At 72.2% G+C, this 54,674-nt stretch carries 57 protein-coding genes (1 of these 57 cut by a window edge); 25 read left to right on the forward strand and 32 right to left on the reverse strand.

Going from position 1 to position 54,674, the window contains the following annotated elements:
* Positions 1 to 697 carry the 3' portion of an APC family permease gene (locus RF644_RS06940; protein ID WP_368795965.1) on the forward strand. The gene continues 602 nt to the left of window position 1, outside the view, so 697 of the gene's 1,299 nt are visible here — the last part of the coding sequence; its start codon lies beyond the left edge, outside the window; its stop codon occupies positions 695 to 697.
* A 15-nt stretch (positions 698 to 712) separates the two neighbouring features.
* On the opposite strand, the gene hisS is transcribed toward RF644_RS06940, so the two are convergent.
* Positions 713 to 2,071 (reverse strand): histidine--tRNA ligase, encoded by a 1,359-nt coding sequence (gene hisS, locus RF644_RS06945; RefSeq protein ID WP_368795966.1) that lies wholly within the window; start codon positions 2,069 to 2,071, stop codon positions 713 to 715.
* 387 nt (positions 2,072 to 2,458) lie between these two features.
* On the opposite strand from hisS, the gene RF644_RS06950 reads away from it, so the two are divergent.
* Together RF644_RS06950 and RF644_RS06955 are read left to right on the forward strand one after the other, a co-directional pair.
* Positions 2,459 to 3,874 carry a DUF349 domain-containing protein gene (locus tag RF644_RS06950; protein WP_368796166.1) on the forward strand — a complete coding sequence of 472 codons (1,416 nt, stop codon included), beginning with the start codon at positions 2,459 to 2,461 and terminating at the stop codon, positions 3,872 to 3,874.
* A 91-nt stretch (positions 3,875 to 3,965) separates the two neighbouring features.
* The gene (locus RF644_RS06955; protein ID WP_368795967.1) at positions 3,966 to 4,562 is read left to right on the forward strand and encodes a type IV toxin-antitoxin system AbiEi family antitoxin; all 597 of its coding nucleotides are present in this window, start codon (positions 3,966 to 3,968) and stop codon (positions 4,560 to 4,562) included.
* A gap of 18 nt (positions 4,563 to 4,580) precedes the next feature.
* On the opposite strand, the gene RF644_RS06960 is transcribed toward RF644_RS06955, so the two are convergent.
* From RF644_RS06960 to RF644_RS07005, 10 genes are all read right to left on the reverse strand, one after another.
* Complete coding sequence (locus RF644_RS06960; RefSeq protein ID WP_368796167.1) at positions 4,581 to 6,866, reverse strand: bifunctional (p)ppGpp synthetase/guanosine-3',5'-bis(diphosphate) 3'-pyrophosphohydrolase; 2,286 nt, start codon at positions 6,864 to 6,866, stop codon at positions 4,581 to 4,583.
* A 251-nt stretch (positions 6,867 to 7,117) separates the two neighbouring features.
* Positions 7,118 to 8,137, reverse strand: a complete 1,020-nt coding sequence (gene secF, locus RF644_RS06965; protein ID WP_165979688.1) for a protein translocase subunit SecF — start codon at positions 8,135 to 8,137, stop codon at positions 7,118 to 7,120.
* Entirely contained in the window at positions 8,137 to 9,879 is a 1,743-nt protein-coding gene (secD, locus tag RF644_RS06970) for a protein translocase subunit SecD (RefSeq protein WP_368796168.1), read from the reverse strand. Before secD ends, secF begins: the two co-directional genes overlap by 1 nt.
* Positions 9,880 to 10,069: 190 nt before the next feature.
* On the reverse strand, positions 10,070 to 10,522 hold the full coding sequence (gene yajC, locus RF644_RS06975; RefSeq protein ID WP_368795968.1) for a preprotein translocase subunit YajC: 453 nt from the start codon (positions 10,520 to 10,522) through the stop codon (positions 10,070 to 10,072).
* Positions 10,523 to 10,627: 105 nt separating this feature from the next.
* Positions 10,628 to 11,749: a Holliday junction branch migration DNA helicase RuvB gene (gene ruvB, locus RF644_RS06980; protein WP_052133035.1), complete on the reverse strand. Its 1,122-nt coding sequence runs from the start codon at positions 11,747 to 11,749 to the stop codon at positions 10,628 to 10,630.
* 2 nt (positions 11,750 to 11,751) lie between these two features.
* Entirely contained in the window at positions 11,752 to 12,396 is a 645-nt protein-coding gene (gene ruvA / locus RF644_RS06985; protein WP_017832261.1) for a Holliday junction branch migration protein RuvA, read from the reverse strand.
* 90 nt (positions 12,397 to 12,486) lie between these two features.
* Entirely contained in the window at positions 12,487 to 13,083 is a 597-nt protein-coding gene (gene ruvC, locus RF644_RS06990; protein ID WP_232035300.1) for a crossover junction endodeoxyribonuclease RuvC, read from the reverse strand.
* Between the two features lie 26 nt (positions 13,084 to 13,109).
* On the reverse strand, positions 13,110 to 13,871 hold the full coding sequence (locus RF644_RS06995) for a YebC/PmpR family DNA-binding transcriptional regulator (protein WP_368795969.1): 762 nt from the start codon (positions 13,869 to 13,871) through the stop codon (positions 13,110 to 13,112).
* Between the two features lie 141 nt (positions 13,872 to 14,012).
* Complete coding sequence (locus tag RF644_RS07000) at positions 14,013 to 14,735, reverse strand: glutamine amidotransferase (RefSeq protein WP_336649448.1); 723 nt, start codon at positions 14,733 to 14,735, stop codon at positions 14,013 to 14,015.
* A gap of 11 nt (positions 14,736 to 14,746) precedes the next feature.
* Positions 14,747 to 16,054 (reverse strand): MurT ligase domain-containing protein, encoded by a 1,308-nt coding sequence (locus RF644_RS07005; protein ID WP_368795970.1) that lies wholly within the window; start codon positions 16,052 to 16,054, stop codon positions 14,747 to 14,749.
* 162 nt (positions 16,055 to 16,216) lie between these two features.
* Between RF644_RS07005 and RF644_RS07010 the strand changes: the two genes are divergently transcribed.
* Positions 16,217 to 16,519, forward strand: a complete 303-nt coding sequence (locus RF644_RS07010) for a hypothetical protein (RefSeq protein WP_126350178.1) — start codon at positions 16,217 to 16,219, stop codon at positions 16,517 to 16,519.
* Between the two features lie 34 nt (positions 16,520 to 16,553).
* Here RF644_RS07010 and RF644_RS07015 read toward each other — a convergent pair whose 3' ends face one another.
* From RF644_RS07015 to RF644_RS07025, 3 genes are read right to left on the reverse strand one after another with little or no spacing between them, the layout of a single operon-like run.
* The gene (locus RF644_RS07015) at positions 16,554 to 17,075 is read right to left on the reverse strand and encodes an SDR family oxidoreductase (RefSeq protein ID WP_368795971.1); all 522 of its coding nucleotides are present in this window, start codon (positions 17,073 to 17,075) and stop codon (positions 16,554 to 16,556) included.
* Positions 17,072 to 17,440, reverse strand: coding sequence for an SDR family NAD(P)-dependent oxidoreductase (locus RF644_RS07020; protein WP_368795972.1), 369 nt, complete (start codon positions 17,438 to 17,440; stop codon positions 17,072 to 17,074). Before RF644_RS07020 ends, RF644_RS07015 begins: the two co-directional genes overlap by 4 nt.
* Positions 17,437 to 18,252 (reverse strand): hypothetical protein, encoded by an 816-nt coding sequence (locus RF644_RS07025; protein WP_368795973.1) that lies wholly within the window; start codon positions 18,250 to 18,252, stop codon positions 17,437 to 17,439. The genes RF644_RS07020 and RF644_RS07025 overlap by 4 nt, the downstream gene beginning before the upstream one ends.
* A 35-nt stretch (positions 18,253 to 18,287) precedes the next feature.
* Between RF644_RS07025 and RF644_RS07030 the strand changes: the two genes are divergently transcribed.
* Positions 18,288 to 18,680: a VOC family protein gene (locus tag RF644_RS07030; protein WP_368795974.1), complete on the forward strand. Its 393-nt coding sequence runs from the start codon at positions 18,288 to 18,290 to the stop codon at positions 18,678 to 18,680.
* 263 nt (positions 18,681 to 18,943) lie between these two features.
* The gene (locus RF644_RS07035) at positions 18,944 to 19,483 is read left to right on the forward strand and encodes a hypothetical protein (RefSeq protein ID WP_368795975.1); all 540 of its coding nucleotides are present in this window, start codon (positions 18,944 to 18,946) and stop codon (positions 19,481 to 19,483) included.
* A 38-nt stretch (positions 19,484 to 19,521) separates the two neighbouring features.
* Here RF644_RS07035 and RF644_RS07040 read toward each other — a convergent pair whose 3' ends face one another.
* From RF644_RS07040 to RF644_RS07055, 4 genes are all read right to left on the reverse strand, one after another.
* A complete protein-coding gene (locus RF644_RS07040; protein ID WP_368795976.1) occupies positions 19,522 to 21,054 on the reverse strand; it encodes an amino acid permease in 1,533 nt (510 codons plus the stop codon).
* Between the two features lie 40 nt (positions 21,055 to 21,094).
* Entirely contained in the window at positions 21,095 to 22,498 is a 1,404-nt protein-coding gene (locus RF644_RS07045; RefSeq protein WP_368795977.1) for an aspartate ammonia-lyase, read from the reverse strand.
* Between the two features lie 109 nt (positions 22,499 to 22,607).
* Entirely contained in the window at positions 22,608 to 23,606 is a 999-nt protein-coding gene (locus RF644_RS07050; RefSeq protein ID WP_368795978.1) for an asparaginase, read from the reverse strand.
* 171 nt (positions 23,607 to 23,777) lie between these two features.
* Positions 23,778 to 24,473: a FadR/GntR family transcriptional regulator gene (locus RF644_RS07055; protein ID WP_368795979.1), complete on the reverse strand. Its 696-nt coding sequence runs from the start codon at positions 24,471 to 24,473 to the stop codon at positions 23,778 to 23,780.
* 248 nt (positions 24,474 to 24,721) lie between these two features.
* Here RF644_RS07055 and RF644_RS07060 point away from each other — a divergent pair, with 248 nt between their 5' ends.
* The 5 genes from RF644_RS07060 to RF644_RS07080 all read left to right on the forward strand — a co-directional run bounded on the left by RF644_RS07060 (position 24,722) and on the right by RF644_RS07080 (position 27,872).
* A complete protein-coding gene (locus RF644_RS07060) occupies positions 24,722 to 25,495 on the forward strand; it encodes a hypothetical protein (RefSeq protein ID WP_368795980.1) in 774 nt (257 codons plus the stop codon).
* 209 nt (positions 25,496 to 25,704) lie between these two features.
* The gene (locus RF644_RS07065) at positions 25,705 to 26,196 is read left to right on the forward strand and encodes a carbonic anhydrase (protein ID WP_017832247.1); all 492 of its coding nucleotides are present in this window, start codon (positions 25,705 to 25,707) and stop codon (positions 26,194 to 26,196) included.
* A 294-nt stretch (positions 26,197 to 26,490) separates the two neighbouring features.
* A complete protein-coding gene (locus tag RF644_RS07070; RefSeq protein WP_368795981.1) occupies positions 26,491 to 26,820 on the forward strand; it encodes a hypothetical protein in 330 nt (109 codons plus the stop codon).
* An 82-nt stretch (positions 26,821 to 26,902) separates the two neighbouring features.
* A complete protein-coding gene (locus RF644_RS07075) occupies positions 26,903 to 27,478 on the forward strand; it encodes a dihydrofolate reductase family protein (protein ID WP_368795982.1) in 576 nt (191 codons plus the stop codon).
* 7 nt (positions 27,479 to 27,485) lie between these two features.
* Entirely contained in the window at positions 27,486 to 27,872 is a 387-nt protein-coding gene (locus tag RF644_RS07080; protein ID WP_368795983.1) for an MmcQ/YjbR family DNA-binding protein, read from the forward strand.
* Between the two features lie 73 nt (positions 27,873 to 27,945).
* Here the strand turns inward: RF644_RS07080 and RF644_RS07085 are convergent, their stop codons facing one another.
* Positions 27,946 to 28,866: a LysR family transcriptional regulator gene (locus RF644_RS07085; RefSeq protein ID WP_368795984.1), complete on the reverse strand. Its 921-nt coding sequence runs from the start codon at positions 28,864 to 28,866 to the stop codon at positions 27,946 to 27,948.
* Positions 28,867 to 28,977: 111 nt separating this feature from the next.
* On the opposite strand from RF644_RS07085, the gene RF644_RS07090 reads away from it, so the two are divergent.
* The 4 genes from RF644_RS07090 (at position 28,978) to RF644_RS07105 (ending at position 33,348) form a co-directional block, all read left to right on the forward strand.
* Positions 28,978 to 29,670, forward strand: coding sequence for a LysE family translocator (locus RF644_RS07090; protein WP_368795985.1), 693 nt, complete (start codon positions 28,978 to 28,980; stop codon positions 29,668 to 29,670).
* A 228-nt stretch (positions 29,671 to 29,898) separates the two neighbouring features.
* Positions 29,899 to 32,436, forward strand: a complete 2,538-nt coding sequence (locus RF644_RS07095; RefSeq protein ID WP_368795986.1) for a PEP/pyruvate-binding domain-containing protein — start codon at positions 29,899 to 29,901, stop codon at positions 32,434 to 32,436.
* A 232-nt stretch (positions 32,437 to 32,668) separates the two neighbouring features.
* On the forward strand, positions 32,669 to 32,836 hold the full coding sequence (locus RF644_RS07100) for a hypothetical protein (protein WP_017832240.1): 168 nt from the start codon (positions 32,669 to 32,671) through the stop codon (positions 32,834 to 32,836).
* A gap of 26 nt (positions 32,837 to 32,862) precedes the next feature.
* On the forward strand, positions 32,863 to 33,348 hold the full coding sequence (locus RF644_RS07105) for a hypothetical protein (protein WP_368795987.1): 486 nt from the start codon (positions 32,863 to 32,865) through the stop codon (positions 33,346 to 33,348).
* On the opposite strand, the gene RF644_RS07110 is transcribed toward RF644_RS07105, so the two are convergent.
* On the reverse strand, positions 33,311 to 33,748 hold the full coding sequence (locus RF644_RS07110) for a VOC family protein (protein WP_031282369.1): 438 nt from the start codon (positions 33,746 to 33,748) through the stop codon (positions 33,311 to 33,313). The genes RF644_RS07105 and RF644_RS07110 overlap by 38 nt on opposite strands.
* A gap of 134 nt (positions 33,749 to 33,882) precedes the next feature.
* On the reverse strand, positions 33,883 to 34,167 hold the full coding sequence (locus tag RF644_RS07115) for a hypothetical protein (RefSeq protein ID WP_017832237.1): 285 nt from the start codon (positions 34,165 to 34,167) through the stop codon (positions 33,883 to 33,885).
* Between the two features lie 357 nt (positions 34,168 to 34,524).
* On the opposite strand from RF644_RS07115, the gene RF644_RS07120 reads away from it, so the two are divergent.
* Together RF644_RS07120 and RF644_RS07125 are read left to right on the forward strand one after the other, a co-directional pair.
* Positions 34,525 to 35,526, forward strand: coding sequence for a hypothetical protein (locus RF644_RS07120; protein WP_017832236.1), 1,002 nt, complete (start codon positions 34,525 to 34,527; stop codon positions 35,524 to 35,526).
* Positions 35,523 to 35,882 carry a PadR family transcriptional regulator gene (locus RF644_RS07125; protein WP_043738533.1) on the forward strand — a complete coding sequence of 120 codons (360 nt, stop codon included), beginning with the start codon at positions 35,523 to 35,525 and terminating at the stop codon, positions 35,880 to 35,882. The genes RF644_RS07120 and RF644_RS07125 overlap by 4 nt, the downstream gene beginning before the upstream one ends.
* Before the next feature lie 120 nt (positions 35,883 to 36,002).
* On the opposite strand, the gene RF644_RS07130 is transcribed toward RF644_RS07125, so the two are convergent.
* The 3 genes from RF644_RS07130 to RF644_RS07140 all read right to left on the reverse strand — a co-directional run bounded on the left by RF644_RS07130 (position 36,003) and on the right by RF644_RS07140 (position 38,026).
* The gene (locus RF644_RS07130; RefSeq protein WP_368795988.1) at positions 36,003 to 36,308 is read right to left on the reverse strand and encodes a hypothetical protein; all 306 of its coding nucleotides are present in this window, start codon (positions 36,306 to 36,308) and stop codon (positions 36,003 to 36,005) included.
* 69 nt (positions 36,309 to 36,377) lie between these two features.
* Positions 36,378 to 37,277, reverse strand: a complete 900-nt coding sequence (locus tag RF644_RS07135; RefSeq protein ID WP_368795989.1) for a dihydrodipicolinate synthase family protein — start codon at positions 37,275 to 37,277, stop codon at positions 36,378 to 36,380.
* Positions 37,278 to 37,348: 71 nt separating this feature from the next.
* Positions 37,349 to 38,026, reverse strand: coding sequence for a B3/4 domain-containing protein (locus RF644_RS07140; RefSeq protein ID WP_251355874.1), 678 nt, complete (start codon positions 38,024 to 38,026; stop codon positions 37,349 to 37,351).
* Between the two features lie 183 nt (positions 38,027 to 38,209).
* Here RF644_RS07140 and RF644_RS07145 point away from each other — a divergent pair, with 183 nt between their 5' ends.
* Positions 38,210 to 39,331, forward strand: coding sequence for an MFS transporter (locus RF644_RS07145; RefSeq protein ID WP_368795990.1), 1,122 nt, complete (start codon positions 38,210 to 38,212; stop codon positions 39,329 to 39,331).
* Positions 39,332 to 39,487: 156 nt separating this feature from the next.
* On the opposite strand, the gene RF644_RS07150 is transcribed toward RF644_RS07145, so the two are convergent.
* The 3 genes from RF644_RS07150 to RF644_RS07160 all read right to left on the reverse strand — a co-directional run bounded on the left by RF644_RS07150 (position 39,488) and on the right by RF644_RS07160 (position 43,382).
* On the reverse strand, positions 39,488 to 40,363 hold the full coding sequence (locus RF644_RS07150) for an NAD(P)-dependent oxidoreductase (protein ID WP_368795991.1): 876 nt from the start codon (positions 40,361 to 40,363) through the stop codon (positions 39,488 to 39,490).
* Between the two features lie 35 nt (positions 40,364 to 40,398).
* Complete coding sequence (locus tag RF644_RS07155; RefSeq protein WP_017832228.1) at positions 40,399 to 41,826, reverse strand: GntP family permease; 1,428 nt, start codon at positions 41,824 to 41,826, stop codon at positions 40,399 to 40,401.
* Positions 41,827 to 42,722: 896 nt separating this feature from the next.
* Positions 42,723 to 43,382 carry a GntR family transcriptional regulator gene (locus RF644_RS07160; protein ID WP_017832227.1) on the reverse strand — a complete coding sequence of 220 codons (660 nt, stop codon included), beginning with the start codon at positions 43,380 to 43,382 and terminating at the stop codon, positions 42,723 to 42,725.
* 389 nt (positions 43,383 to 43,771) lie between these two features.
* Here RF644_RS07160 and RF644_RS07165 point away from each other — a divergent pair, with 389 nt between their 5' ends.
* Together RF644_RS07165 and RF644_RS07170 are read left to right on the forward strand one after the other, a co-directional pair.
* Positions 43,772 to 44,635 carry a transketolase gene (locus RF644_RS07165; RefSeq protein WP_368795992.1) on the forward strand — a complete coding sequence of 288 codons (864 nt, stop codon included), beginning with the start codon at positions 43,772 to 43,774 and terminating at the stop codon, positions 44,633 to 44,635.
* Positions 44,632 to 45,663 carry a transketolase family protein gene (locus RF644_RS07170; RefSeq protein ID WP_368795993.1) on the forward strand — a complete coding sequence of 344 codons (1,032 nt, stop codon included), beginning with the start codon at positions 44,632 to 44,634 and terminating at the stop codon, positions 45,661 to 45,663. The genes RF644_RS07165 and RF644_RS07170 overlap by 4 nt, the downstream gene beginning before the upstream one ends.
* A gap of 259 nt (positions 45,664 to 45,922) precedes the next feature.
* On the opposite strand, the gene RF644_RS07175 is transcribed toward RF644_RS07170, so the two are convergent.
* From RF644_RS07175 to RF644_RS07185, 3 genes are all read right to left on the reverse strand, one after another.
* Positions 45,923 to 46,177, reverse strand: coding sequence for a hypothetical protein (locus RF644_RS07175; RefSeq protein WP_017832224.1), 255 nt, complete (start codon positions 46,175 to 46,177; stop codon positions 45,923 to 45,925).
* A gap of 75 nt (positions 46,178 to 46,252) precedes the next feature.
* Entirely contained in the window at positions 46,253 to 47,026 is a 774-nt protein-coding gene (locus RF644_RS07180; RefSeq protein ID WP_031282360.1) for an SDR family NAD(P)-dependent oxidoreductase, read from the reverse strand.
* A 29-nt stretch (positions 47,027 to 47,055) separates the two neighbouring features.
* Positions 47,056 to 47,880 (reverse strand): sugar phosphate isomerase/epimerase family protein, encoded by an 825-nt coding sequence (locus tag RF644_RS07185; protein WP_368795994.1) that lies wholly within the window; start codon positions 47,878 to 47,880, stop codon positions 47,056 to 47,058.
* A gap of 168 nt (positions 47,881 to 48,048) precedes the next feature.
* On the opposite strand from RF644_RS07185, the gene RF644_RS07190 reads away from it, so the two are divergent.
* On the forward strand, positions 48,049 to 48,768 hold the full coding sequence (locus RF644_RS07190) for an alpha/beta hydrolase (protein ID WP_368795995.1): 720 nt from the start codon (positions 48,049 to 48,051) through the stop codon (positions 48,766 to 48,768).
* Positions 48,769 to 49,030: 262 nt separating this feature from the next.
* Here RF644_RS07190 and RF644_RS07195 read toward each other — a convergent pair whose 3' ends face one another.
* Together RF644_RS07195 and RF644_RS07200 are read right to left on the reverse strand one after the other, a co-directional pair.
* Entirely contained in the window at positions 49,031 to 49,807 is a 777-nt protein-coding gene (locus RF644_RS07195; protein ID WP_095650922.1) for an HAD-IIA family hydrolase, read from the reverse strand.
* A gap of 177 nt (positions 49,808 to 49,984) precedes the next feature.
* A complete protein-coding gene (locus RF644_RS07200) occupies positions 49,985 to 51,280 on the reverse strand; it encodes a heparan-alpha-glucosaminide N-acetyltransferase domain-containing protein (RefSeq protein ID WP_368795996.1) in 1,296 nt (431 codons plus the stop codon).
* A 600-nt stretch (positions 51,281 to 51,880) separates the two neighbouring features.
* Between RF644_RS07200 and RF644_RS07205 the strand changes: the two genes are divergently transcribed.
* The 4 genes from RF644_RS07205 to RF644_RS07220 all read left to right on the forward strand — a co-directional run bounded on the left by RF644_RS07205 (position 51,881) and on the right by RF644_RS07220 (position 54,174).
* A complete protein-coding gene (locus RF644_RS07205) occupies positions 51,881 to 52,378 on the forward strand; it encodes a hypothetical protein (protein WP_368795997.1) in 498 nt (165 codons plus the stop codon).
* Positions 52,375 to 53,031, forward strand: a complete 657-nt coding sequence (locus RF644_RS07210; protein WP_368795998.1) for a three-helix bundle dimerization domain-containing protein — start codon at positions 52,375 to 52,377, stop codon at positions 53,029 to 53,031. The genes RF644_RS07205 and RF644_RS07210 overlap by 4 nt, the downstream gene beginning before the upstream one ends.
* Positions 53,028 to 53,714 (forward strand): low molecular weight phosphatase family protein, encoded by a 687-nt coding sequence (locus tag RF644_RS07215; RefSeq protein WP_368795999.1) that lies wholly within the window; start codon positions 53,028 to 53,030, stop codon positions 53,712 to 53,714. The genes RF644_RS07210 and RF644_RS07215 overlap by 4 nt, the downstream gene beginning before the upstream one ends.
* Positions 53,715 to 53,961: 247 nt before the next feature.
* Positions 53,962 to 54,174 (forward strand): hypothetical protein, encoded by a 213-nt coding sequence (locus RF644_RS07220; RefSeq protein ID WP_368796000.1) that lies wholly within the window; start codon positions 53,962 to 53,964, stop codon positions 54,172 to 54,174.
* The last annotated feature ends 500 nt before the right edge of the window (positions 54,175 to 54,674 follow it).

Genomic DNA, 54,674 nt, shown 5'->3' on the forward strand with positions numbered 1-54,674 from the left:
GGCGGGCACCCTGTTCTTCGCCTTCGCCGGCTACGCCCGGGTGGCCACCATGGGCGAGGAGGTCCGGGACCCGGCCCGCACCATCCCCCGGGCAGTGCTGGGGGCGCTGGCGTTCACGCTGCTCCTCTACGGGCTGCTCGGCCTCGGGCTGCTGCGCATCCTCGGCGTCGACCGGCTCGCGGCGTCGGCCGCCCCGCTCCTGACGGTGGTGCGCGAGGCCGGCTGGGCGGCGGGGCCGACGACCGCGGGCGCCGTCGTCGTCACCGCCGCCGCCGCCCTGGCCACGCTGGGGGCGCTGCTGGCGCTGGTCGCCGGGATCTCGCGCACGGCCCTGGCCATGGCCCGCGAGCGAGACCTCCCGGGGCCGCTGGGCGCGGTGTCGCAGCGCCACCGGGTGCCCTGGGCGGCGGAGCTGGCCGTGGCCGGGCTCGTGGTGGTGCTCGTGCTGGTCGGCGACGTCCGCACGGTCATCGGCTTCTCGAGCTTCGGCGTGCTCGTCTACTACGCGCTGGCGAACCTCTCCGCGCTCACTCTCCGGCAGCGCCCGGGGTGGGCGCCGCGGGCGGTCAACGCGCTCGGCCTGGCCGGCTGCCTGGTGCTGGCGTTCACGCTGCCGTGGCAGTCCGTGGTCACGATGCTCGGGGTCTTCGCCGTGGGCCTGGCCGGACGCGCCCTGGTTCTGGCCCGGCGGCCCTGACCTCCCCCGCGCCGGTCAGGAGCCCGCGGCGCGCACGACCGGGCGCAGGTCCTCGGCCGGCGGGGACCAGGAGGCCGGGTCGGCGGAGCCCTGCTCGCCGGAGCGGATGTCCTTGACCTCGTGGGCGAGCGAGCCGTCCTCGCCGCGGACCGTGAACCACACGTAGGGGATGCCGCGGCGCTCGGCGTACTTGATCTGCTTGCCGAACTTCGCCGCGCTCGCCGAGACCTCGCACGCGATGCCGCGCCCGCGCAGCTGTTGGGCCACGTCCTGGGCCGGGGACCAGGACTCCTCGTCCACCAGGGAGATCAGCACCGCGGTGGGGACCTTGCGGGAGGGCGCGGCCATCCCCTGGGACAGCATGCGGGTGACCAGCCGGGTGACGCCCACGGACAGGCCCACGCCGGGGTAAATCTTCTTGCCGGTGGACGCGAGGGACTCGTAGCGCCCGCCCGAGCACACGGAGCCCAGCTGCTCGTGGCCCACCAGCACGGTCTCGTAGACGGTGCCGGTGTAGTAGTCGAGGCCGCGGGCGATCGAGAGGTCGGCGACCACCGTGCCGGGGGCGCGCCGGGAGGCCTCCCCCACCACCTCGGCGAGCTCGCCCAACCCCTCCTCGAGCAGCTGGGTGTTCACCCCCAGTGCGCGGACCTGCTCCACGAAGGAGGTGTCCTCGGTGCGGATCGCCGCCAGCTGCAGGGCGGCCTGCGCCTGTTCGGGGGTGGCGCCGACCTCGTCGCACAGGGCCTGCGCGACCCGCTCGGGGCCGATCTTCTCGAGCTTGTCGATGTTGCGCAGCACCCCGGCGGTGTCCTGCAGCCCGATGCCCTGGTAGAACCCCTCGGCGAGCTTGCGGTTGTTCACGCGCAGCACGAACGGCGGGATGGGCAGCCGGGACAGGGCGTCGATCATCACGAGCGCGAGCTCCACGTCGTAGCGGAACGGCAGCGCGCCGTCGCCCACCACGTCGATGTCCGCCTGGGTGAACTCGCGGGCCCGGCCCTCCTGGGGGCGCTCGCCGCGCCACACCTTCTGGATCTGGTAGCGGCGGAACGGGAAGGCGAGGTGCCCGCCGTTCTCCACCACGTACCGGGCGAAGGGCACGGTGAGGTCGAAGTGCAGCGCCAGCTGGTCGTCACCGCGCTCGGCGGGGGCGGCGTCCTCGTCCTCCTGCAGCCGGGAGACAACGTAGACCTCCTTGTCGATCTCGCCCTTGCGCAGCAGCTGGCCGACCGTCTCGACGGCGCGGGTCTCGATCGAGGAGAAGCCGTGCAGCTCGAAGCTCTCCCGCAGGACGTCGAGGACGTGCAGCTCGACCAGACGCTCCTCCGGAAGCCATTCGGGGAAACCGGACAGGGAGGTCTTGCGGGCCATGGGGACGTGCTCCTCGGGTGGATCGGCGGCGGGACGGGTGGACGGCCGGCCCGGACGGGCCCGACGGTTCCGCACTCATCCTAGGGATCCCCGCGCGCCCGGCCCAAAGCCCCGCCCGGACCGGCCCCGGTTCGGCCCTGGACCCGTCTCCGCGCCCTGCCCCCGTCCCGAGCCCCGCCGGGCGCGGCGCGGGGCACCGGGGAGCGCCCGGCGGCCGGAGCAGGCGGCCTCGGTAGTATGGGGAGGACGATTGTCCGAAGCCGGGCGACGACGCGGGGCACGCTCCCGGGGTCGGCGCCCGGCGAGAGCGAAAGAGTTCCAGCGGTGACAGAACGTCTCGAATCCGACGACCAGCCCACGCCCCGCCCCGTCCCCGCCCCGGGACCCGTGCCGAAGCCGGGGGTCCCCCGGCCGGGCGCCCCCGCGGCGCCGGCGCAGGCCTCGCCTGGCCCGGCGCCCACGCCCGCGGCGGTCCCGCCGTCCGCGGCCCCGGCGGCGACCCCGGCCGCGGCCCCGTCGGCGGCGGCGCCGGCCCTCGCCTCCCCGGAGTCCGTGGCCCGCGCCCGCGCCTTCGGGCGGGTCACGGAGGACGGGCACGTCTACGTGGTCGTCGACGGCGAGGAGGTCCTCTGCGGCCAGTTCCCGGACGCGACCGAGGACGAGGCGCTGGGCTACTTCGCCCGGAAGTTCGACGACGTCGAGGCGCAGGTGGCGCTGCTCGAGCAGCGCGTGGCCGCGGGCGCGCCCTCGGCCGACATGCAGAGCACCGTGGACCACCTCGCCGAGCAGGTCGGCCAGCGCAAGATGCTCGGGGACGTCAAGGCCCTCGAGTCCCGGCTGGAGGCCCTGCGCCCGGCGATCCGGGAGCTCGAGGCCGCCGAGCGGGCCGCCCACGAGGCGCAGCGCGCCCAGAACGTCGCGGCGCGGGAGGCGATCGTGGCGGAGGCGGAGCAGATCGCCGCCCAGGACCCGCAGCGCACGCAGTGGAAGCAGTCCTCGGCCCGGATGGCGGAGCTCTTCGACCAGTGGAAGACCCACCAGAAGTCCGGCATCCGCCTGGGCCGGGCCGCGGAGGACGCCCTGTGGAAGCGGTTCCGCACGGCGCGCACCACGTTCGACCGGCACCGCCGTGCGTTCTTCTCGCAGCTGGACGCCGACAACTCCGAGGCGAAGAAGGCCAAGGAGGCCCTCATCGCCGAGGCGGAGGCCCTGTCCGGCTCCACCGACTGGGGCGCCACGGCCGCGGAGTACCGCCGTCTGATGGACCGGTGGAAGGAGTCCAAGCGTGCCTCCAAGAAGGACGACGACGCCCTGTGGGCGCGGTTCCGCGCCGCCCAGGACACCTTCTTCGCGGCGCGCAAGGCCGACAACGACCGGATCGACGAGGAGTTCGAGGGCAACCTCGCCGTGAAGGAGCAGCTGCTCGCCGAGGCGAAGGCGCTGCTGCCGGTCACGGACCTCAAGGCCGCCAAGCGCGCCCTGGGCGACATCCTGGACCGGTGGGAGCAGGCGGGGAAGGTCCCGCGCGCCCACATGCGCCGGGTCGAGGCCGAGCTGCGCACCGTGGAGGACGCCGTGCGCCAGGTCGAGGACGAGAAGTGGCAGCGCTCCAACCCGGAGACGAAGGCACGGTCCAACTCGATGCTCACCCAGCTCGAGTCGAAGATCGAGGACCAGGAGGACGCGCTGGCCCGGGCGCAGGCCACCGGGGACACCAAGCGCGCGGCCAAGCTGGAGGGCGAGCTCGCCACCAGCCGCCAGTGGCTCGAGACGCTGCGCCGTTCGGCGGCCGACCTGCGCTGACCGGGGACGCCCCGGAGGGCCCCGCGGCCGCGCTGTCCACAGCGCGCCGCGGGGCCTTTCCCGTGCCGCGGCCGTGGACGAGAGTGGGCCCATGGACGCCCCGCCCTGGCACCCCGACACCCTGTACCTGCCCGCACGGCCGTTCTCGCGCGCCGAGCTCTCGGCCCTCGTCACGGACGGGGTGCTCGTGCCCGTGGTGCTGGAGGCGCACGTGCTGCGCGGGCGCCCCGTGACCCGGGCGGTGAAGGTCGCGGCGCTCGAGGCGCAGCTGCCGCCGCACCTGCTGCGGCGCGGGGTGCTCGGGCGGCTCTCCGCCGCGTGGTTCTACGACTGCGCCGGGCGCCCCAGCATCCTGCCGGTGCTGCTGGACAAGCTGCGCCGCACCACGATGTCCCCCGTGCCGGAGGGCCTGGCGCTGCACCAGGTCACGCTGGGCGGCTACGACGTCCACGACGCCGGGCCGGTGCACGTCACCACGCCGCTGCGCACCGCGGTGGACCTGGCCCTGCACGTGCCCGGGCGGGAGGGGACCGCGGCCCTGGAGAAGCTCATGCACGCCCCGCACCTGCACTGCCCACCCCCGCTGGTGCAGGCCGCGCTCGAGAGCTTCGAGCGGATGCCCGGCCGGCAAGCGGCGCTGCTGCGGGTCCGCCGCGCCGCCCGGGCCGTCGGCCGCCCCCTGCGCTGACGGGGGCGGCCGGGCGGCTCACCGGCCGGACGGCTCCGAGATGGGGCGGTTGCCCGAGGTGCGGTAGACGTCGTAGACCCCGTCGATCCGGCGGACCTGGTTGAGCACGTGGTCCAGGTAGCGCGGGTCGCCCATCTCGAAGGCGAAGCGGGAGATCGCCAGCCGCGACTTCGAGGTGTGCACGGACGCGGAGAGGATGTTGACGTGGTTCTCGGAGAGCACCCGGGTGACGTCCGAGAGCAGGGACCTGCGGTCCAGGGCCTCCACCTGGATCTCGACCAGGAACACGCTGGACTGGGTGGGCGCCCACTCGACCTCGACCACCCGCTCGGTGGAGGTGAGGGCGAGCATGTTGGCGCAGTCCTTGCGGTGCACGGAGATCCCGGCGCCGCGGGTGACGAAGCCCATGATCTCGTCCGGCGGCACCGGGGTGCAGCAGCGGGCCAGCTTGACGTAGACGTCCGAGGCGCCCTGGACCGTCACCCCGGAGTCGGACACGCGCGGGCGCACCGGCTGGGTGGCGATGGTGGTCTCCGCGAAGTCCTCCTCCGCGCCGTCGGCCCCGCCGAGGTCGCCCACGATCTTCGCGACCACGTCCTGGGCGCTGACCACGTCGGAGCCGATCGCCTCGTAGAGGGAGCTGATGTCGGTGCGGTGGAAGTCCTGCGCCACCGCGAGCAGGGACTCCTGGGTGAGCGTGCGCTGCAGGGGCAGGTGGTGCTTGCGCAGGGCCCGGGTGAGGGCGTCCTTGCCCTTCTCGATGGCCTCCTCGCGGCGCTCCTTGGAGAACCACTGGCGGATCTTGTTGCGCGCCCGCGGGGACTGCACGAACTTCAGCCAGTCCTGGGACGGTCCTGCGTGCTCGGACTTGGAGGTGAGCACCTCCACCCAGTCCCCGTGCTGGAGCTCCGAGGACAGCGGCACGAGCTTGCCGTTGACCCGGGCCCCGATGGTCTTGTGCCCCACCTCGGTGTGCACGGCGTAGGCGAAGTCCACAGGCGTCGAGCCGGCGGGCAGGGCCATGACCTCGCCCTTGGGGGTGAAGACGTACACCTCGGACGTGTTGATCTGGTAGCGCAGGGAGTCGAGGAACTCGGAGGAGTCCTGGGTCTCCTCCTGCCAGGACACGAGCGAGCTCAGCCAGGCGAGGTCCCCCTCCATGGCCTTCGGGGTCGCGGAGTTCGCCTGGTTGGCCTGGTCCTTGTACTTCCAGTGCGCGGCCACGCCGTACTCGGCGCGGCGGTGCATCTCGTGGGTGCGGATCTGGATCTCCACGGGGCGCCCGTCCGGGCCGATCACCGTGGTGTGCAGGGACTGGTACATGTTGAACTTGGGCATGGCGATGTAGTCCTTGAACCGCCCCGGCAGCGGCCGCCACCGCGCGTGCAGGGCGCCCAGCGCCGCGTAGCACTCGCGCACCGTGTTCACCAGGACCCGGACCGCCTGCAGGTCCTGGATCTCGTCGAAGTCCTTCCCGCGCACGATCATCTTCTGGTAGATCGAGTAGTAGTGCTTGGGGCGGCCGGTGATGGTCGCCTCGATGCCGGCCTCGGAGAGGTCCAGGGCGATCCGCTCACGGATCTTGGCCAGCGACCGCTCGCGCTGGGGCTGGCGCTCCCCCACCATCCGCACGATCTCCTCGTAGACCTTGGGGTAGAGCGCCGCGAAGGCGAGGTCCTCGAGCTCCCACTTGATGGTGTTCATCCCGAGCCGGTGGGCCAGCGGGGCGAAGATCTCGAGGGTCTCGCGGGCCTTCTTCGAGGAGGAGGTCTGGGAGACGAAGCGCCAGGTGCGGGCGTTGTGCAGGCGGTCGGCGAGCTTGATGACGAGCACGCGGATGTCCTTGGCCATCGCCACGATCATCTTGCGCACGGTCTCGGCCTGCGCGGCGTCCCCGTACTGGACCTTGTCCAGCTTCGTCACGCCGTCCACGAGGGCGGCGACCTCGTCGCCGAACTCGGCGCGCAGCTGGTCCAGGGTGTAGTCCGTGTCCTCGACCGTGTCGTGGAGCAGGGCGGCCACCAGGGTGGCGCCCGTCATGCCGAGCTCCGCGAGGATCGTGGTCACGGCCACGGGGTGGGTGATGTAGGGGTCGCCGCTCTTGCGCTTCTGGCCCTCGTGGCACTTCTCGGCGACCTTGAAGGCGCGCTGGAGGACCTCGAGGTCCTCCTCGGGGTGGGTGGCGCGCACGGTGTGCAGCAGCGGCTCGAGGATCGGCGAGTGGTCCATGGGCCGGCCGGAGAGGTAGGACAGGCTCGACCGGGTGCGGTCGCTGCGGCCCGGGAACACGGCCCGCCCCAGCATCGGCCGGGAGGCGGGCACCACGTAGTGGGTGCCGGCCATGTCCGAGCGGCGCGGCGGGGTCGGTGCGGCGCTCTGGCCCGTGGGGACGGCCCCGTCGTCGGACGAGCTCATGGCCGGGACTTCCTTCCCAATCGATGCACGCGGGGCGGCGGCCGTGCGGCCGCCGCCCCTGTCCTCGTCCCCGGTCCGGGTCCGACGTGTGCTGCTATGGCGGCCCGCACCTGCACGGCCCGCCCTACGGTGGCTACAGTCTAGTGCGCGAGCGCCTCCTCGGCGGCACGCTCGGCGGACGCCCCCGCACGGGCCTCCTGCTCCTGGATGGCGGGCTCCCCGCGGCGCAGCAGCGCGTACAGGGGCGCGGCCACGAACAGGGTGGCGGCGGTGCCCACGATGATCCCGACGAACAGGGACAGGGACAGGTCCTTGAGGGTGCCCGCGCCCAGGACGAGCCAGCCGATGAACAGGATCGAGCCCACCGGCAGGATGCCGACCACGGAGGTGTTGATCGAGCGCACGAGCGTCTGGTTGACGGCGAGGTTCACCTGGTCGGAGTACTTCCGTCCGGCCCGCTCCGGCGGGGCCGTGCCGTCGAGCAGGCCCTCGGTGTTCTCCCGGACCTTGTCGAAGACCACCACGGAGTCGTAGAGCGAGTAGCTGAGCACCGTGAGGAAGCCGATCACCGCCGAGGGGGTGACCTCGAAGCCCACGAGCGAGTAGATCCCGGCGGTGATCGCCACCGAGGCGAGCATGCCGGCGACCGCCGAGACGGACATCTTCCAGGTGCGGAAGTACAGGGCCATCAGGGCGGTGGCCAGGACCACGAAGACCACCAGGCCCTGCAGGGCCTGGCTGGTGACGCCGGCGCCCCAGGTGGGCCCCACGAAGTTGGAGGTGACCTCCTGCTCGCTCACGCCGTAGGCCTCGACCAGGGCGTCCTTGACGGCGAGCGTCTGGTCGTCGTCGAGCTGCTCGGTGCGCACCCGGACGGTCTCCGGGGCGATGTTGGTGACCTCGACCTCCGCGGCGTCCGAGGAATCGGCGACGGCCTGCTGGCCGGTCTCGATGTCCGGATCGGCCACGGCGGACACGGTGAACTCGGACCCGCCGGTGAAGTCGATGCCGAGGTTGAAGCCGCCCTTGGCGACGGGCACGAGCAGGGAGAGCAGCACGAGGACGCCCACGATCGCGAGCCACCGCTTGGCCCGGCCCACGAAGGGGTAGGAGGTCCGCCCGCTGTGCAGGGCGTTGCCGAAATCTGCGAACCGGGACATCAGGCGTTCTCCTCGGGGGTGCGGGCGGCGGACGACGGCGCGCCGACCGGCGCGCCGTCCGGTGCCGGCGCGGACGGGGGGTCCTGCGGCGCGGTCCGTCCCGCGCGCCGGCGCCGCTCCGCGATGGTCAGCCCGTCGTGCTCCGCCGAGGGCTCGCGCAGCCGTCCGGCGCCCCGGTACAGGGGCACCGCGTCGAGGGCCTCGGGGCTGAGCCCCGAGTGCTTCCCGCCGCCGCCGAAGTAGCGGGTGCGGGCGAGCATGACCATCACCGGGTGCGTGAACAGGAAGACGACGATGAGGTCGGCGATCGCGGTCAGCCCGAGGGTGAAGGCGAAGCCGCGCACGTTGCCCACGGCCACGAAGTACAGCACCGCCGCGGCCAGCAGGTTCACGGCCTTGGACGCGAGCACGGTCTGGCGGGCGCGCTGCCAGCCGTGGTCGACCGCCGCGGGGATGGAGCGGCCGCTGCGGATCTCGTCGCGGATGCGCTCGAAGTAGACGATGAACGAGTCGGCGGTCTGGCCGATCGCCACGATCAGGCCCGCCACGCCGGCCAGGGACAGCCGGTAGTTCGCGGACCAGCCCAGCAGCGTGATCGCCAGCCAGGTGAGCACGCCCGCGACCACGAGCGAGCTGATGGTCACCAGTCCCAGCAGCCGGTACTGGAAGAGCGAGTACACGCACACGAGCACCAGGCCGATGATCCCGGCGATGATGCCCATCCGCAGCTGGTCGGCGCCCAGGGTCGCGGAGATCTGCTGCTCGGACTGGATGTCGAAGCTCATGGGCAGCGCGCCGTACTTGAGCTGCTCGGCCAGGAACTGCGCCTGCTCCTCCGTGAACTGACCCGTGATCTGGGCCTGGCCGTCGGAGATCACGGCGTTCATCGAGGGGGCGGAGACCACCTGGCCGTCGAGCAGGATCGCGAACTGGCTGCGGGGGTCGCCGGGCGTGGCGCTGCCGATGCCGTAGAGCCGCTCGGAGAGCTCCCGGAAGGTGTCCGTGGCCTCGGGGCCGAACTGCAGGTTCACGGCGAACTGGTTCAGGGAGACCCCGGTGGAGTTCTGCGCCGTCCCGTAGGACGCGTCCTCGATCCCGGTGCCCTGGATCTCGACCGGGCCCAGGAGGTACTTGGTGCCGGTCTCGGGCTCGCAGGCGATGGTCGGGGCGTCGGCGTCCTGGGCCTCCCGCTCCTCGGGGGACTGCGGCACGGTGCAGTCGGCCTCCTCGAACTCCCGGAACAGGTCCGGGGTGATCCAGTTCGGGTCGGAGGCGTCGGTGGGCTCGGCCGTGGGCTCGGGCACCTCGTCCTCGGCGACGCGCTGGTCCTCGGGCACCGGCTCCGCCGCGGCGGTGGTGAGCACGGGGCGGAAGTTCATCTGCGCCGAGGTCTGGATGAGCTCGCGGGTCTGGGCGGAGGGCACGCCGGGCATGGAGACCACGATGTTGTTGCCGGACTGGGTGGCGATCTCCGCCTCCGCCACGCCCGAGCCGTCGACGCGCTGGCGGATGATCTCGACGGCCTGGTCCAGCTGCTCGGCGGTGATCTCCTGGCCGGCGTCCTCCCCCTGCAGGGACGGGGAGAGGATCATCTGCGTCCCGCCCTCCAGGTCCAGGGCCAGCTTGGGGCCCCAGCCGGTGCGGTCGGTGCCCGCGCCCCAGGCCAGGAGCCCGGCCAGCAGGGCGAGCAGCACGGCCAGCCCGATCAGGGACCGCCGGGCGGTCGAGAGGGCGGCCCGCATCCCCGAGCGCGCCGGCGCGGTCGAGCCACCCCGCCCGGACGGGCCGTCCGGGGCGGCGGGCCCCGGGTCACCGGGGGTCTTGCGTGTGGTCAGTGCCATGGTCTTCCTTAAGAACGACGGCCCGGTGGGGCCGGGCCTGTGCATGGGAACGGGCCGACCAGTGGTCGGCCCGTCGTCCCGTGTGGGGGGGTCAGTCGTTGCGCTGCCCGGGCTCGCGCCGGGCGTCGTCGTCGAGGGGTTCGACCGGGGTCGATCCCGCGCCGGGGGCGTCGGGCTCGACCACCGACGGCGCCGCCTCGGCCTCGGCGGCGGGGGCCGCCTCGTCCTCGACGACCGTGGTGACGGTCTGCAGGTGCACGGTCACGGCGGTGCCCGGGGCGATCTCGAGGACGACCTTGTTGGTGTCCCGGTCGATCGAGCGCACGGTGCCGTAGAGGCCGTAGTTCGTCATGACCTGGGTGCCGGGGCCCATGGCCGCCTGCTTCTCCTTCACCTGGGCCACGGCCTTCTTCTGTCGGCGCATGGGCAGCCAGAGCAGGAGCACCATGGCCACGAGCATCAGGGGCAGCAGCCAGGCGGTGCCGCCTCCCGTGGGCTGGGCGGCCTGGGCGGGGAGGGACTGGGCGAGGAGGAGCGGGCTCACGGACTTCCGTTCGATCGGTGGTGGGTGTCCTCACCATGGTAGGTGATCCGGCCCGTCAGCGTCCTGGACGGCACCCGGGAGGCGGCCCCGGGTCTGCGGCCGCGCTCAGTCCTCGAACAGCGGCGGGACGTCCTCGGCGGCCGGGGCCGCGGCCGTCCCGCCGAAGGCGGCCCGCAGCCCGGGGTCCTTGAACGCGGCGTGCTCGGGCGGGCGCAGGCCCAGGTGGTCCCAGGCGGCGGCCATCGCGATCCGGCCCCGGGGGGTCCGGCCCAGCAGGCCCTCGCGGACCAGGTAGGGCTCGGCCACGGTCTCGACCGTCTCGGTCTCCTCCCCCACGGCGATCGCCAGGGTGGACAGGCCCACCGGCCCGCCGCCGAACTTCGTCACGAGCGCCTCGAGCACCGAGCGGTCCAGCCGGTCGAGGCCGCGGGTGTCCACCTCGTACATGTCGAGGGCCGCGGAGGAGGTGCGGGCGTCGATCCGCTGGATGCCGTGCACCAGCGCCCAGTCCCGCACCCGGCGCAGCAGCCGGTTGGCGATGCGCGGGGTGCCCCGGGAGCGGGAGGCGACCTCGGCGAAGCCCTCCGCGGTCATCGCGAGGTCCATGAGACCGGCGGAGCGGCGCAGCACGAGCTCGAGCTCCTCCACGGAGTAGAACTCGAGGTGGCCGGTGAAGCCGAAGCGGTCGCGCAGCGGGCCCGGCAGCAGGCCGGCCCGCGTGGTGGCGCCCACCAGGGTGAACGGAGGCAGGTCCAGCGGGATGGAGGTGGCGCCGGCGCCCTTGCCCACCACGATGTCCACCCGGAAGTCCTCCATGGCCATGTAGAGCATCTCCTCGGCGGGCCGGGACATGCGGTGGATCTCGTCGAGGAACAGCACCTCCCCCTCGGTCAGGGAGGACAGGATCGCGGCGAGGTCGCCGGCGTGCTGGATGGCCGGGCCGGAGGAGATCCGCAGGGGCGCGCCCATCTCCTCGGCGATGATCATGGCCAGGGTCGTCTTGCCCAGCCCGGGAGGACCGGAGAGCAGGACGTGGTCGGCGGAGCGGCCCCGCAGCCGCGAGGCCTCGAGCACCAGGGACAGCTGCTGGCGCACCCGCTTCTGCCCCACGAACTCGTCGAGGTTCGCGGGCCGCAGCGCCGACTCGAGCTGCTTCTCGTCGGGCTCGTCCTCCCCCGAGACCAGCCGGTCCCGGGAGTTCACGGCGGCGCCGTCGTCGCGGGCCACGCTCAGGCCCCTCGCTCCGCCGGGACCCGGGGCCCGGCCTTGGCCGCACCGAGCCACCCGAGCACGGTGCGCAGGATCGCGGGCACGTCACCGGAGGCGGCGAGCTCCTCCCGGCCGGAGAGGGCGTCGGCGATGCCCCGGGCGGCGTCCTTCTCGTTCCAGCCCAGGCCCACGAGGGCCTCGAGCACCTGCTCCCGCCACGGCTCCATCGGAGCGGCGGCGGCCGGCTGGGCGGGACGGTCCGGGACGATGAGCTTGTCGGCCAGCTCCAGCACGATCCGGCGGGCGCCCTTGGGGCCGATGCCGGGGACGGTGGTGAACGCCTTGGCGTCCCCCTGCGCGATGGCGCGGTGGACGGCGTCCGGGCCGAGCACGGAGAGCACCGCCAGCGCCGTGCGGGGGCCCACGCCGCTGACGCCGAGCATGATCTCGAAGACCTCGCGCTCGGCGGGGCTGCGGAAGCCGAAGAGCAGCGGGGACTCGTCCTTGCGCGCCACGTACGCCGTGTCGAGCCGGACCTCCCCGCCGATCCGCAGGCCGGACAGGGTCTCCGGCGTCGCCTGGACCTGGACGCCGAACCCGCCCACCGCCACGACGGCGGTGGTGAGGCCGACGTGCTCGACCTGTCCCGTGATGGACGCGATCACCGCGCAACTCCTTCCCGTGCCCGGCGGGGGCCGTGCACGGTCGATCGAACAGATCTACGAATGACGACCACTCTAGCAGTGGGCGCCGACTCAGCGGCGCCCGCCCCGCTTGGCGCGGTGCTCCGCCTCGGCCCAGGCCCGCTGGGCGGGGGTCATGCCGGAGCGGGCGGCGGCCAGGGGGCGGGCGCCCTGGTGCGTCTCGGTCCGGGCGGTGGCGTCCACGCCCGTGCCGCCGCCGCGCCAGCCGTGGCAGATGGCGATGGCCAGGGCGTCGGCCGCGTCGGCGGGCCGGGGCGCCTCGTCGAGCCGGAGGATGCGCACCACCATGCGGGCCACGGACGCCTTGTCGGCCCGCCCCTCCCCCGTCACCGCGGCCTTGACCTCGGACGGGGTGTGCCAGGCCACCGGCACGCCGTGGCGGGCGGCCGAGGCGATCACGGCGCCGGAGGCGTGGGCCGTGCCGATGACCGTGTTCACGTTGGTCTGGGCGAACACCCGCTCCAGGGCGAGGGCGTCGGGCCGGTAGCGCTCGATCCACCGCTCGGTGGCCTCCCAGATCCGCAGCACGCGCACGTCGAGCGGGTCGGCGGCGTCCGTGCCGGCCACCCCGACGTCGACGAAGGACGCGGTGCGGTTGCCGGCCATGTCGATCAGGCCGAACCCGCACCGCGTCAGTCCGGGGTCCACCCCGAGGATCCGCTGCGTGGCCGTGGTCAGTCCTCGGAGTCGAGCTGGGCCAGGACCTCGGCGGGGATGTCCGCGTTGGCGTAGACGTTCTGCACGTCGTCGAGCTCCTCGACGGCGTCGACGAGACGCAGGAACTTCCGGGCGCCCTCGGCGTCGAGCTCCACGAGCATGCTCGGGCGGAACTGCGGGTCGTCGTTGTTGTACTCGAGCCCGGCCTCTTCGAGGGCCGCGCGGATCGCGGGCAGGTCGGTGGCCTCGGAGACGACCTCGAAGACGTCCTCCTGCTCCACGACCTCGTCGGCGCCGGCGTCCAGGACGGCCATGAGGACGTCGTCCTCGGTCAGCCCCTCGGTGCGGGTGACCTCCACCACGCCCTTGCGCTCGAAGAGGAACGCCACGGAGCCGGAGTCGGCCATGGTGCCGCCGTTGCGGGTCACGGCCACGCGCACCTCGGAGGCGGCGCGGTTCTTGTTGTCGGTGAGGCACTCGATGTACAGCGCCGTGCCCTGGGGGCCGCGGGCCTCGTAGAGGATCTCGGTGTAGTCGACGACCTCACCGGTCAGGCCGGCGCCGCGCTTGACGGCGCGGTCGATGTTTGCGACCGGCACCGAGTTCTTCTTGGCCTTGGACACGGCGAGGTCGAGCGCCGGGTTGCCCGCGGTGTCGGGCCCGCCCATGCGCGCGGCCACCTCGATGCCCTTGATGTACTTGGCGAAGGCCTTCGCCCGCTTGGCGTCGATCGCGGCCTTCTTGTGCTTGGTCGTGGCCCACTTGGAGTGTCCTGACATGCGTCCCTCCTCGGGAAGTCGTTCGCGGTCGGCCGGGACGCGTCGTGCGTCGTCCCGGCACGGCCCGCCCCGGCGGTGGCCGGGACGGGCCGGAGAAGTCCCGGTCCATTCTACCGGGTGCGCGCCGCCCCGGCCGGGGCCCTAGCGGGGCCGGGCCTGCGCGACCTCCCGGGCCCGCTCGGCCAGGGTGTCGTCCAGCGGTGCGGCGTCGAAGACGCCGAGCCGGCGCTCCACGGCGGCGCGGATGAGGTGGTCGGCCACGGCGGGGTTCTTGGGCAGCATCGAACCGTGCAGGTAGGAGCCCACCACGTGGTGCACGCGGGCGCCCTCGGTGCCGTCCTCGCCGTTGTTGCCCGCGCCCTTGAGCACCCGTCCCAGCGGCGTCTGGTCCGGGCCGAGCCGGGTGACCCCGGAGTGGTTCTCGTAGCCGACGACGGTCCCGAACTCCGGGGACTCCAGCACGATGTTGCCGATCAGGCGCGTGGGCCCACCCACCGTGGTCAGGTCGAGGATGCCGATGCCGGGCAGCGTCTCGCCGGCGCCGGTGCGGAACTCGTGGCCGAAGAGCTGGTAGAGGCCGCAGATCGCGAGCATCGGCACGCCGTCGGCGGCCATGGCCCGCAGCTCGGGGGCGATCCGCTGCAGGTCCTCCTGGACCCGGAACTGACCCGAGTCCTGGCCGCCGCCGCCCACCAGCAGGTCGGCGTCGGGCGGGAACGGGTCCCCGGGGTTGTGGTCGCTCAGCCGCACGGCGTAGCCGTACTTCTCCAGGCGGCGCTTGAGGGTGAGGGTGTTGCCCCAGTCCCCGTAGATGTTCATGTCCCGGGGGTAGAGCTGGACGAGGTGGACGGTGCGGTCGGTCACGGGGGCTCCGCTCAGATCTCGGCGACCTCGGCCACGCGGGACAGCTCCCGGCGCAGCTCGAGCATGGACGTGTAGGTGCAGAAGACGCGCATCGGCCGGTCCCCGGCCCCGGCGACGAAGCGCCGCAGGGCGTCGCCGAGGCCCGGGACCACCTCGCGCACCGCGACCTCGTCGTAGTCCAGGCGCAGGGCCATGTCCCACGCCCGGGTGCCGGACACCGTGTCCACGCCGCCGGAGCGCAGGGAGTGGAAGTCCACGTCCCACAGCCAGGAGACGTCGCGGCCGTCGGCGTACTCGTCGTTGATGGCGATCATCGTGGCGTAGTCGCCCGGCCGCGCCGAGGCCAGCGAGAGGCGGAACCCGGCGGGGTTCTTCACGAGCAGCAGCTGCAGCGGCCGGCCGTCCACGGTGATGGTCTCCCCGCGGCCGAAGGCGGGGGTGACGCGGGAGAGCTCGTCCACCAGCGCGGCGCGGTCCGCGTCGGGACCGGCCACGGCGAGCGCCAGCGCGAGCGCGGCCGCCGCGTTGTACATGTTGTAGACGCCGTAGAGCTCCACGGTGGTCTCGACGGCCTCCCCGCCCACCGTGAGCCGGACCCGGTTCGCCTCGAAGGACGTCAGCTCCACGTCGGCGGCCGGCCGGGGCGCCAGCTCCGCCTCGTGGTCGGCCTCGGCGTCGGGTCCGCCGGCCGAGCGCATGTCGTCGTCGGAGGGGAACATGGGCCGCAGCGGGGCGGACAGCCCGAACCAGCGGGTCTGCGTGCCCTCGGGGACGTGCTCGGCGAGGGACACGATCCGGGGGTCCTCCCGGTTGAGGACCACGGTGCCCGTGGTGGCCGCGGCGATCTGGGCGAGCATCCGCCGGGTGGTGTCGATCTCGCCGAAGCGGTCGAGCTGGTCGCGCATGACGTTGAGCAGCAGCGCGTGGCGGGGCTTGACCTGCTTGACGAAGTGCACGGCGTGCGCCTCGTCGAGCTCGAGCACGGCGACGTCCGCGTCGAGGCGGCCCGTGAGGCTCATCTCCCCGAGCAGGGCGGCGGCCACGCCGCGCACGAAGTTGGAGCCGGTGCGGTTGGTGAAGACCCTGTAGCCCTGCGAGCGCAGCAGCTGGACGGCCATCTTGGTGGTGGTCGTCTTGCCGTTGGTGCCGCTGATGAGCACCACGCCGTGCGGCAGCTTCGCGAGCTCCTCGGCAACGAACCCGGGGTGCAGCCGCTCCATCACGAGGCCGGGGAAGGCGGAGCCTCCGCCGCGCAGGGTGGTCAGGTACCGGATGCCTTGGCCGAGCAGGCGCACGTGGGGTCTGGACATGCGCTCCATCCTATGGTCTGCGCCCCGGCGGCGGCGGGCACCCGGGTGCGCCTGGGGCGGGCGGTCCGCGCGTCCCCCCAGGCCGCAGGGGGGACGGGCGACGACGACGCACGACACGGTGTCGCCGCGGGGTGCTGTCGACGGGCGGCGCACCGGCCGTAGGGTCGGACCATGAACGCCGCCGGCCCCGCCGTCCCTCCGTCCGTTCCGCCTCGCCGGATGCCGCCCTGGTGGGTGGTCCTGGCGTGTCTCGGCGGTCTCCTGGTGCTCGGCGGGGCGCTGCTGGTGCTGCTCCACCCGGCGGAGGCGTCGTTCGGGTGGTTCGCGGAAGCCTCGCCGGGCGACGCGGCGTTCCCGGCCATGACCCTGGTGACCCCGGAGGCCACGGCGGGGTGGGCCGGTGTGGTGGCCGGGCTCGTCCTGTGGGCCTTCTGCGCCGGTTGGCTCCTGGGCCGGCGCGCCTCGCGGCGGTGACCGGAGGGTCGAGGACCGCGGCCGCGCCGTGCCCTCAGGTCAGGCCCAGGCCTCCGTCGGTGGTGAGGACCTGGCCCGCGACCCACACGCCCTGGTCGGTGGCCAGCCAGCCGATCAGCCGCGCCGGATCGGCCGGCCGCCCCCAGCGGCCGAACGGAGTGGCCTGCCGCCACGCCTCGAGCTCCGCCAGGGACCGGTCGGCGGTCCCGGGGTCGAGGTAGCCGGTGTTGACCGGCCCCGGGTTGATCGTGTTCAGGACGATGCCGAGCTCGAGCAGCTCCGCGGCCACCGTGGGCGTCACCCCGGCCAGCGCGGCCTTGCTGGCGGCGTAGGCGACCTCGCCCCGCATCGGCCCCTGGCCCTGACCCGAGGTCATCCAGAACACCCGGCCCGCCCCCGTCTCGTCGACGGGCCGGGTCCGCCTGGTCCGGTCACCCGGCCGAGCGGGCGCGGATCCCGCCGTCGTCGCGGCGTGCCGATGGGCGAAGTGCCGGGTGAGCAGCAAGGTGGAGCGGGTGTTGGTGTCCCAGAACGCGTCCAGGGTCTCGGCGGTCATGTCCACGATGGACCCGTCCCGCCGCTGCGGGCGTGGTTGCAGACGAGGATGTCCAGCCGCCCGGTCAGGGCGCAGGCCCGGTCCACGAGGTCCTCGACGGCGTCCGCGTCCCGCAGGTCCGCGGAGACGTCGCCCGTGACCGCGCCGTCCTGGAGGGCGGCCCGGATTCCGGCGCGCACGGCGTCCAGGTCGTCGCCGCCCCAGGGCTGGTCCGCGTCGTGGGGGCTGTAGTGGTGGACGAACACGCTCGCGCCCAGGGCGGCGAGCTCGACGGCCACCGCGTACCCGATGCCGCGGCGGCGGGACACCCCGGTGACCAGGGCAGTCCTGCCCCGCAGGGGGTGTGCGAGGGAGGGGTGGGTCATGCCGGTGCTCCTGACGCCCGCGGGCGGCGGCCCGGCTGCTCAGGCCTCTGCGGTGGAGGGTCCAGCGGTGCGTCGACGGCGTGGAGCTCGTTGCTGAGGCTTGTACCGTCGAGGCCGTCCAGCGGGGTGATGTCCACGACGATGCCCGTCTGCACGTCGAGGTGCACGCAGTAGACCGTGGCGAGGTCGCCGCTGGTGAGGGTCGGGTCCTCGCGGCCGTACTCGTGGATCCGGGCGGCGGGGCTGTCCAGCAGCGGACAGCACCCGCACCGCGGGGTGTAGCCGTTCTCCCGGTCCTCGCCGGCACCGAGCAGCGGCCGGCAGGCGGCCGACCAGGTGAGGCGGCCCCGCAGCGTCGTGGTGACGACCTCGCTGACGTACACTCCCCGGCTCAGCTCGGCCGGGTCGAGCATGGCCGTCCACCGGTAGTCCTGCCACATCGGATCACCGTGGTCGAAGTGCCAGTCCTCCGGACGCCGGGCGACCAGACCATCGGGGCGCAGCACCACCTCCGGCTCCGGCGACGGCGGTGACGGAACGGCGCCCGCGTCGTCGTCGTCGCAGGTCATCAGGCTCACCGCCGCACCGTAGGGCGGCCCTTCGGCGACCTCGACACCCCCGGAGGAGCGGACGACCACACGGCCGAGGCGCCGGTCGAGCCAGGCCTCGACCGGTTCGCCGTCCGGAGTGCTCCCGGCGTCCCGCTGCCGCCGGTGGGTGAAGTGCACGGTGGTGAACCGCCACGGCGAGCTGCGCGCCAGTGCGCGGAAGTCGTCGGCCGTGGGGACCTCGGGCAGGGAGTCACCGCTCATGCGACCGAGTAGAGCACATCCCGTACTGTCGGACCATGACCGGGCACGAGCTGTTCCCCATCGTCAACTGTGCGGATCTGGTCGGCACCGGGGCCTTCTACGAAGAGGTGTTCCACGCCGTGCAGACGTACCGGTTCCCCGGGACGGGAGAGCCGGCCTTCCTCGTCCTGCGCGTGGGAGACGGTCAGCTGGGCCTGGGCGTCGGCACCACGGCGGCGCTGTACGGCGACACCCCGCTGCCCGCGACCGGCCACGCGGTGGACCTGTGCGTCTACGTCGAGGACCTTCCGGCCGTCCTCGACGCCGCCCGCCGGGCCGGTGCGGCCGTGCCTGTCGATGCGAAGGCCATGCCGTGGGGCGAGACCGTCGCCTACGTCCGTGATCCCGAGGGCACGATGCTGCTGGTCGTCCAGTCCGGTGCGGGCTGAAGCGCCCCGGGCTTCCTGCCCACGGGCCGGCCCCGGGTCCGGAGAACACCACCGACGAGTCCGCAGAGGAGGCAACGCCAGTGGATCGCGACGTCGACCCGGTTCCCCCGGAGGGGTCGGGCCCTCCCCCGCACGCGCGCGCGGCGCCTTCCTCGAGGGCTCCCGCCGCGCCCCGGCCCACTGCCGGAGCCGACGCGCAGCGGCGGGAGGTCAAGGCCGCCCTTGGCCGGCGGACAGCTCCGCTCTGGCCGGCCCACGCGGCAGTGCGGCCGACGACGGCGCCGACCCGGCGGGACTGGCAGCTGGTGCTCCGGCGGGCCGGACTGGAGCTCCAGCACCACGCGCTGGTGCTGCGCCGGATCACCACCGCCTACGTCGTGGCCGTGGCCGGGCCGCACTTCGAGGCCGGGTGGACCATCGCCGACGTCCTGCACGCCCTGGACTGGACCCCGCAGGGCGTGCGCTACACCCACGACTCGGTCACCGGCATCGAGAACCCCGGGGCCTGGTTCGCCGCCCGCCTGCGCACCTGGACCCACCAGGACGGCACCCCGATGCGCTCGCCGGACCAGCGCGCCGCGGCGGAGGCCGAGCAGCGCCGGGCAGAGGCGGTGGCGGCCGCCCGACGCCACGCCTCCCCTCGGCCCCGGCGGCAGACCGCCGGGACGGACACCGGGGCCGCGGAGCCGGTCGTCGAGCCGCCGGGGCCGACGGACCCGGATCGGCGGCCCTTCCGGGTGCGCTGGGCCGCCCAGATCGCCGCCGGCCGGGCGGAGGCGAGCCGGGGGTCCGGACGTCCGTGAGCCGGGGGCGCGGGTGCCGCGCCCCCCGGGGCGGGGCCCTACCGGACGGGCGGCCCCGTCTCCGCGGTGGCCGCCGGGGCGGTCCGAGCGACGGCGGCGTGGGCCGCGGCGATCGCGTGCACCCGGTCCCGGCACCGGTACCAGCCGAGGACCAGCAGCGGCACGAGCAGCAGCAGGGAGGCGACGGTCCAGGTCCCGATCGGGGAGTCGAAGGCCATCAGCACGACGACGCTCACGAGGAACGCCAGGGTCAGCCAGCCGGTGAAGGGCGCGCCGGGGAGCCGGAAGCCGGGGCGCTCCGCCCTGCCCTGCCGGGACCAGGAGACGAGCCGGAGATGGCAGAGCATGATCATCGCCCAGGCGCTGATGATGCCGACAGAGGCGAGGTTCAGCACGATCTCGAAGGCCTGGGCCGGCACCAGGGCGTTGAGCACCACGCCCAGGACGGCCACCGCCGCCGTCAGCACGATGCCGCCGTACGGGACGCCGGCCCGGTTCATCCGGCCCGCGAAGCGGGGGGCCGATCCGGCCAGGGACATCGAGCGCAGGATCCGGCCCGTGGAGTAGAGCCCGGCGTTGAGCGAGGACAGGGCCGCGGTGAGCACCACGAGGTTCATCACGGTGTCCATGCCGGCCACGCCGATGGAGCCGAAGAACGTCACGAACGGGCTCTCCCCCGCCTGGTAGGCGGTGTAGGGCAGGAGCAGGGACAGCAGGGTCAGCGACCCGACGTAGAAGACCGCGATGCGCACGATCACCGTGTTCACGGCGCGCGGCATGACCTTCTCGGGGTGCTCCGTCTCACCGGCCGCGGTGCCGATCAGCTCGATGGACGCGTAGGCGAAGACCACGCCCTGGATCACGACGACCGCCGGCAGCAGACCGTTGGGCAGGAGCCCGCCGTTCTGGCCGATGAGGGACAGGCCCACCTCCTGGCCGTCGGCCGGGGTGCCGAAGAGCACCAGCCAGATCCCGACCACCAGGAAGGCGGAGAGCGCGGCCACCTTGATGAGGGCGAACCAGAACTCGAGCTCGCCGAAGACCTTGACCGAGACGAGGTTCAGCCCGAGGACGAGCAGCAGGGCGGCCAGGGCGTACTGCCACTGGGGGACGTCCCCGATGGGAGCCCAGTACCGGGCGAAGAACTTCATGTACAGCGCCACGGCGGTGATGTCCACGATCGCGGTCATGGCCCAGTTGAGCCAGTACAGCCAGCCGGTGAAGAAGGCAGCCTTCTCGCCGTAGAACTCCCGGGCGTAGGAGACGAAGGAGCCCGAGGACGGGCGGCGCACGACGAGCTCACCCAGGGCGCGCAGGATGAGGAACGCGAAGAAGCCGCAGACCGCGTAGACGAGCACGAGGGCGGGCCCGGCGCTGGCCAGCCGCCCGCCGGCGCCCATGAACAGGCCGGTGCCGATGGCGCCGCCGATCGCGATCATCTGGATCTGCCGGGGCTTGAGCCCCTTGTGGTAGCCCTCGTCCTCCGCGTGGAGCACGTCGAGGGCGGCGGTCGGTGGCTGGGCCGGGGTGGCGTGGCGCCGGTCCGGGTGGTGGACGGACACAGGGGGCATGGCTCGGTCTCCTGGGTGGTGGCGGGTGCTCGTGGACGGGTCAGACGGTGAGGTTGGCGAGGCGCTCCGGGCGCAGGATGCGGCCCAGCTCCTCGGCGGTCAGCAGACCGCGCTCGCGCACCAGCTCCGCGACGCCGGCACCCGTGACCAGGGCCTCCTGGGCGATCGCGGTGGCCGTGGCGTAGCCCAGGTGGGGGTTCAGCGCGGTCACCAGGCCGATGGAGTGCACCACCGACGCGCGCAGGTGCTCCTCATTGGCGGTGATGCCGCGCACGCAGCGCTCCGTGAGCGTGGTGCAGGCCGCCCGGAGGTGGGCCACGCTCTTATGCAGGCTGTGGACGATGATCGGCTCGAAGGCGTTGAGCTGCAGCTGTCCGCTCTCGGCGGCCATGGTGATCGTGACGTCGTTGCCGATGACCTCGTAGGCGACCTGGCTGACGACCTCCGGGATCACCGGGTTGATCTTGCCCGGCATGATCGAGGAGCCGGACTGCACGGCGGGCAGGGTGATCTCGCCCAGCCCGGCCCGGGGCCCGGAGGAGAGCAGCCGCAGGTCGTTGCAGATCTTGGACAGCTTCACGGCCACCCGCTTGAGCACCCCGGACAGGTGCACGAAGGACCCGACGTCCTGGGTGGCCTCCACGAGGTCGACGGCGGTGACCAGCGGCAGGCCGGTCACGGCGGCCAGGTGGCGGCAGGCCGCGGCGGCGTAGCCGTCCGGGGCGTTGAGCCCGGTGCCGATCGCCGTCGCCCCGAGGTTGATCTCGTGGACCAGCAGGCTCGCCTCCGCAAGGCGCTGGCGGTCCTCCCGGATCATCACGGCGTAGGTGCCGAACTCCTGGCCCAGGGTCATGGGCACGGCGTCCTGCAGCTGGGTGCGGCCCATCTTCACGACGGTGCGGAACTCGCGGGCCTTCGCCGCGAAGGCGTCCTCCAGCACCTCCAGGGCCGCGAGCAGCTCCTGCACGCCGGTGATCGTGGCGATCTTCACAGCCGTGGGGTACGCGTCGTTGGTGGACTGCGACAGGTTGACGTGGTCGTTGGGGTGCAGCCGGGAGTACTCCCCCTTCCCGGCGCCCAGCAGCTCCAGGGCCCGGTTGGCGATCACCTCGTTGGCGTTCATGTTGGAGGAGGTGCCGGCGCCGCCCTGGATCACGTCCACGCGGAACTGCTCGTGGAGGCGCCCGTCCAGGATCTCCTGGCAGGCCGCCACGACGGCGTCGGCCCGGGCGGTGTCGAGCAGCCCGAGCTCGTGGTTGGCGCGGGCGGCGGCGAGCTTCACGGCCGCCAGGCCCCGCACCAGGTGGGCGTGGCCGCCCAGGGGCAGGCCGGTGATGGGGAAGTTCTCCACGGCGCGCAGGGTCTGCACGCCCCAGTAGGCGTCGGCGGGGACCTGGCGGTCGCCGAGCAGGTCGTGCTCGGTGCGGAAGGCGGGAGCGGTCATGGTTCTCTCGGTTCTCTCGGGTGTCACGGGGTGGTGGACGGCAGCAAGACGGTGGGTCAGCGGGACGACGGGCGGTCTCTCTCGGAGCGGAGGGACAGCGGGCAGCGGCTCAGCGGGCGGCGGCGAGGGCGACGGCGTGCAGCGACCCCACGGTGCGGCCCCCGCCGAGCACGGGGACCCGGCCCAGGCCGGCGAGCACTGCGGAGTCCACCCCGAGCCGCTGCAGGGCCTGCACGGTCACCGGCATCCGGGCGCGGTCGGCGCCGTCGGCGATCTTCACGGCCAGACCGCGCCCGTCCGGCAGGCCTACGAGCTGAAGGCCCTCGAAGCCGTCCTTGGCCAGCAGACCGGGGACCCTGCGCATGAGCTCCGTGACGTCACGGCCCTCGCCGGCCACCTGCTCGGGGTGCCCGGTCATGGCGGACGCGACCCAGGCCTCGGGCGTGCCCGGGGCGGCGGAGGCCAGCCGGGCGAAGGCTGTGGCCATGCCCCGGAGGGTGACGGCGTGCAGGGGGGTGCCGCAGCCGTCGGTGCTGCCGGGCCCCAGCGGTTCGCCGGTCAGCTCCGCCACGACCTGGGCGATCAGCAGCTGCAGCGGGTGGCCGGGGTCGGTATAGCCGGCCACGGGCCAGCCGTTGACCCGGCAGGTGGCGACCATGGCGGCGTGCTTGCCGGAGCAGTTCTGGGCCAGGCGGGTGGGCCACTCGCCGGCGCGCAGGGCGGCGGCCCGTTCGGCGGGTCCGTACGGCAGGTCGGGCACGTTCTCCAGGGCGGTCTCGTCCGCGCCGTGGCCGGAGAGGATGCGGCGCGCGCCGTCCCGGTGCCGGGGCGCCCCGGAGTGGCTGGCCGCGGCCAGGGCCAGCAGGGGCCCGGGCAGCTCAAGGCCGGCGCGGAGCATGGCCACCGCCTGCAGCGGCTTGAGGGAGGAGCGGGGGTAGAAGAGGGCCAGGGGGTCTCCGGCCTCGAACAGGATCCGCCCGGCGGCGTCCGTGGCCACGAGCGAGCCGTGGTGGACGCTCTCGACGACGCCGTCGCGGACCTGTTCGGCGACGGGCACGTGCTGCGGGCGGGCGGTGGACAGGGGTGCCCCGAGGGCGGCGGTGGTCATGCTGGGTCCTTGATGGAGGTGATCGGTGCGAGCGGGGGCGCGCGCCGGAGGGCGCCCCGCGCGGAACGGAGGGCAGGGTCGACGGCAGGACCACGGGCGAGCAGGGCGAGGACCGCGGCTGCTCGAGCGGAGGTCGGGGAGACCGGAGCAGTGGCCGGGACGGCCGGCAGGCTACTCGCCGGTGATGGCGCCGAGGGCGCCGCGCACGGCCGCGAGGTGGTCCTGCATGGCGGCTTCCGCCTCGTCGGCCGCGCCGTCACGGATGGCGTGGAAGATGCGCAGGTGCTCCTCGTCCGAGCGCTTCTGGCGGGCCGCCACCACGTTGAGGGTCTCGGACTGGTGGAAGAGCGCCTCGCGGATGTCGGCGATGACCTTCTCGAACACCCGGTTGTGGCTGATCCGGGCGACGGCGGCGTGGAAGCTGGTGTCCAGCTCGACCCAGGCCTGGGGGTCGTCCTCGGCCGCCATCGCCGCCACGACGTCCTGCAGGAAGCGCACGTCCTCCTCGGTGCGGCGGCGCGCGGCGAGACCGGCCGCGGGGACCTCGATGTGCGGCCGGGCCTCGTGCAGGTCCCGGGCCGAGTACGCGCCCAGGGCCAGGTCCTCGGCCACCCGCTGGGAGACGACGAACGTCCCCTTGCCGGTGCGGCTGACGGTCAGGCCCAGCGCCGCGCAGGAGCGCAGCGCCTCGCGGATCACGGACCGGCTCACGCCGTACCCCTGGGCCAGCGCGGCCTCCGAGGGGAGCTTCTTCCCCACGGCGAGGCGCCCCTCCTGGATCTGCGCGAGCAGGTCCTTGAAGACGGCCTCCGCCGCACTGAAGCGCTCCACCGGCTGTCCGGCTGTCCGGCTGTCTGACAGGTTCATGTCGTCCAGCATGATACGGATCACACCGGGCTGTCAAGGGGTCCCGAGCCGGTTTCCTGCACATCTCGTGCAGGTTCTCGCCAGGTCCCCCTGCTGTGCTGGAGCAGGCATCCCCACACCACGAGCGGAAGCAGGTGCATCATCGTCGGCAGGACCGCCAGGACCGGCGTCATCGGATCAGCCGTGGCCCCCGAGGCGACCGACGCCGGGGCCCATGCGCTCGTAGTGCTCCCCGCACGGCCACTCGCGTGAGGACCGCCGGCACCGCGCACCGGGACCGGAGCCGCCCCCTGCGCTCACTCCTCGCCCTGCTTCTCGCGCTCGGGATGCTGGCGGGAGCACTGGTGCTCCTCGGGCCCGGCCTGCTCAGCGGCCTGCGCGGCGGCGACGGCGGGCTGACCTGGGGTGCCGAGTGCGTCGTCGAGACCGCGGACGGAGCGGTCGGGCTCGACCGCGAGGAGGCGAAGCGGGCCACGACGGCAGTGGCGCTCGCCGCCCGCGGGGTGGAGGCCCCGGACACCTCCGGTCTCGACGCGGCGGTGCTGCGGCGCCTGGCCGACGGACCGCCCGAGGACGCCGGCGCGAGCCTGAGCTGCCGGGGCTCAGCGGCCGATGACCTGCCGCAGCAGCAGCTGACCGCAACCGGCCTGACCCCGCGCGCCGAGCGGGTGCGCGCAGCGATGACCGAGGTGTTCGGAGAGCAGAGTCTGGGCGGGTTCGCCCCCGGCGGCGTCGGCCAGGGCCACGGCGAGGAGTCGACGCACTACGACGGCCGCGCCGTCGACGTCTTCTTCCGCCCCGTGACCGAGGAGAACCGGCGCGAAGGGTGGCTGCTGGCCCACTGGCTGGTCGCGCACGCCGAGGACCTGGACGTCCAGTACGTCATCTTCGACGACCGCTTCTGGAGCGCGCACAGCTCGCGGGGGCGGTGGCGGGACTACGACGCGCCCGAGCCCGGCAACGAGATCCTGCGCCACCTCGACCACGTGCACGTGGACGTGCTGCGCGGCGATCCGGAGTGAGGAGCCGGTCGCAGCGCCGGGCCCCGGAACCGATGCCCGCGTCGCGACCGATGACGACGGGAGGGGTGTGCACGGGCGACGCCCGGTCCTAGGGTGAGGAGCACACCGGGCGGCTCCGGACGGGTCGGACCGCAGCGCCCGGGGACACCGGGGACCGAAGCCGGCCCCCGGGACGCGGTCCGCCGCACCCGTCGAGGAAAGGACCCGCCATGAGCGCCACCGACGACCTCCTGCACCACGCCGAGGCCTACGCCGCCGCCTTCACCAAGGGCGATCTGCCCATGCCCCCGGCCCTGCCGGTCGCCGTGGTGGCCTGCATGGACGCCCGGCTCAACCCCTACGGACTGCTGGGGCTGAGCGAGGGCGACGCCCACGTCATCCGCAACGCGGGCGGGGTGATCACCGACGACGAGATCCGGTCCCTGGTCATCAGCCAGCGCCTGCTGGGCACCCGGGAGATCATCCTCATCCACCACACCGACTGCGGCATGCTCACCTTCACCGACGACGCCTTCACGGCACAGATCGAGGCCGACACCGGGATGCGCCCGCCGTGGTCGCCGGAGTCCTTCACCGATCCCGACGACGACGTCCGCCGGTCCATGGCGCGCATCACCGAGAACCCCTTCATCCCGCACCGGGACAGCGTGCGGGGCTTCGTCTACGACGTCACCGACGGCTCCCTCCGCGAAGTCCGCTGACTCCTGCACCGTCCTCCCACCCCGAGGGCCCCGCCACCCGGTGCGGGCGGAGGGGCCCTGTTCGGGGTCCGGCGATCAGTGGGCGATCGTGAAGCGGCGGCGGGAGATCGCCGGGCCGGGGCGCGACACGCGGGAGCGGCTGGTCTCGCAGAAGCCGCAGGCCAGAGCTCCGCGACGCGGCGGACCCGGGCCCGCGGGGCTGCTTTCCGCCTCCGGGGACGGCCGGTTCCCCACAGGGGACGGCGTCGTGGGCTATGAATGGAAGGACCACGGACGGACCCCCAGGAGGACACGGTGACGAAGCACGACGACTCCCAGCCCATCACCTCTGTGATCAACACGGGCGAGCTGATGCGGCAGCTGGCGCAGAAGGAGGCCGACCACCGACGCCGGGTCCAGGCCTGGACCGCCGACGGGGTCGAGGAGCTGACGGACACGGCGGAGCTGCTCGACATCGCCCTGCACCACAGCGACGTCGACGTGGCGGCTGCCGCGCTCGGCAGTGACCACCTGAGCGCCGCCGACCGCCGCCACGCGGCCGAGAACGCCACCGACCCGCACGTGCGTGCGGCCGCGCGGGCGGAGGCGTCCCGCCGCGGCGAGCTCCGGGACGGGCACGGCTGACGTCCCGCCGCTGGACGCACGAGGGACCTCGAAGGCACTGCCCCTCTTGTGCCCGGGCGGCTCCAGCGGGTTGAGTGGGGGCATGGGGAAAGTGATCTACTCCGTCGCCTCCTCGCTGGACGGCTACAACTCGGACGAGCAGGGCAGCTTCTCCTGGGCCGTGCCCGACGAGGCCGTCGTCGCCGCCCTGACCACGGACCTGGCACCGGTCAGCACCTACCTCTACGGGCGGCGCATGTACGAGACCATGGCCGTCTGGGAGACCGATCCGTCCGCGGCGGCATGGTCCCCGGAGTCGGCGCGCTTCGCGGAGACCTGGAAGCGCGCCGAGAAGATCGTCTTCTCCTCCTCCCTCGGCCGGACCTGGACCGAGCGCACCCGGCTCGAGCGGGAGTTCACCGCCGAGGCCGTCGAGCGTGCGAGGTCCGAGGCGTCCGGGGACCTCACGATCGAGGGCCCGACCCTCGCCGGCAGCGCCCTGCTGCTGGGGCTGGTCGACGTGGTCGAGCTCCTGCTGTGCCCGGTCACGGTGGGCGGCGGCACCCCGGTCTTCCCCGACGGGCTGTCCCTGGAGCTGCGCCTCCTCCGGGAGCGCCGCTTCGCCAACGGCATGGTCCAGGTCGGCTACGAGGTCCACCATCCCCGGTCCCGCGGATAGCAGCGGCGTGGACGGGACGAGACTTCAGCAGATCGCCATGGAGGCGGCCGCCGGACTGCCGGCCGTGACGCACACCTGCCCCTTCGGCCCGGACCACGAGGTGTTCAAGGTCGTGGGCAGGATCTTCCTGATGACCACGGAAGCACCCGGGGAGCCGATCGTGACGCTCAAGTGCGAGCCCCCGCACGCGATGGCGCTGCGCCAGGAGTTCCCCACGATCACCCCCGGCTACCACATGAACAAGCAGCACTGGATCTCTCTCGCCGCCGGCCCGGGGATCACCCCGGACCTCGTCGGGGAACTGGTGCTGAACGCCTACGAGCTCGTCGTCGAAGGACTTCCCCGGGCCAAGCGCCCGGTGCTGCGCCACACGCGCACCGGAGCACAGCCCTGAGCGGGCGTCCTGGCGTCCGCGTCCGGCGTCGGGGCGCGATGCGAGCACGGGGTCCGTCCGAGCGGTGACGGAGTCAGTGCTCGGACGGTGGTCCCGGGCGGCTCCGTCGAGCGGCATCGCGCAGCGCCGTCAGGGTCGTGTGGATAAGCCGCGCCCGGGTGGGGTGGGTGCGGGTGTGGGCGACGATGCGCCGGTGGACGGCCGGGTCGACCAGCGGCCTCGAGGTGAGAGTCGCCGGCAGCCCGGTGAGCGCGATCCGGGGCAGCACCGTGATCCCCAGCCCGGCCGCGGCGAGGCTGGTGGCCGCATGGTGGTCGTCGAGACGGGCGACGTAGTGCGGGGTGTAGCCGGCGGCGTGACAGGCGCGGGTGATGATGCGCCCGGTGGGGCCGTCGTGGATGTCGTGGTCGATCCAGGGCTCGTCGCGCAGCTGGGCCATCGTCACCGCGGGGCGTGCGGCCAGCGGGTGGCCGACCGGCAGCACCACGCAGAAGTCCTCCTCGTGCAGGGCATGGCGCTGGTATCCCTCCAGGTGGACGAGGGGCCCGTCGAGGGACTCGTTGCGCACGTCGACGTCGGGGGCCCGGCGGCCTCCGGTGGGGTGCAGCTCGTTGATGCTGATCTCAACCACCACGTCCGGGGACCGGGCACGCAGGGCGACCACCACCCCGGGCATCCAGGCCTGGGCCAGGGACGCGAAGCAGGCGACGGCGATCCGCTCGGCCCGGCCCTGCCGCAGATCCTCCACGGTGCGCTCGAGGCGTTCCAGGCTGCTGAGGGTCTCCGCGCTGGCCTCGCACAGGTGCCGGGCGGCCGGGGTGGCCTCGATGCCCCGGCCGCTCTTCTCGAACAGCACCAGTCCGGTCTGCCGGGCCAGGGCGCGGAGGTGCTGGCTGACGGTGGCCGGGGCCAGGTGGAGGTTCCGGGCGGCGGCGTGGATCGAGCCGGCGGCGATGACCGCCCGCAGGATGGTGAGCCGGTGCGGATCGAGCATGCCCCGATCGTACGCTTTCTCCTGCCAATGCCACGGAAATCATTGCTGGTGCTGAAGGGTGACGCGGTGGCACGGTAGAAGCCACCGAGTACTGATCGACAAGGAGCTGCCGTGGACACCTCGAGCTATCTGGCCCTGCTGGGCGTGGCCGTGGTCCTGGCCCTCACCCCGGGACCCGACACCGTCCTGACCCTGGGCTACGCCCTGCGGCAGCGCCGGGCCGGGATGCTGGCCGCCGCCGGGTCCGCGCTGGGGGTCTTCGCCTGGGCGGGCCTGGTCGCGGTGGGCGTGGCCGCCTTCCTGGACAGCTCCCCGGCCGCCTTCCAGGCTCTGCGGATCCTCGGGGGCGCCTACCTGTTCTACCTGGGCTACCGGGCGATCACCGCCCACGCTCCCGCCCCGGCCACCGCCGTGCCGATGACCGTCGGCGTGGCACTGACCGCGGGGTCGACCGTCACCGCCGCCCCGGACCGCCGGGAGCCCTCCGGGCCGAGGGCGCGATCGGCCTTCGCCGCAGGGCTGGTGTGCTGCCTCACCAACCCGAAGACCGGGCTGTTCTTCCTGGCCCTGCTGCCCCAGTTCACCCCGCCCGGGGCCGGGGCGCTGTTCGTCGTGGTGGTGATGGGCGGGACGGTGGCGGCCACCATCGGGGTCTACCTGCTCCTCGTGGCCCTGGCCGCCCACACCGCCGGCACCTGGCTCAACCGTCCCACCGTGGCCCGCAGGATCGAGCTCACCTCCGGGGCGGTCTTCGTGGCGCTGGGACTGATGACCACCGTCCCCGTGCTCGCCTCCTGGATCTGAGGGGACTCCCCCGCGCGGCCGACCGGAACGCCCACCCCCGCGGACGGACCGACCACGCCGGCGGAACCGGTCCGTGGCGACCGCCGTTACGCTGGTGCCTCACGGCACGGGGAGGTTGACCTGCCGACCGGCCGACCGGATCATCGGCTGTGAACGGGGCACCGGACGCCCCATGGCGCTGCCCGTTCCGCACCTCCCGTCGGCCCCGGGGCACCAGAGAGGCATCCCATGGACGTGATCGACCTGGCCCACATCACCTCGGCGACCACCGAGCTCGTCGGGGGCAAGGCCGTCGGTCTCGGAGCCCTCCTGTCCGCGGGCGAGCGCGTGCCGGACGGGTTCTGCCTGACCACCGAGGCCTACCGCTCGGGCGCCGTCCCCGAGCGGGCGGTGCTGACGGCCTACGAGCACCTCGGCGGCGGTCCCGTCGCCGTCCGCTCCAGCGCCACGGCCGAGGACCTGCCGGACGCCAGCTTCGCGGGCCAGCAGGACACCGTCCTCGACGTCGAGGGCGGGGACGCACTGCTCCAGGCCGTCCGGCAGTGCTGGGACTCCGTGCACAGCGAGCGCGCCGTCGCCTACCGGGCCGGGCAGGGACTGGAGACCGGCGACCTCGCGATGGCCGTCGTCGTGCAGCGCATGATCACCCCGGCGGCCGCCGGGGTGATGTTCACGGCCAACCCCCTGACCGGCACCCGCACCGAGACCGTCATCGACGCGGTCCCGGGGCTGGGCACCGGAGTCGTGGACGGCACCATGGACACCGACCACTACGTCCTGCCCGGGCACGGCCCGCTCCCCGGGCCACAGGAGCACGGCTGCCTCTCCCCCGACCAGCTGCGCGAGCTCCAGGCGACCGGGCAGCGGATCCAGCGCGCCCTCGGCAGCCCGCAGGACATCGAGTTCGCCTACGACGCCGAGGGCACGCTCTGGCTGCTGCAGTCCCGGCCCATCACCACGCTCTTCCCGCTCCCGGCCGGGACCGACCCCGTGCAGGGCGACCCGCGGGTCTACATGGAGGTCGGCCACATGCAGGGCCTGCGGCGACCGGTCACCCCCATGGGCGTGTCCGTGCTGCGGGAGACGACCCGCCGCTGGCTGCAGATCATCGGCATCGACGACGCCGTGGTCGATCCGTTCCTCGTCGAGATCGGCGGCCGGCTGTTCATGGACCTCACCGGCCTCGTCCGCAGCCCGCGCCTGCACTCCCGCGTCCCCGAGATGGTGCAGGTCTACGGTCCGGCCGTGGCACGGGGCGTGCGGCGCGTCCTGGACGACCCCCGCTACGCGCCCCGTCCCGCCCGTCCCGGTCAGCGCGTGTTCTCCGCCGGTGCGACCGCGCGGCTGATCCTGGCCACCGTGCCCGCCTCGCTGCTCGGCGCGCTGCGGGCCCTGGCACGGCCCGCCGCCGCCCGCGAGCGCGCGTTCCACGAACTCGAACAGGTCCGCCGGCAGCCCCGGTCCGAGCCAGCGGACACGGCGGACCGGGTCCGTTCCGCCGCCGGTCTGCAGGACGCGACGATGACCGGACCGATGATGCGCTCCCTGCCGCCCCTGTGGGCAGCGCTCATCGCCCAGGGGGTGGCCGGCTGGCTGCTGGACGGCGTCCTGCAGCCCGGCGAGCTGAACGCGACCCTGCGCGGGATGCCCCACAACGTCACCACCCAGATGGACCTGAAGCTCTGGTCGGTGGCCGAGGCCGCCCGCCCGCACCGCGCTCTGCTGGTCGGCGCCACCCCGGACGAGCTCGCCGCGCGCTTCTCGCGCGGCGAGCTGCCCGAGTTCGGCCTGACGGCCTTCCTGGCGGAGTACGGGATCCGCGGCAGCGCCGAGATCGACGTCGGCTCCCCCCGGTGGGCCGACGACCCCACTCCCGTGTTCGCCGCCCTGGCCGGGTACCTGCAGGTGACCGACCCGGACCAGGCCCCGCCGGCCCGGTTCGCCCGCGCCGCCGTCGAGGCCGAGGCAGCCCTGTCCGACCTCGTCGCCCGCGCCAGGCGCGCCCGGCCGCTGCGGGCCCGCCTCGCCGGGTTCATGCTGCGCCGCAGCCGGGAGCTGGCCGGCCTGCGCGAGCTGCCGAAGTTCCTCTGGCTGACCCCGCTGGCCGAGGTGCGCCGGCAGCTGCTGGCCGCGGGGGCCGAGCTCACCGGGCGCGGCCTGCTGGAGCAGCCGGAGGACATCATGTTCCTCACCCTGGACGAGGCCCTCGACGCCTCGCACGGCGCGGACCTGCGCGCGGTGGTGACCGGTCGGCGCAGGGAGCACCACCGCGAGGCCCGACGGCGGCAGGTCCCCGGCCTGCTGCTGTCCGACGGCACGAACCCCCAGGCCCTGCCCGACGCCACCGCGCCCGAGCACGGGCCGGACGTGCTGGTCGGCCAGCCGGCGGCCACCGGGATCGTGACCGGGCCGGTGCGGATCGTCCACCACCCGTCGGAGGCGAGGCTGCAGCCCGGTGACATCCTCGTCGCCCCGACCACGGACCCGGGCTGGACCCCGCTGTTCCTGACCCTCGGCGGACTCATCACGGAGACCGGCTCCACGATCGCCCACGGCCCGACCGTGGCCCGCGAGTACGGCATCCCGGCCGTCATCTGCGTGCCCGACGCCACCACCCTGCTGACCGAGGGCCAGGTGGTCACCATCGACGGCGCCACGGGTCTGATCCGGATGCACGGCACGGCCGGCGGTGCGCAGCGACCGGACGACCCGGACGCTCGAGCACACCGGGCCGGGCGACCGGGCCCGGCCGCAGCCGGAGAATAGGCTCATGTCAGGACGGTTCGTGCAGCATGACCATTCCGACGCCGGAGGAGCGATCGCCGCGGACGGCCGGCGCTGCACGCTTCGTGCTCGAGTCCCGCACGGTCCTGCCCGCGCGGTCTGGTGCGAAGAACCAGCGTTCGTTCATACGGAACGACACTCCTGCCGCGGCCAGGAACAGCAGCACCGGCCATCACTCGATAACGTGGAAGGACCGGACGACAGGAGACTTCTCATGACGGACATCGCTGGCTTCGGAGCACTCCTCGGACTGCTCATCCCGTTGCTCATGCTCACCATCTCGTTGCTGCTGTTCTATTGGGTGGTGCGCAAGGGCGTGACTGCCGGCATCAAGGACTACGTGCAGAAGCACGGCGACCGCGCGGGCAGCTGGCGCCCATAGGCTGAGTGGAGCAGAGGAGACGTCTCATGATGAACTCCGAAAGATCCGGCGCAGCAGGCATGGCGCTCGGGATCGTCCTGGCCGCTTCAGCCTGCGCCTCCACCGGTCACGGCCTCGCTGTTCTCGACTCCGAGTCCTCCACCCGACCGGTGCCGGAAGTCATCCAGTCCGATGAACAGTTCGCCGGCGACTCCGCCCGCTACCTGGGGGAGATCGACGGCTATTCCTATTTCGCGGCGCGACCGGCCTCGGGCGCCGACCACGAGGCTTGCCTGATCCAGGTCGGCGCCACCTCCGACGACTGGATCGGTGGATGCTCCACCATCCGGAGCGACAAGGTCGTCGAGCTCTCAGGTGGACTCCCCCGGCAGGACGTCGCCCTCGTCACCGATGACCCTTCGACCGGCACCCTCGAGGAAGCCGGCTGGGAGCAGCAGGCCGAGAACCTCTGGCAACGTACGGATCGACCCGTCGTCAGTGGCTGTGCAGTTCCTCGGCAAGCATCACGATGATGCCGCTGGGGCCCCGGACATAGGCGAGCTTGTAGGCGTCCCTGTAGGTCCCTACCCCGCGCAGCGGGTGACAGCCGTGCTGCGCGGCGATCTCGAGGGCGTCGTCGATGTCGTCGACGGAGAAGGCGACGCGGTGCATCCCGATCTCGTGGGGCCGGGTGGGCTGCGTCTCGATCGCCTCCGGGTGGATGTACTCGAAGAGCTCGAGGCGACCGCTGCCGTCCGGGGTCTGGAGCATGGCGATGTTGACGTGGTTGCCGTCGAGGCCGACGGCGGTGTCCGCCCACTCGCCGCTGACCGTGTCCCGACCCAGGACGGTCAGCCCGAGGTCGGTGAAGAAGGCGATCGCCGCGTCGAGGTCACGGACGGCGATACCGACGTTCTCGAACTTGATGGACATGTGGTGCATGGTACCGAGCCGCGGCAATCCGGTCTGCCGAAGCGTCTTCATGTTCTGAAAGACGGATCCTCACCGGCGACTGCCGTGCAGCACCCGTCGGGACCCTGAGCTGCGGATCGCCGTCGTCATCATCGTCAGGGCCCGTAGAGCAGTCCGACCACGAAGATCGCCACCGGAACGCAGAGCAGACCGAAGGCGACAGCCACAGCCCCCAGAATCTCCTTCTGCGCGCGGAATCCGGCAATGCCACCCACCAGTCCACTGACCGGGGGCAGCGCGAACGTCCACAGCGGCTTGGCCACTCCCGTGCCCTGCCAATCGAGGAGCATCAGCGTCAGCGCGGTGGAGACCGGGAAAGACGCCCAGGCGATCGTCGCCAGGATGCGCTTCCGCTTCTCAGGAACCGGGGCCTTCACCAAGAGTTGTCCCTCCTCTGCTCCACCGAGGGTGGAGTATTCGATGGAATCGGTGCGTGGCCCTCAGGACGGCATGGGCCCGCAGGAGTGCCGTGCGTCCGCAGCGGCATCCAGATGGCCGATCCCTGTATCCGGGGGTACAAGGCCGCCCCAGAGATGTCCAGATGGCGGGCGACCTGGGTGGCCGGCTCCCCGCCCCTAGATTAACTGTGGGGCGCTCCGGAACCGGGAGTCGGTGGAGATCGGGCGCACTGCCTGCCACAGACCCATCCGCCACACCCGACCGGCAGGACGTTGCCAACACCGCCGCGTCGTGCTTATCTGTAGATACGTTTTTGACCTAGATACAAGGTGGCCAGCATGGATGCGGATCAGTGGTCGGCGCAGGACCGGGGATGGGCTACGCGCTACCTAACGGTGATGACGGGCAAGCACGTCCCGGAGTCCTCGCTCGAGGAACGTGAGCACGAGCTGCTCGACGCGGTCCGGGTGGCCCAGGTCTCTGCTGCCGAGCTCTTCGGTGATCCCACGGCACTGGCCACGGAAGATGCCGCTGAACTTGCGACAGTCGAGGAAGAGGTACGAACTTCCCTCGGCGCAGGGCTGCGGCCGGTACTGCAGGAAATCGGCGGCAGACTGACGGGCATCAGCGCTGTCGCGGCGCTGCTCATGGTCCTGCGCCACGGGTGGTCCATCGACGTGGACATCGCCCATGTGCTCGTCGCCGCCAGTGTGCTCCTGGCCTTCCTCGGGTGGGTGGTGCTTCGAGCTCTGTTCGCAGCCGGCCGATCGGGGGTGGCGATCAGCGTCTCTGTCGTCCTCGGCGCGGTCGTCGTCGCGGGAATCGCCTTCGCCGCAAACCTGGGATCCGGGCACTACGCGGCACGCGATGTCCCCGTGGCACTGTTGGCTTCGGCGATGCTCACCCCCGGGGTGGTCCTGCTGGCGGTCTCCCAGCGGATGCCGCAACAGGTGCTACGCCAGGAATGGAACGACGAGCAGTGGCTGCGTCGCTTCACCAGCGGTCTGCGCACCCGCCTGGTGCCCTCCAGATCCGTCCGGGACCACGTCACCGAGATCGAGCAGGCCCTGGAGCTGTCCGGCACCTCGGCCTACGCCGAGTTCGGGCACCCGCTGGTGCTGGCACGCGATCTGGCCGCGACCCATCGGATCGCTCGGACACGGCGCTGGTGGGTCCTCACACTCGCCGGCACGCTCACACCCCTGGTCATCGCCGCCCTCATCGTCACCGCCCACAGCTGGGGGGCGCTGACGATCCCGGTCGCGCTGGCGTTCGTGCTGTCCGCGGCCGTGGTGCTGGGCACCGCTTGGGGCGACCGACCCTGGGGGGCGAGGCAATGACCCTCCCCGCGTGGCAGCGCGCATCCCTGCCGATGCTCCTCCTCCGCGTGCTCGCGGTGGCACCACGGCACGGGTACGGGATCTCCCAGGCGCTCGTCTCGGCAGGACTTCAACCCATCAAGGGAGCCCAGCTCTATCCCGCCCTCGGACGGCTCGAAGACGATGGTGCGATCACCGCACGGTGGGAGCAGAGCGGACCGGGCCCCGCGCGGAAGGTCTACGAACTGACCACCGCAGGACATGAACAGCTCCACGAACTGAACGAGCAGTGGGAGGCCTTCATGACCGCGGTCGAAACCCTCGGCCGCCCCGACCCAGCCGCTACTGCCGATCAAGCACCCCCGACCAAGACATAGCCACGCCAACGCCTGGGCCCATACCGGAACGGAACCTCAACGGTGACGTCGTTCTCGCGGGCAGTGACCGGTAGCGGGCCACAGGTGAATCGGAGGGGACGGCCTGAGCTGTGGCCTGATTCAGATCGGGCGGGATCGATCGACGATGCTGGCAACGGCGGCGGCAGCGAGGACGGCGAGGGCGCTCCTGAGGCGGTCCGCCGCCCCGCGCAGCGGGCCGCACCTGAGGACCAGGCGCAGTGTCCGGGCCGGGATGGCGAGGACCTTGCGCCCGTCGCGGGCGGTGTCCAGGCGCCGGGCGATGAACGGTCCGAGCAGGTGGGAAGCGGTGACCGAGGCCCACAGTCCCGCCACCCATCCGGACAGTCCGCCGGCCCGGGCCACGAGCACGATGGCGTCCGCCGCTCCCCCGTCGGTGCTGCGCACCGGGGTGGCGGCGAAGACATGTCGCGCCAGTGCTGCGCCCCGGCGATCCGCCCTGCGGAGCTCCTGATGTCAGCGGTGATGGTCGAGTCCGAGGTCGCCGACCACCCGGGCCACCCGATCGCGCTGCCCCTCGTCGAGGCCCTGCAGGGGCAGCGGAAGACAGGCCCTGGGTGCCAGGCCCAGCTGCTCGGCGAACGCGGCCACGACCCGCAGGCTCCCGAACTCGGCGAACAGCTCCCACAGCGGTGCCAGCCGGTCGGAGGCTGCCGCGGCCTCCTCGGCCCGTCCGTCCAGGGCGGCCCGGGCGATGCGCAGGGCCGGGGCCGGCAGGGTGCCGGCGAGGACCGAGTACCAGGCGTCGCAGCCGGCGGTCAGTCCGGCGGCGGCCGTGGCGTCCCCGGAGATGCCGATGCTCACGTGGGCCGGGAGCACCGCGCGGATCTCGCGCACCCGCGCCCGGGCCTGCTGGGGGTCGGCGGGCACGCCGGGGATCTTGAGGGAGGCGATACCGGGCAGCTGCCCGATGCGGCCGTAGAGCTCGGTGGTGAAGGTGACGTGGGTGGTGTTCGGGTTGTCGTAGACGATCACCGGCACCGAGGAGTGCGCGGTGACGGTGTCGAAGAGCCCGACCACGTCGTCGTCGGTCAGCGGCTGATAGCTCATCGGAGCCAGCAGCACCGCGGCGGCTCCGGCCTGCTGGGCGTGCTCGAGGTGGGTGAGGACGTGGGAGGTGCGCAGGGCACCGATGCCGACGAACACCGGGACGTCCCCGGCGTGCTCGACGGCCAGGTGGGCGACACGGCGTCGTTCCTCGGTGCTGAGGTAGGCGTAGGAGCCGGTGGAGCCCAGGGCGGTGATGGAGTCCACCTGCGCCGCCGCCAGCCGTCGGATCAGGCCCACGTAAGCGGACTCGTCCACCGCATCGTCGGCCAGGGGGGTGAGGGGGAAGGCGCTCAAACCGGTGAACATGGTGCTGTCTCCTTCGGTGGAACGGATGGTGGATCGCGGCGGCACCGCCGTGGGGGAAGGGCGACGAAGGGTCATGACGGGTCCCCTGGGGTGTGCTGGTCGCCGGCAGTGAACAGGCGGCGGGCGCTCCGCACGTCGGGGCCGAGATCGGCCAGGCGGGTGGCGAGGTCCTCGGCGGCGTGCAGGGCCTCGTCCGTCATGGGCGCCAGCGCGTCGAGGATGAACAGGGCCGTGGTGGTCTCCGCTGTCAGTGCGGTGCGCCGGCCCTGGCGCCAGTTCCAGCGGCGGCAGGTCACCCCGGACTGGTCGCACCACACCAGCTCGCCGGGTTCGGGGTGCTCGATCACCGGTTCACCGCCGGCCACCGTGTCGAAGGGCTCTTGGCCGGTGGCGCGTACCAGTCGCGGCGCTCCGTGGTAGCCGGCCAGGTCCTCCCCGCCGAGTGGGATCTGGTGCAGGACCGAGACCGCGTTGTAGAGATCGGTCAGCCGGTTCACCCGCGGCAGCCCGGAGGCCGCTCGGCGCGTCAGGGCCTCCAGGCTGTTGCGCGTGCGCTGCGGTTTCGCCCCGAACGCCCGGTAGGCCTCCCGCCACGCGGCCACGTGCGGAAGCTGGTCCACCGGCCGGTCGGCCAGGGCACGGGCGGTGGCGGCCTCGGCTTCCTGGAGCAGCGCCTCACCGGCCGCATCGCTGGGGCCCGGCGCCCGTGCTGGCGACCGGCCCTGTCGCGATCCCCCAGGTCGAGGGATCGAAGGATGCCGGACATAGGCTGGCGTCATCATGTCGATCATCATTGTCCGCGACCAGCAGTCACCCGCAGGGCCGCTACGCCGCACAGCCCCCGCTGAGGCGCGCCACGATGGCGGGGCCGTCGTCACGGGCCACGATCGATGGTGAACAACTCGGTCTGGCGGGCGCCGGGGATGCCTCTGATGCTGACGATGACCGCCCTGGGCTTCTCGGGATATGCCGCGCTGCTGGCCGTCGCGCCACTGTGGGCGGTGCACGGCGGCGCTGACACCGCCGGCGCGGGGCTGGTCAACGGCGTGCTCATGCTCTTCACCGTACTCACCCAGCTGTTCGTCCCCAGGGCCCTGCGCCGCTTCGGCTGGGCGCCGGTCCTCGTGGCGGGCATGCTCCTGCTGGGACTGCCCGCCCTGGCCCACGGCGTCAGTGACGCCCTGGGGCCGACCCTGGTGCTCTCCGCGGTGCGCGGGCTCGGATTCGGCGTACTGACCGTGACCGGCAGTGCACTGGTGGCCGAGCTGGTGGAGCCACAGCGTCGCGGGAAGGCGATCGGTGCCTACGGCCTGGCGATCGCGGGACCGCAGATCCTGTTCCTGTCGGCGGGACCCTGGATCGCCGAACAGCTCGGATTCTGGGTCGTGTTCACCCTGGCAGCCCTGCCCGTTGTCGCCGTCGTGCCCGCGATCGGTCTGGCCCGGATGCTGGACGGCGTCCCGGAGGTAGACGAGGAGGATGAGCGGGCGCCCTACCTGCGCCTCCTCCCTCCGATGGCGCTGCTGACCGGCGTCACCCTGGCCGGCGGCGCGCTGATCACCTTCATGGCCCAGATGAGCAGCAGTGCCGCGCTGACCGCCCTGGCGCTGCTGCTGATGAACCTCGCCGCCGCACTCACCCGTTGGCGGATCGGCGCACTGTCCGACAGGTACGGCCCACGCCGGTTCATCGCGCCGCTGGTGCTGCTGACCACGGCCGGCATGATGACCATCGCCTGGGCGGTCCGCGATCCCCGGGCCACCGAGGCCCCGATGTTGATGATCGGAGCAGCGATGGTGGGCATCAGCTACGGCGGCCTGCAGAACCTCACCCTGGTCGTGACCTTCCACGCCGTCAGCCGGCCGCACTACGGTACGGCCAGTGCGGTGTGGAACATCGGCTTCGACATCGGGACCGGTCTCGGGTCGGTCCTGGTGGGCATGATCGCCGCAGGGACCTCGTTCAGCACCGCGCTGCTGATCACGGGTGCGATCTCACTGCTGACTCTGCCGCTCGCGCTGCGGCGTCGCACCGCCGGGCCGCAGGTGAACTGATGCCGCAGACACTTCTGGCGCGGACGAGGAACCCCCACTGCAACGTTGGTCCGCCGCCGACCGGGCCGCAGGCAACGCGGCGATCTCTCTCGCCGCCTCGTGTCCGGGGCGCCGACCCATGGTGCTCGTATGGACGTGGTGGGGTGGGCGGGCGGATCACCGTCGGTAGGTCTGGATGACTTGGGAGTCGTCCTTCCGGTCCCAGCCGGCGTCCTTGGCGGCCTGGTATCTCGCCTGGGCGGCGCTGATCATCGGGGCGTCGAAGCCGATCTCGTCGGCGATGTCCTTCACCAGGGTCGAGTCCTTCACGAAAATGCCGATGGTGCTCGTCACCTCGGCGTCCAGGCCCTGCAGCATGCGCGGGCCGCGGTCGGAGAGCATCCAGGACCCCCCGGCACCGCCGGCGACGGCGGGCAGCACCCTCTCCGGGTCCAGTCCGAGCTCCTCCGCGAGGGCGAGTGCCTCGGCGGCGGCCACGATGTGCACCGAGCACAGCAGCTGGTTGACCGCCTTGTAGGCCTGGCCCTGGCCGATCTCCGTGCCGCAGTCGATGATCGCCCCCAGTGCGTCGAGGACCGGCCGCACGTCGTCGATCGTGGCGGGGTCGCCGGCGGCGAACAGGCTGAGCTGACCGGTGATCGCCCGGGCGACCCCGCCGGTGACGGGCACGTCGAGCACGCTCACCGCAGGTGGGGCCGCGGCGGCCACCTCACGCACCGCACGGGGGCCGACGGTGCTCATCACCACCAGGACGCTGCCGGCCGGCATCTGCCGAAGCACCCCTGCCTCGCCCAGGGTGGCCGCCCGCAGCTGCTCCGGTGTGGCCACCATGCACACGACGACGTCGGCCGCGGCCGCGGATTCCGGGGTCTCCTCGGCGCGCAGGCCCCGTGCGGTGGCCTTCGCCCGCTGCTCGGCGAACGGGTCGACACCGGTGACGTCGAATCCGGCTCCGAGGAGCTGCTCGGCCATGGGCAGGCCGATGGCTCCGATTCCGATGAAGGTGATACGGGGCGGTGGAGCGGGTGACATGGGAGCCTCCTGAGGGCGTGAGGGGCAGGGCGGACTCAGATGAACAGGTCGAGCAACAGGCACACACCCAGGCCGATCACGGCGAAGGTGGACTGGGCGAGCGTGTAGATCTTGAACGTGCCCTTGGTGGTGAACCCGAGCATCTGCTTGAAGATCCAGAAGGTGTTGTCCGTGACGTGGGCGCCGAACGCGGCGCCGGTGCCGGCGGCCAACAGGATCAGGATCGGCGCGGCCTCGATGGAGCCCATGATCGGGGCGAGCAGGGTCGCGGCGGTGATCGCGGCCACGGAGGCCGATCCCTGGGCGATGCGCAGGACGGCGGCCACGGTCCAGGTGAGCAGCACCGGGATCGCGGCATTGGCCTGGAACAGGGCGGCCATCATGTCACCGATGCCGACCTCGGTGATCACTTGGCCCAGGGACCCGGCCACGCCGGTGAACAGGAGGATCGAGCCGGAGGTCTGGGCGCCCCGGGTGAGCAGGTCGTCGATGCCGTCGCGGGTCACGGCGGGGACCGCCAGGACGATGCCGATGAGCAGGCCGATGAGCAGGGCGACGACGGGGCTGCCGAGGAAGCCGAGGACGGGGACTTCCTGGCCGATGAGTCCGGTGACGGTGTCCAGGATGATGAGCAGGATCGGCACGATCACGGGGAGCATGGCGACGACCAGTGGCATCTGCCGGGTCGGGGCGGTCACGGTCAGGGTGCCCGCCGAGGTGCCGGCGACCTCGGTGGTGCCTACGGTGGTGGGGCCCGTTTCGCGCTGGGTCTCGAGGCGGGCACGCTCCTCCTCGATCGATTCTCCGAAGATGGAGTCGTCGAAGCTGTGGTCCTGGTCCGTGGCGGGGTCGAAGATCTTCCGCATCATCAGGTCGTGCACGAAGATGCTGGAGATGATGAAGAAGATGCCCAGGGGGATGCCCCAGATCAGCATGGTGCCGATCTCCACGCCGAGTGGTCCGGCGACGGCGATCGCCGCCACACCCGGAACCACGATGAGCAGCCCGACCTCGAGGCCGATGGCCAGTGAACCGGCCAGGGTGGCGATGCTCTTGCCGGTGCGCTTGGCGATGGCACCGGCGATCGGGGCGAGGATGACCAGGGCGACGTCGAAGTAGATCGACGGGAAGATGATGCCCGAGGTCAGTCCCAGGACGTAGGGCGACCGCTTAGGCCCGACGAGTTTCAGCAGCCCGTCGACGACACGCTGCATCGTGCCGGTGGCCGTCAGCGTGGTGCCGATCATGACGCCGAAGCCGATGATCAGGCCCACTTCGGCCATCAGCGCCCCGAAGCCGGCATTGACGGCGGCCACTGATTCGGTGAAGCCGAGCCCGGCGGCGACGCCCAGGTACAGTGCGCCGACGACGAGTGCGACGACGGGGTTGATCTTCGCCCAGACGATCATCAGGACGATGCCGATGACCGAGATGGCGAGATGGACCAGGACGAGCGTGTCCATGTCTGCTCCTCTGTGGATGACGCCGGACGGACCGGCAAGCGGATGGTGGTCGGGTCACACGGGCGGTGCTCCGCATGACGGAGGCGAGCAGGACCGTGGCAGGCCGCAGCGACCGGTGATCGGGCTTCACTGCACCGAAACACCGCCGCCTGACCCGACCGGTCCTACCACCCGAGAGCGGCGGTTCCCGGCACGGGCTCGGGCGGACGCATATCTGTCCTCGGCCGGCTCACCACTGACCACGACTTCAGTTGACTGTTAACAGTCAACTGCTGTTGCTGGAAGTGTGGCACAGAGCACACACGAGACGCAATGATTGATCGACGAGATGGGATAGGTCCATCCAGCCCTGGTGACGGGCTTCTCCGGTTGCGGGGGGCGGCCCCTCCGGCAAACCTCCGCATGATGCCGCCCAAGAAGCCCATCGGTTCCCCGGCGCAGGCGGGAGCCGCAGCCAGAGCCGCAGCCAGAGCCGCAACCGGGCGAAGACCGGCAGCACAGCCGTGGCCCGGTGGACAGGGCGGACAGGCCGAAGTCGGCCGATGGGTCTGGCAGGACCACCGTCAGGGTCCGCGACGGGCTGGAGCACCAGCTCCCTGGGTCAGAAGGGCTGACAGCCGGGCGAGTTGCGGACGGCATACGGAGCCGTGCGATGTCTCCGGCCCGCAACATGCCGCGCGGGGGGATGACATGGCGCAGTTCGCGGGGTGCTGGTGCGGATCCGTCCGGGCTCGTCCGACCGCCCCCGTGGACAGAGGGGCTCGCGTCGACCGGTCAGCTCAGTTTCGGCGAGACGTCATCCGGTTCCGGGCCGTCGGCCCCCGGCTGGGCATCGCAGTGCCCGGGCCTGCGAGTCCGAGGCGATCGGCCGGAGGCGGCACCTCGACAGCCGGTGCTCAGGAGACGAGGTTGGCCGCGGCTTCGTCCATGTGGGAGAGCATGTAGTCGGCGGCTGCCGGGGCGTCCCCGGCCGCGATGACGTCGACGATGGCGGTGTGCCGGTCCACGCGCATGTTGCCCACGGCCCGGTCCATGCCGGCCCACATGAACGACATCCGGATCGACCCCTCCAGGGCCTGCCACGAGTGCAGGAGCATGGCGTTGTCCGTGAGGCGGCACAGCGTTCGGTGGAAGTTCAGGTCCGCCTCGATCCGCTCCTCCAACGTGTGGCCGACGGCTTCATCCATGGCCCGCACCGCGTCACGCAGTGTGGCCACGGCCGCATCGCGATGCTCCGCTCGGCTGAGCGTGCGCACGGCCAGGGACTCGAGGGCCGCCCGGACGGCGAAGATGTCGACGATCTCCTTGGCATCCAGACTGCGCACGGACAGCCGGCCACGGGCTCCAGCGGCGATCAGCCCCTCCTGTTGGAGCTGGCGCATGGCCTCACGCAGGGTGCCCCGGCTGATCTGCAGCTGCTCGGACAGCTCCGTCTCCACCAGGTGGGTGCCCGGGGGCAGCTCACCGGTGGTGATGGCCCGGCGCAGCGCCGTCAGAGCCTGCTGGCGCAGATTCACCTTGGCCAGTCCGGCCAGGGCCGCTGTCTGAGAGGTCATCGTGGTCATCCTTCGGAAGCTGGAGGTGAACTGGTCGGACGCGGCGGGGGCGCCGCCGCCTCCTGTTGCGCATTGAACGGAACTCCGGGAAGCGCCGGTCCGGTCGGCTCCGCTGACGACATCAGTGCCATGGGCGTGCCGCCGCACAGTGGCTGCGACTCACCCCTTCGATCATACGGCCCCGGTTAACCGTCGACCGAGCCGGATGAACAGAGCCGACACTCCCCTGGGGACGGCCAAAGCGTGAACTTGTCTGTTGACTGTTAACAGTTGAACGGCGTACTGTGATGCCAACCACAGACCGTGTCGACAGACACCAGTTCCGCGGGCACCAGGACGCCGTATCGCGCGACCGGCTGATCCGACCACCACCACATGAGGGGAAACCCATGCAGCCAACGACTGAGATCGCTCCGGTCGAGCCCGAGCGTCTGACCCGGATCAAGGAGGCGGCCTTCCGCATCCGGACCAACGCACTGATCCAGGGCGAGGTGCAGGGGCAGGGCTACATCGGCCAGGCCCTGGACATCGCCGACGTCCTGGCGGTGCTCTACGCCGACCAGCTGAACCTGCGCCCGGAGGACCCGGAGTGGGAGGGCCGGGACCGGTGCCTGCTCTCGATCGGCCACTACGCCATCGCCCTGTACGCCGCCCTGGCCGAGGCGAAGTTCCTGCCGCTGGAGGAGCTGGAGACCTACGCGACCGACGACTCCCGGCTGCCGATGTCGGCGATGGCGTCCTACACGCCGGGGGTGGAGATCTCCGGGGGGTCCCTGGGCCACGGCCTGGTGGTCGCCAACGGCGTGGCCCTGGGGCTCAAGCGCAAGAACAACCCGGCGTTCGTCTACAACATCCTCTCCGACGGAGAGCTCAACGAGGGCTCCACCTGGGAGGCCGCCGCCGTGGCCGCCCACCACGAGCTCGACAACCTGATCGCGATCGTGGACTTCAACGACCAGCAGGCCGACGGCAAGAGTCAGGACATGCTCGGCATGGAGCCGATCGAGGGCAAGTTCGAGGCCTTCGGCTGGATCACCCGCCGGGTCGACGGCAACGACGTCGCCGCCGTCCTGACCGCCCTGGAAGAACTGCGGACCATCGAGGCGAACCAGCCGCGGTGCCTGATCGCCAACACCAAGCTCGGCAAGGGCGTGGACTTCCTGGAGAACCGCGAGAAGCTGCACTTCATGACCGTCGCCGCCGACGAGTGGCAGAAGGCCCACGACCGACTGAAGGAGTCGTCCCAGGCATGAACACCACCCCGAACACCACCACCCAGAAGAAGCGGCTGACCTCGGACGCGATGAGCGCCTCCCTGGCCCGGGAAGGGCAGCGGACCACCGCCGCTCCCCTGGGCCACGCCCTGGTGGAGCTCGCCGAACGCGACGACCGGGTCGTGGGCCTGTCGGCCGATCTGGCCAAGTACACCGACCTGCACATCCTGCGCGACGCGATGCCCGACCGGTTCTACCAGGTCGGCATGGCCGAGCAGGCCCTGCTCGGGGCCGCCGCCGGGCTGGCCATGGAGGGCTTCGTGCCCTTCGCCTCCACCTACTCCGTGTTCGCGACGCGCCGGGCCTACGACTTCCTGTGCCTGGACATCGCCGAGGCGAACCTCAACGTGAACATGGTCTGCGCCCTGCCCGGGCTCACCACCGGCTACGGGCCCTCCCACCAGGCCACCGAGGACGTGGCGATCCTGCGGGGGATGCCCAACCTCACCATCGTGGACCCGTGCGATGCGGTGGACATCGAGCAGGCCGTCGCCCAGCTGGCCGCCCACGACGGACCCACCTACATGCGGATCCTGCGCGGGAAGGTCCCGCGGGTGCTCGACGAGTACGACTACACCTTCGAGCTCGGCAAGGCCAAGCTGATCCGCGACGGGGCCGAGGTCCTGCTGATCTCCACCGGCCTGATGACCGAACGCGCCCTGGAAGCCGCCAAGGCCCTGGAGGCCGACAAGGTGGACGTCGCCGTGCTGCACGTGCCCACCCTCAAGCCCCTCGACGAGGCCACCATCCTGGCCGAGCTCGCCAAGGACCGGCTGGTGCTCACCTGCGAGAACCACACCGTCATCGGAGGCCTCTTCGACGCGGTCGCCCACACCGCCGTCCGCGACGGCGTCCTGCGGCAGATCACCCCCATCGGGCTGCCCGACGAGTTCCTCGACGCCGGCGCCCTGCCCACCCTCAACGACCGCTACGGGGTCTCCACGACCAAGATCGCCGAGAAGGTCAGGACGCTGCTCCACCCGCGGCACACGGAACGCGTGGACTGAGCACGGCACCAAGCAGCACGGCACAGCGGTGGGGGCCGGACGGAGAACTTCTCCGTCCGGCCCCCACCGCTGTCGTTGCACGGGCCTCAGGTGCTGCGCCGATCTCGCGACCCGTCCGATCCGGCCGACCGGCAACTCACCGCCCCGCGGTTCCCAGAGCGCCGAGCACGGCGCCTCTCCTGCCACCATGCAGGCAGGACGTCCCCCGCCGTCGCCTCCCGGAACGCCGGCGGGCCACGGTGCTGGAGGCCGGCTCCGGTCAGCGCGGCAGCCTCCACACGGTGTGCCCGGAGGCCTCGACCATCATCCGATCTCGAAGTCTTCCGTCGAGGACCCACAGCACTCCCAGCCGGGGACAGACCGCGTCGACCTCTCCGCGGCAGTGGACCGTGTCCCAGGTCCGGATCTCGACGACGTCACCGACACGGAGGTCGGACACGGCACGGATCTGCACACCCGTCCCGGACGGGCGGCCCAGGGCGGCGGCGGAGCGGGGCTGGACGGGGCGAAGCATGGGTTCTCCTGGGTATGGTTCCGCCGCCTCCCCGCAGGTGCGGGGAGGCGGCGGGCACGTGGCGGGCAGAACGCTCTAGTGCATGTGGCTCCCGCCGTTGATGTCCAGCGTCACTCCCGTGAGGTAGGAGGAGTCCTCGGAGGCGAGGAAGGTGATGGACGCGGCGATCTCCTCGGTGGTGGCCGTGCGCCCGACCGGGATGCCCGCGGCGATGGCGGCCTCCTGCTCGTCGGTGCTGCCCACGCGGATGTTGGTGTCGACCGCCCCGGGGGTCACCGCGTTGACCGTGACCCCGGTCGTGCCCAGCTCGCGGGCCAGCGCCTTGGTGAAGCCCAGGATGGCGGCCTTGGCCGCGGAGTAGGGCACCTTGCCGAAGACCCCGCCGCCGCGCTGGGCGGACACGGAGGACATGTTCACGACCCTGCCCCAGCCCTGCTCGATCATCTCGGGCAGGAACGCCTTGGTGACCAGGTAGGTGCCGGTGGCGTTGACGTCCATGACCTTGTGCCACAGCTCCAGGGTGGTCTCCAGGAACGGGACCGGGGAGGTGATCCCGGCGATGTTGACCACGGCCCCCACCGGCGGAAGGGCGCCGGCAGCGACCTCGGCGGCCACCGCGTCGTGGGCGGCGGTCACCGAGGCCTCGTCCGCGACGTCGATCGCGTGGCCGAAGGCCGGCACGCCGCACTCCTGCCCGATGTCCTGGGCGACCCGGGCGGACTTCTCGGCGTCGAGATCGAGAATCACCACCCCCCATCCTTCACGAGCGAAACGGCGGGCTGTGGTGACTCCGATGCCCTTCTCGGACGTGGCTCCGGTGATGACGGCGGTGCGCTGAACGATCGACATGGTGCTCCTAGGGTGAGTGATGATGGGTTCTACAGCAGTGACGTGATGTGCGCGGCGGCCACGCGGGCGGCCGCCGGGCGCTGGTCGTGGCTGACGTCGCGGGTCTCGAGCTCGAGCGAGAAGTGGCCGGTGTACCCGACACGCTCCAGAGCCCGCAGGCCGGCGGCGAAGTCGGCCTCGCCGTTGCCGATGCTCAGGTTGATGTTTCCCGCGGTGGCGTCGCGCAGGTGCACGTGGGTGAGCTGCTCGGCGAAGCTCTCCACGAAGCGCACCGGATCCCCGCCGGAGGCCACGATGTGGCTGAAGTCCATGACCACACCCACGCCGGTGCCCTCGAGCTCGTCCGCCAGCCGCCGCGCGCGGTCCTCGTTCCAGCACAGCCGGAAGAAGTGCAACGACTCGCACCACAGCTCGACGCCGGCCGCCGCGGCCCGCCGGGATGCCTGGGCCAGTTCCCCGGCCACCGTGCGGATGTCCTCCTCGAGGGAGCGGATCGGCTCGTGGTCCAGCGCCCCGCAGGGCAGGACGAGGGCCTCGGCGCCGACGGCGGCCGTGAGCTCGAGGAGCATGTCGAGGTGGTCCGCGCGCTCTGCACGCTGCGCCTCGTCCAGGACCACGTTGAGATCACCCACGTCCCCGTTGACCGAGCGCACGCGCAGACCCGAGTGGTGCACGTCGGCGGCGACCTGCTCGACGGCAGCGGCGTCCAGCACGTAGGGGACGTGGTCGCAGACCCCCGGCAGGGCCCCCAGATCGATCTCCTCGAAGCCGAGCCCTCCAATGGTGCGCAGCGCCTCGGGCAGCGGCTGGTGCCGGAAGCTGATGGACGAGCAGCCCAACCGGGAAGAGATCATGCGATGCGGTCCTTGCCTGTAGCCGTCGAGAACGTGTGCTGTGCATCACGCTATCGCGGCCGACTGTTGACAGTCAACATTCGTCATCTCGGTGTGACTCTTTCGTCAGGAAGCCAAAGGGCTGCGCCCAACCCGCGCGGGGACCACAGACCCTGGAATGCTGACGTCATGAACTCACCACAGTCCTCGGCGGATCGCGCTGTTACCTCGGCCGAGACCGCCACGCGCCCCGCCGAGCCGGACCCGGCCACGCACGTCATCGTCCTTCCCGGAGGCGGGTACGCCGGTCACGCCGACAACGAAGCGGAGCCCATCGCCGAGTGGCTCGGGCAGCTCGGACTGTCAACGAGCGTGTTTCGCTATCCGGTGCACACCAGGCACCCGGGTCCGCTGGAAGCGGTACGGGCCGAGATCCGCCGGATCCGGACGAACGGTGCCGAACGGGTCGCCCTGCTCGGATCGTCCGCCGGCGGGCACCTGGCCGGCCATGCCGCCCTGAGCGCTGCACCCTCCGCCCTCGAGCGAGTCGACGCGGTGATGCTCTGCTATCCGGTGGTGTCCATGGAGCTCAACACCGACAAGGGCAGCCAGGAGGAACTCCTAGGTCCCTCCCCCAGCACCGAGGAACGGGTCGCAACGTCCCTTGACCGCCTGGTGACCACGACGGCACCACCGTTCTTCATCTGGCACACCGCCGACGACCCGTCAGTGCCGGTGCAGCACTCCTACCTTCTGGCTCTGGCCCTGGCACACGCGGACGTACCCCACGCTCTGCACGTCTTTCCCGCAGGGACGCACGGCCTCGGACTGGCCGAGGGCAGCGGGGAGCCAGAAGCCTGGCCGGGACTGTGCGCGGCATGGCTGTCCGCATTGGGATGGCCGCGGTGATCCCGGCGCGACACCGCACCGACGGGACCGGAGCGACTGGGCAGGAGGAGGGCAGCAGCAAGGATGTCCATCGCTTGCCGGCCTTGAACCGGGCCTGACGCGACGTCGTCGAAACGATCCGTGTCCGGCCCCGGCGTCCACAGGCCAGCCGGCGGCTGCGCGACCACACCCCCGGGCCGGGGCTGTGGCCACTGCCCGGGGGAGGACGAACAGACGTCAGTGGATGGCGCCCCGGGTGACCGAATGGTGGTGGGGTCCTGTGTCAGATGAGCTCGATGACGTCGGCGATCGAGTCCCGGACCCGTCCGGGGCGGTACGGGTAGGTGGTGATGTCGGCGGCTCGGGTGGACCCGCTCAGCACCAGGATCGTCTCCAGCCCGGCTTCGATACCCGCGACGACGTCGGTGTCCATCCGGTCCCCGACCATCACCGTGGTCTCGGAGTGGGCCTCGATGCGGTTCATCGCACTGCGGAACATCATCGGGTTGGGCTTGCCGACGAAGTACGGAACGGCACCGGTGGCCCGAGTGATCAGGGCCGCGACCGCACCGGTCGCCGGCAGCGGCCCCTCGGCTGAGGGTCCGGTGGCGTCCGGGTTGGTCGCGATGAAGCGCGACCCGGACTCGATCAGCCGGATCGCCTTGGTGATGGCCTCGAAGGAGTACGTCCGGGTCTCCCCCAGGACCACGTAGTCGGGGCTGACATCGGTGAGGGTGTAGCCCACTTCGTACAGCGCGGTGGTCAGGCCCGCCTCACCGACCACGTACGCCGAGCCACCGGGGACCTGGTCGGCGAGGAACCCGGCGGTGGCCAGTGCCGAGGTCCAGATCGACTCCTCGGGCACGGTCAGCCCACTCTTGGCCAGCCGGGCCGCGAGGTCTCGGGGGGTGTAAATCGAGTTGTTGGTCAGCACCAGGAAACGGCGTTCCTGGTCGACGAGGCGCTGCAAGAAGTCAGCGGCGCCCGGAAGGGCCTCGCCCTCACGGACGAGCACCCCGTCCATGTCCGTCAACCAGCACTCCGGACGGGAACGATCCATGACCACACCTCCTGAGATTCGTCATCAACTGTCGACGATGCTACTGCCGGCACCTGATGCCCTCCCTGCGCCCTTCCCACGCCCTGTGCACGGTGACCGGCATCGTCCGTCATCGACGCCGAGGGCAACTGGCCTGTCGGATCGCCCGGTGTCCGTCGGCGTGCAGATGCCGTGCTGTCAGCGCGTGCGCCGCCCGGCGAGGACCAGGCGGCGGGTGAGGCCTGCGCCACGGGCCACGACGCGTTCGAGAGGTCCCTGTCCGAGGGTGCGGTGCCAGGCGGTGGCGAAAAGCGCGGCCACCCCGATCTGGAGGAAGATCCACAGGTAGGGCTGGTCGTAGTGCACCTCGGCGGACAGGGCCAGCAGATGAGCCGAGTACAGGGTGAGGGTCATGGTGCCCATCGCGCTCAACGGCAGCAACCAGCTCCCGAAGCGGCGGGTGAGCAGGAGGAAGCCCCCGAGCACGGCCGCCCCCGAGCCCAGGCCCATCGCCAGGGCCAGGGGCGTGTTGGTGTGCGGACCCGCAATCGCCAGCCACCACCAGGTGGTGGTCGGCAGCACCGGGTCCGGGCCGAAGACGATGATGTCGTCGATCCCGTCCTCGGTCAGGGCCGGGGTGTGGGTCATGAGCTGGTCGTAGCCGCCGGCCTGGAGGATCAGCACCCAGTAGGCCAGCCACGCCACCACGGCGACCCCGAGGCCGACCAGCAGCAGGCCGACCTGCACCTGGATGCCGGCCAGGTTCAGCCGCCCGATCCCCAGACCGACCAGCAGGTAGGCCAGGTACGGCAGGGCCGGATAGGTGCCGGTCAGCAACAGGTGGGCGAGGGTGGCCCCGGGGGCGGCGGCCAGGTCGGCGAAGCCGGGGTTGAGCGCCGCGGCGGCCGGCAGGGCCTCACGGGTGGCGTGCATGAGCACCGGGGCGGCCAGGGCGAACACCGCCGCCCAGCCGAAGAGGGCCTTGGCGGACAGGCTCAGGAACGGGATGGCCAGGACGAAGAAGGTCCCGTAGTAGATCAGGATGTTGATCGCCGGGATCTCCTCGGCGGTGGCGCCCGGGATCAGCGGGTTGATCGCCAGACCCAGGGCGGTGATCAACCCGGCCCGGACCAGGATCCCGGCCCGGGTGGCGGTCATCGCCCGGCCGGTGTGGGCGGTGCGTCCTCCGGAGGTGAAGGCCAGGCTCACCCCGGCCAACAGCGCGAACAGGGCGGCGGACCGTCCGGCGAAGAGCGTCCACTGGGCGGTGGGGGCGAAGGTCTCCGGGTCCCAGGCGGGCAGGATGTGGATGGAGACCATGCCGATCAGCGCCAGGCCGCGGGCCGCGTCGATCCCGACCAGCCGCCGCTTGCCGCCGGCGGCGGCCGCAGCTTCCGTGGCGTCGTCGGAGGTTCCCGCGTAGGCGGTCCCCCACGGTGTGGTCGCGGCGGTTGCTGAGGCAACGGGCATCGAGTGGCGATCGGATTCGGTCATGACAGGTATGGGCCCCCAAATGGTGTGCCGGTGAGCCCCCTGCCCCCCGATCCGGACCGGCGGGTCCAGGACATGTACTACCCGATCAGCCGTCGATATGCCCTGGTTATCAGAACCCTGTGTCGAGGCTGGGAATCGGGCGCTGACCTGGGCGGATCGATTGGACAGTCCCCTGCTCCCCCGTCGGGCTCCTGGCGCTGGCGCAGGGAGTGGGCAGGCCATCCTGGGCGTTCTGCGCCGGCTGACGACTACCGCGCAGCACCGTCCCGGCACGCGACGGCGACCGCGGGGCCGGGCGCCCGGACACTTCGGGGTGACGCACGGCACCTGTTGTCCATCCGGCGGCCACCGGGAGGTCATCGACGCGTCGCAGACTGGGGGTGTGCCGGCACGGAGCCAGTGCCAGGACAGGGCCCGCCGGGTGAAACCCGGCTGCGCCTTTCGCGGCCCTGGCACCGCTGTCACAGGGGGATCCAAATGGCGGCGCGCTGCCACACGGCACGGGACACCGCGAGCATGTCGCACCGGCAGTTCTGTGCGGTGACGTTGCCGTGCCGAAACGCACGTGAAGCTGGTGGGCGGCCAACACGGGGGGATGCCATGACCGAGCAGAAAACCGATCTCCGGGGCCTGCGGGCCGGAGTCCGCCTGTTCGTGTTCACGACCCCCACTGCAGTGGCGGTGCTGGCGGTGGTCACCGACACCCCGGCGGTCATGATCCTGATCGCGGTTCCCGGGGCCGTGGTGGGCGCCGTGCTGCACCAGGAGCGACGTCGGATCACCGATCAGCCCGCCGTCGGCGGCCCGGTTCCGGGGCCAGCCGCTCGACCCGGTCCCGGACAGTCGATCACGTCCGCCCCGGAGGCACCCCGCTGGACGGCCGGAAGGGACAAGAGGGTCGGCGAGCCGGAGTGGCATGCCGGTGATCCGCGTCACCTTCTGTCCATCCCCCGGTCATCCGGAAGTCATCGCCGCGTCGCACACTGGGACGGCGCCGGCACACCACGACCACATCGGACCAGCGGCTCCGTGCACTGGAGCTGCTTCGCGACCCGGAACGAGACGCCGGGGGACGATCAGCACAGGGGGACACCATGACCGAGCAGGAGACGGACCTGCAGGACCCGCGGGTCCTGCACCGGGCCGCCGAGCACCTCACCGACCGCTACGCGGGGGTGTTCTTCCCGGAGCTGATCGAGCGCTGCGTAGCCGAGTGCCATACGGATCTGGCCCGGGAGGCGAGGATCCCGACGTATTTGGCCCCGATGGCCCTGCACGGTGCCGCCGACCGGCTGCGGACCCTGGCCCGTGAGGACAACCGGGGCCGGTCCGTGCGCCAGGTGCTGTTCGTGGACGACGACGACACCGGTCCGGCCGCCGTGGCCGCAGCCCTGCTGGCCGCACACGCCGGGGCGGCGGTGGTGACCCGCTCGGCCGGCATCAGCCCGGGCGCCGCCCGGGACCAGCACGCGGTGCGGCTGCTGGCCGAGCACGGGGTCGACCCGGCCACCGCAGCCCCGAAACCGCTCACCGACCCGATCCTGTCCGCCGCCGACTGGGTCATCGTCTTCGGCGACCAGCGACTCGGGCCGGTGGGCGAGGGCACCCACTGTCCGTCCTGGCCGACACCTCCAGCCCTGGGTGCCGACCGGGACGCCGAAGGCATCGCCGAGCTCGAGACCCGGGTGCAGGCCCTGTGGTTGGAGATCACCGCCGGCACCGGCCCTGAACCCGCCCGGGGGCGGGCATGAGCGAGCCCACCGACCCCGTTGTTCCTGCCGACTCGGCCCAGCCCCTGGACGCCCATGTGCTGGCGCGCACCGCCGAGCACCTGGCGCAGCGTTACGCCGGGGTGTTCTCCGCCGATCTGGTAGAGCGGATGGTCTTCGAGTCCTACGCGGCCCTGGCCCGCACCGCCCGGGTGCGCGCGCACCTGGCGCCGCTGGCCGGGCACTTCGCCGCCGACCGGCTGGCGGCCCTGGCCCACGCCCGGGCCACCAGCACGGCCGACCCGCGGCATGCGGGGGTGCCGCAGGTGCTCTTCGTCGGCGAGCACGACACCGGACGCGCCCAGATCGCCGCGGCTCTGCTGACCCACCACGCCGGCGACACGCTCACGGTCCGTTCCGCGGGTCTGCTGCCCGGAACGGCACTGGAACCGCACGTCGTCACGGTGCTAGCAGAGCGCGGCGTCAGCACCGAGGACCTGTACCCGAAACCGGTCACCGACGACGTGGTGGCCGCGGCGGACTGGGTCATCACCTTCGGCACCCTCGACGGGATCCCGGTCCCGGCCGGGGCCAACCACCAGGACTGGGACGTCGTGGACGTGCTCGAGGTCGACCCGGCGGCGGTGGCTGCCGTCATCGACGAGCTCGACGACCGGATCCAGGTCCTCTACGAACAGATCCGCGCCCACCCACCGGTGCCATAGCGCGGCCACGGCTCCGCTCCGGCGGGAGGAGGCCTGCACTTGCACCGGTTCACCATCGTCGTTGTCGGTGGTGTTGAGCAACTCAACTGGGCCTTGCGGGCGATCTACCCCCAGCTGGGGTCTGCCTGCGGCCGGAGGCCGACATCTCTGTGGCCTCGGTGGGGTGTGAGCAACTGCACCCCATCAGCCGCGGTACAGGCCCCGGAACGGTCAGAGCAGACAGGTGCCGGATTCTAGGATCGAGAGCATGGCCCTGGATCTGGAACTTCTCACGCTCAGCACTGCCCTGCTGCTGGCAGCGGCCCTGTGGCCGGCGCTGACCCAGGCCGCACGCCGCCGACAGCTGACCACGACCGGCCGGCGGCTCCGGGGCCCGCGCGCCACCCTGCTGAGTTTTCTCGGGCCCGTCGCCCTGACCGCGGCCGCGATGGCCCTGATGGTGGCCGTCCGCTTCCTCTGAGCCCCTGCCCCGGGAGCTGACTGCCAGGTCGACCACCGGTTGACCTGCCCCTTCGCCGAACACGCAGCCGCGGACGGTCGGCGCGTCCGCTAGCAGGACAACCGGGCCGCACACCGGGCGGTGCTGGGGGCGTCGTTGCGCGTCCACCATCCGTCCATCCACCGCTCACCGGCTGGTCATGGCCGTGCTCCAGGCTGGGAGCTCAACGCGATCTGGAAAGGGGTTGGACACCATGGCTGACACCGTGTCGTCCATCGACGACCTCACCACCGTGCACGTCGGGAACAGGCTGGAGGCCTGGTCCCACGGGGTGCTGCACCACCTCGGGATCGTGGAGGAGAAACTGCCCGAACTGGGGGGTGCTGTGGATCCGCGAATCCGGCACCGGCCAGCGCAAGATGCTCGACGTGCTCAGCTATGACCTGCGGGTGCGCTGACCCCCCGACCAGCAGAGGACATCGCACCGAGACGGTTTCCGGGTACAAGGGACAGTTCTCGTT

This window comes from Kocuria sp. CPCC 205258 (assembly GCF_040981005.1).
GTDB classification, from domain to species: Bacteria; Actinomycetota; Actinomycetes; order Actinomycetales; family Micrococcaceae; genus Kocuria; species Kocuria rosea.

What these genes read in the sequence shown, in the direction of transcription:
- hisS (WP_368795966.1), bottom strand. Translation starts at nt 2,071, where the DNA reads ATGGCCCGCAAGACCTCCCTGTCCGGTTTCCCCGAATGGCTTCCGGAG.
- RF644_RS06955 (WP_368795967.1), top strand. Translation starts at nt 3,966, where the DNA reads ATGGACGCCCCGCCCTGGCACCCCGACACCCTGTACCTGCCCGCACGG.
- RF644_RS06960 (WP_368796167.1), bottom strand. Translation starts at nt 6,866, where the DNA reads ATGCTGGGGCGGGCCGTGTTCCCGGGCCGCAGCGACCGCACCCGGTCG.
- secF (WP_165979688.1), bottom strand. Translation starts at nt 8,137, where the DNA reads ATGTCCCGGTTCGCAGATTTCGGCAACGCCCTGCACAGCGGGCGGACC.
- secD (WP_368796168.1), bottom strand. Translation starts at nt 9,879, where the DNA reads ATGCGGGCCGCCCTCTCGACCGCCCGGCGGTCCCTGATCGGGCTGGCC.
- RF644_RS06995 (WP_368795969.1), bottom strand. Translation starts at nt 13,871, where the DNA reads ATGTCAGGACACTCCAAGTGGGCCACGACCAAGCACAAGAAGGCCGCG.
- RF644_RS07005 (WP_368795970.1), bottom strand. Translation starts at nt 16,054, where the DNA reads ATGGAGCGCATGTCCAGACCCCACGTGCGCCTGCTCGGCCAAGGCATC.
- RF644_RS07010 (WP_126350178.1), top strand. Translation starts at nt 16,217, where the DNA reads ATGAACGCCGCCGGCCCCGCCGTCCCTCCGTCCGTTCCGCCTCGCCGG.
- RF644_RS07015 (WP_368795971.1), bottom strand. Translation starts at nt 17,075, where the DNA reads ATGACCGCCGAGACCCTGGACGCGTTCTGGGACACCAACACCCGCTCC.
- RF644_RS07020 (WP_368795972.1), bottom strand. Translation starts at nt 17,440, where the DNA reads ATGACCCACCCCTCCCTCGCACACCCCCTGCGGGGCAGGACTGCCCTG.
- RF644_RS07025 (WP_368795973.1), bottom strand. Translation starts at nt 18,252, where the DNA reads ATGAGCGGTGACTCCCTGCCCGAGGTCCCCACGGCCGACGACTTCCGC.
- RF644_RS07030 (WP_368795974.1), top strand. Translation starts at nt 18,288, where the DNA reads ATGACCGGGCACGAGCTGTTCCCCATCGTCAACTGTGCGGATCTGGTC.
- RF644_RS07040 (WP_368795976.1), bottom strand. Translation starts at nt 21,054, where the DNA reads ATGCCCCCTGTGTCCGTCCACCACCCGGACCGGCGCCACGCCACCCCG.
- RF644_RS07045 (WP_368795977.1), bottom strand. Translation starts at nt 22,498, where the DNA reads ATGACCGCTCCCGCCTTCCGCACCGAGCACGACCTGCTCGGCGACCGC.
- RF644_RS07050 (WP_368795978.1), bottom strand. Translation starts at nt 23,606, where the DNA reads ATGACCACCGCCGCCCTCGGGGCACCCCTGTCCACCGCCCGCCCGCAG.
- RF644_RS07055 (WP_368795979.1), bottom strand. Translation starts at nt 24,473, where the DNA reads ATGAACCTGTCAGACAGCCGGACAGCCGGACAGCCGGTGGAGCGCTTC.
- RF644_RS07065 (WP_017832247.1), top strand. Translation starts at nt 25,705, where the DNA reads ATGAGCGCCACCGACGACCTCCTGCACCACGCCGAGGCCTACGCCGCC.
- RF644_RS07075 (WP_368795982.1), top strand. Translation starts at nt 26,903, where the DNA reads ATGGGGAAAGTGATCTACTCCGTCGCCTCCTCGCTGGACGGCTACAAC.
- RF644_RS07085 (WP_368795984.1), bottom strand. Translation starts at nt 28,866, where the DNA reads ATGCTCGATCCGCACCGGCTCACCATCCTGCGGGCGGTCATCGCCGCC.
- RF644_RS07095 (WP_368795986.1), top strand. Translation starts at nt 29,899, where the DNA reads ATGGACGTGATCGACCTGGCCCACATCACCTCGGCGACCACCGAGCTC.
- RF644_RS07100 (WP_017832240.1), top strand. Translation starts at nt 32,669, where the DNA reads ATGACGGACATCGCTGGCTTCGGAGCACTCCTCGGACTGCTCATCCCG.
- RF644_RS07105 (WP_368795987.1), top strand. Translation starts at nt 32,863, where the DNA reads ATGATGAACTCCGAAAGATCCGGCGCAGCAGGCATGGCGCTCGGGATC.
- RF644_RS07110 (WP_031282369.1), bottom strand. Translation starts at nt 33,748, where the DNA reads ATGTCCATCAAGTTCGAGAACGTCGGTATCGCCGTCCGTGACCTCGAC.
- RF644_RS07120 (WP_017832236.1), top strand. Translation starts at nt 34,525, where the DNA reads ATGGATGCGGATCAGTGGTCGGCGCAGGACCGGGGATGGGCTACGCGC.
- RF644_RS07125 (WP_043738533.1), top strand. Translation starts at nt 35,523, where the DNA reads ATGACCCTCCCCGCGTGGCAGCGCGCATCCCTGCCGATGCTCCTCCTC.
- RF644_RS07135 (WP_368795989.1), bottom strand. Translation starts at nt 37,277, where the DNA reads ATGTTCACCGGTTTGAGCGCCTTCCCCCTCACCCCCCTGGCCGACGAT.
- RF644_RS07145 (WP_368795990.1), top strand. Translation starts at nt 38,210, where the DNA reads ATGCTGACGATGACCGCCCTGGGCTTCTCGGGATATGCCGCGCTGCTG.
- RF644_RS07150 (WP_368795991.1), bottom strand. Translation starts at nt 40,363, where the DNA reads ATGTCACCCGCTCCACCGCCCCGTATCACCTTCATCGGAATCGGAGCC.
- RF644_RS07155 (WP_017832228.1), bottom strand. Translation starts at nt 41,826, where the DNA reads ATGGACACGCTCGTCCTGGTCCATCTCGCCATCTCGGTCATCGGCATC.
- RF644_RS07160 (WP_017832227.1), bottom strand. Translation starts at nt 43,382, where the DNA reads ATGACCTCTCAGACAGCGGCCCTGGCCGGACTGGCCAAGGTGAATCTG.
- RF644_RS07165 (WP_368795992.1), top strand. Translation starts at nt 43,772, where the DNA reads ATGCAGCCAACGACTGAGATCGCTCCGGTCGAGCCCGAGCGTCTGACC.
- RF644_RS07170 (WP_368795993.1), top strand. Translation starts at nt 44,632, where the DNA reads ATGAACACCACCCCGAACACCACCACCCAGAAGAAGCGGCTGACCTCG.
- RF644_RS07175 (WP_017832224.1), bottom strand. Translation starts at nt 46,177, where the DNA reads ATGCTTCGCCCCGTCCAGCCCCGCTCCGCCGCCGCCCTGGGCCGCCCG.
- RF644_RS07180 (WP_031282360.1), bottom strand. Translation starts at nt 47,026, where the DNA reads ATGTCGATCGTTCAGCGCACCGCCGTCATCACCGGAGCCACGTCCGAG.
- RF644_RS07185 (WP_368795994.1), bottom strand. Translation starts at nt 47,880, where the DNA reads ATGATCTCTTCCCGGTTGGGCTGCTCGTCCATCAGCTTCCGGCACCAG.
- RF644_RS07190 (WP_368795995.1), top strand. Translation starts at nt 48,049, where the DNA reads ATGAACTCACCACAGTCCTCGGCGGATCGCGCTGTTACCTCGGCCGAG.
- RF644_RS07195 (WP_095650922.1), bottom strand. Translation starts at nt 49,807, where the DNA reads ATGGATCGTTCCCGTCCGGAGTGCTGGTTGACGGACATGGACGGGGTG.
- RF644_RS07200 (WP_368795996.1), bottom strand. Translation starts at nt 51,280, where the DNA reads ATGACCGAATCCGATCGCCACTCGATGCCCGTTGCCTCAGCAACCGCC.
- RF644_RS07205 (WP_368795997.1), top strand. Translation starts at nt 51,881, where the DNA reads ATGACCGAGCAGAAAACCGATCTCCGGGGCCTGCGGGCCGGAGTCCGC.
- RF644_RS07210 (WP_368795998.1), top strand. Translation starts at nt 52,375, where the DNA reads ATGACCGAGCAGGAGACGGACCTGCAGGACCCGCGGGTCCTGCACCGG.
- RF644_RS07215 (WP_368795999.1), top strand. Translation starts at nt 53,028, where the DNA reads ATGAGCGAGCCCACCGACCCCGTTGTTCCTGCCGACTCGGCCCAGCCC.
- RF644_RS07220 (WP_368796000.1), top strand. Translation starts at nt 53,962, where the DNA reads ATGGCCCTGGATCTGGAACTTCTCACGCTCAGCACTGCCCTGCTGCTG.